Annotated in this window: 57 protein-coding genes (2 of these 57 cut by a window edge); 33 read left to right on the top strand and 24 right to left on the bottom strand. The window is 68.1% G+C overall.

What is annotated here, in order from left to right; translation table 11 throughout:
• Positions 1-670: the end of a glycosyltransferase family 2 protein gene (locus tag Q1A87_RS08620; protein WP_299649753.1), read on the top strand. It extends 1541 nt beyond the left edge of the window; 670 of the gene's 2211 nt are visible here — the last part of the coding sequence; its start codon lies off the left edge, out of view; the stop codon is at positions 668-670.
• A 3-nt stretch (positions 671-673) separates the two neighbouring features.
• Here the strand turns inward: Q1A87_RS08620 and Q1A87_RS08615 are convergent, their stop codons facing one another.
• On the bottom strand, positions 674-1660 hold the full coding sequence (locus tag Q1A87_RS08615; RefSeq protein WP_299649750.1) for a hypothetical protein: 987 nt from the start codon (positions 1658-1660) through the stop codon (positions 674-676).
• Positions 1661-1837: 177 nt separating this feature from the next.
• On the opposite strand from Q1A87_RS08615, the gene Q1A87_RS08610 reads away from it, so the two are divergent.
• From Q1A87_RS08610 to Q1A87_RS08600, 3 genes are all read left to right on the top strand, one after another.
• Positions 1838-2734 (top strand): DMT family transporter, encoded by an 897-nt coding sequence (locus Q1A87_RS08610; RefSeq protein ID WP_299649747.1) that lies wholly within the window; start codon positions 1838-1840, stop codon positions 2732-2734.
• Complete coding sequence (locus Q1A87_RS08605; RefSeq protein WP_299649744.1) at positions 2731-3375, top strand: Type II secretory pathway, pullulanase PulA; 645 nt, start codon at positions 2731-2733, stop codon at positions 3373-3375. The genes Q1A87_RS08610 and Q1A87_RS08605 overlap by 4 nt, the downstream gene beginning before the upstream one ends.
• 98 nt (positions 3376-3473) lie before the next feature.
• Entirely contained in the window at positions 3474-4052 is a 579-nt protein-coding gene (locus Q1A87_RS08600; protein WP_299649741.1) for a Hint domain-containing protein, read from the top strand.
• A 4-nt stretch (positions 4053-4056) separates the two neighbouring features.
• On the opposite strand, the gene Q1A87_RS08595 is transcribed toward Q1A87_RS08600, so the two are convergent.
• From Q1A87_RS08595 to Q1A87_RS08560, 8 genes are all read right to left on the bottom strand, one after another.
• A complete protein-coding gene (locus Q1A87_RS08595) occupies positions 4057-6246 on the bottom strand; it encodes an FAD-dependent oxidoreductase (protein ID WP_299649738.1) in 2190 nt (729 codons plus the stop codon).
• The gene (locus Q1A87_RS08590; RefSeq protein WP_299649736.1) at positions 6243-6710 is read right to left on the bottom strand and encodes a cupin domain-containing protein; all 468 of its coding nucleotides are present in this window, start codon (positions 6708-6710) and stop codon (positions 6243-6245) included. Before Q1A87_RS08590 ends, Q1A87_RS08595 begins: the two co-directional genes overlap by 4 nt.
• Entirely contained in the window at positions 6710-7921 is a 1212-nt protein-coding gene (locus tag Q1A87_RS08585) for an acetyl-CoA C-acetyltransferase (RefSeq protein WP_299649733.1), read from the bottom strand. Before Q1A87_RS08585 ends, Q1A87_RS08590 begins: the two co-directional genes overlap by 1 nt.
• Positions 7922-7931: 10 nt before the next feature.
• Positions 7932-8567, bottom strand: coding sequence for a glutathione S-transferase family protein (locus tag Q1A87_RS08580; protein ID WP_299649730.1), 636 nt, complete (start codon positions 8565-8567; stop codon positions 7932-7934).
• Positions 8568-8723: 156 nt separating this feature from the next.
• Positions 8724-8948: a hypothetical protein gene (locus tag Q1A87_RS08575; protein ID WP_299649727.1), complete on the bottom strand. Its 225-nt coding sequence runs from the start codon at positions 8946-8948 to the stop codon at positions 8724-8726.
• A 58-nt stretch (positions 8949-9006) separates the two neighbouring features.
• Positions 9007-10785 carry an acyl-CoA dehydrogenase gene (locus Q1A87_RS08570; protein ID WP_299649724.1) on the bottom strand — a complete coding sequence of 593 codons (1779 nt, stop codon included), beginning with the start codon at positions 10783-10785 and terminating at the stop codon, positions 9007-9009.
• Positions 10786-10834: 49 nt separating this feature from the next.
• The gene (locus tag Q1A87_RS08565; RefSeq protein ID WP_299649721.1) at positions 10835-11230 is read right to left on the bottom strand and encodes a MerR family DNA-binding transcriptional regulator; all 396 of its coding nucleotides are present in this window, start codon (positions 11228-11230) and stop codon (positions 10835-10837) included.
• Between the two features lie 196 nt (positions 11231-11426).
• Positions 11427-11804, bottom strand: a complete 378-nt coding sequence (locus Q1A87_RS08560; protein WP_299649718.1) for a MerR family DNA-binding transcriptional regulator — start codon at positions 11802-11804, stop codon at positions 11427-11429.
• 94 nt (positions 11805-11898) lie between these two features.
• Between Q1A87_RS08560 and Q1A87_RS08555 the strand changes: the two genes are divergently transcribed.
• Genes Q1A87_RS08555 through Q1A87_RS08545 form a run of 3 tightly spaced genes read left to right on the top strand, consistent with a single transcriptional unit; the run spans position 11899 to position 14200 of the window.
• Positions 11899-12342, top strand: coding sequence for a PaaI family thioesterase (locus tag Q1A87_RS08555; protein ID WP_299649715.1), 444 nt, complete (start codon positions 11899-11901; stop codon positions 12340-12342).
• Entirely contained in the window at positions 12339-12839 is a 501-nt protein-coding gene (locus tag Q1A87_RS08550; protein ID WP_299649712.1) for a PaaI family thioesterase, read from the top strand. The genes Q1A87_RS08555 and Q1A87_RS08550 overlap by 4 nt, the downstream gene beginning before the upstream one ends.
• Positions 12836-14200 (top strand): MATE family efflux transporter, encoded by a 1365-nt coding sequence (locus tag Q1A87_RS08545; protein ID WP_299649709.1) that lies wholly within the window; start codon positions 12836-12838, stop codon positions 14198-14200. The genes Q1A87_RS08550 and Q1A87_RS08545 overlap by 4 nt, the downstream gene beginning before the upstream one ends.
• Positions 14201-14207: 7 nt before the next feature.
• Here the strand turns inward: Q1A87_RS08545 and Q1A87_RS08540 are convergent, their stop codons facing one another.
• Positions 14208-15248, bottom strand: a complete 1041-nt coding sequence (locus Q1A87_RS08540) for a quinone-dependent dihydroorotate dehydrogenase (RefSeq protein ID WP_299649706.1) — start codon at positions 15246-15248, stop codon at positions 14208-14210.
• Entirely contained in the window at positions 15245-15580 is a 336-nt protein-coding gene (locus Q1A87_RS08535; protein WP_299649703.1) for a DUF952 domain-containing protein, read from the bottom strand. Before Q1A87_RS08535 ends, Q1A87_RS08540 begins: the two co-directional genes overlap by 4 nt.
• Positions 15581-15697: 117 nt before the next feature.
• On the opposite strand from Q1A87_RS08535, the gene Q1A87_RS08530 reads away from it, so the two are divergent.
• From Q1A87_RS08530 to Q1A87_RS08520, 3 genes are all read left to right on the top strand, one after another.
• Positions 15698-17251, top strand: coding sequence for a bifunctional metallophosphatase/5'-nucleotidase (locus Q1A87_RS08530; RefSeq protein ID WP_299649700.1), 1554 nt, complete (start codon positions 15698-15700; stop codon positions 17249-17251).
• Positions 17252-17432: 181 nt separating this feature from the next.
• Positions 17433-18518, top strand: coding sequence for a histidine kinase dimerization/phosphoacceptor domain -containing protein (locus Q1A87_RS08525; RefSeq protein WP_299649697.1), 1086 nt, complete (start codon positions 17433-17435; stop codon positions 18516-18518).
• Between the two features lie 10 nt (positions 18519-18528).
• On the top strand, positions 18529-19197 hold the full coding sequence (locus tag Q1A87_RS08520) for an SOS response-associated peptidase (protein WP_299649694.1): 669 nt from the start codon (positions 18529-18531) through the stop codon (positions 19195-19197).
• 7 nt (positions 19198-19204) lie between these two features.
• Here the strand turns inward: Q1A87_RS08520 and Q1A87_RS08515 are convergent, their stop codons facing one another.
• A complete protein-coding gene (locus Q1A87_RS08515; protein ID WP_299649844.1) occupies positions 19205-20836 on the bottom strand; it encodes a chloride channel protein in 1632 nt (543 codons plus the stop codon).
• A 143-nt stretch (positions 20837-20979) separates the two neighbouring features.
• On the opposite strand from Q1A87_RS08515, the gene Q1A87_RS08510 reads away from it, so the two are divergent.
• On the top strand, positions 20980-22356 hold the full coding sequence (locus Q1A87_RS08510) for an FAD-linked oxidase C-terminal domain-containing protein (RefSeq protein ID WP_299649691.1): 1377 nt from the start codon (positions 20980-20982) through the stop codon (positions 22354-22356).
• A 54-nt stretch (positions 22357-22410) separates the two neighbouring features.
• On the opposite strand, the gene Q1A87_RS08505 is transcribed toward Q1A87_RS08510, so the two are convergent.
• The 3 genes from Q1A87_RS08505 to cobT form a co-directional block, all read right to left on the bottom strand.
• On the bottom strand, positions 22411-22752 hold the full coding sequence (locus Q1A87_RS08505; RefSeq protein ID WP_299649688.1) for a DUF427 domain-containing protein: 342 nt from the start codon (positions 22750-22752) through the stop codon (positions 22411-22413).
• A gap of 3 nt (positions 22753-22755) precedes the next feature.
• Positions 22756-24591: an aminopeptidase P family protein gene (locus tag Q1A87_RS08500; protein ID WP_299649685.1), complete on the bottom strand. Its 1836-nt coding sequence runs from the start codon at positions 24589-24591 to the stop codon at positions 22756-22758.
• A 244-nt stretch (positions 24592-24835) separates the two neighbouring features.
• A complete protein-coding gene (cobT, locus tag Q1A87_RS08495) occupies positions 24836-26701 on the bottom strand; it encodes a cobaltochelatase subunit CobT (protein ID WP_299649682.1) in 1866 nt (621 codons plus the stop codon).
• A gap of 114 nt (positions 26702-26815) precedes the next feature.
• Between cobT and Q1A87_RS08490 the strand changes: the two genes are divergently transcribed.
• On the top strand, positions 26816-28111 hold the full coding sequence (locus tag Q1A87_RS08490) for an ABC transporter substrate-binding protein (RefSeq protein WP_299649680.1): 1296 nt from the start codon (positions 26816-26818) through the stop codon (positions 28109-28111).
• 174 nt (positions 28112-28285) lie between these two features.
• Complete coding sequence (locus tag Q1A87_RS08485) at positions 28286-29026, top strand: PRC-barrel domain-containing protein (protein WP_299649677.1); 741 nt, start codon at positions 28286-28288, stop codon at positions 29024-29026.
• Positions 29027-29126: 100 nt separating this feature from the next.
• Here Q1A87_RS08485 and cobS read toward each other — a convergent pair whose 3' ends face one another.
• Positions 29127-30113, bottom strand: a complete 987-nt coding sequence (gene cobS / locus Q1A87_RS08480) for a cobaltochelatase subunit CobS (protein ID WP_299649674.1) — start codon at positions 30111-30113, stop codon at positions 29127-29129.
• Between the two features lie 31 nt (positions 30114-30144).
• On the opposite strand from cobS, the gene Q1A87_RS08475 reads away from it, so the two are divergent.
• From Q1A87_RS08475 to Q1A87_RS08460, 4 genes are all read left to right on the top strand, one after another.
• On the top strand, positions 30145-30771 hold the full coding sequence (locus Q1A87_RS08475; RefSeq protein WP_363322969.1) for a sigma-70 family RNA polymerase sigma factor: 627 nt from the start codon (positions 30145-30147) through the stop codon (positions 30769-30771).
• Positions 30768-31433: an anti-sigma factor gene (locus Q1A87_RS08470; RefSeq protein WP_299649668.1), complete on the top strand. Its 666-nt coding sequence runs from the start codon at positions 30768-30770 to the stop codon at positions 31431-31433. Before Q1A87_RS08475 ends, Q1A87_RS08470 begins: the two co-directional genes overlap by 4 nt.
• 113 nt (positions 31434-31546) lie before the next feature.
• A complete protein-coding gene (locus Q1A87_RS08465) occupies positions 31547-32092 on the top strand; it encodes a fasciclin domain-containing protein (protein WP_299649841.1) in 546 nt (181 codons plus the stop codon).
• Positions 32093-32237: 145 nt separating this feature from the next.
• Positions 32238-33413, top strand: a complete 1176-nt coding sequence (locus tag Q1A87_RS08460; protein WP_299649665.1) for a DUF2235 domain-containing protein — start codon at positions 32238-32240, stop codon at positions 33411-33413.
• Here the strand turns inward: Q1A87_RS08460 and Q1A87_RS08455 are convergent.
• Positions 33406-34017, bottom strand: a complete 612-nt coding sequence (locus Q1A87_RS08455; protein ID WP_299649662.1) for a J domain-containing protein — start codon at positions 34015-34017, stop codon at positions 33406-33408. The genes Q1A87_RS08460 and Q1A87_RS08455 overlap by 8 nt on opposite strands.
• Positions 34018-34094: 77 nt before the next feature.
• Between Q1A87_RS08455 and Q1A87_RS08450 the strand changes: the two genes are divergently transcribed.
• Positions 34095-34355: a BolA family protein gene (locus tag Q1A87_RS08450; RefSeq protein WP_299649659.1), complete on the top strand. Its 261-nt coding sequence runs from the start codon at positions 34095-34097 to the stop codon at positions 34353-34355.
• A 116-nt stretch (positions 34356-34471) separates the two neighbouring features.
• Positions 34472-35740, top strand: coding sequence for a porin (locus Q1A87_RS08445; RefSeq protein ID WP_299649656.1), 1269 nt, complete (start codon positions 34472-34474; stop codon positions 35738-35740).
• Between the two features lie 45 nt (positions 35741-35785).
• Here the strand turns inward: Q1A87_RS08445 and gatB are convergent, their stop codons facing one another.
• Positions 35786-37300 carry an Asp-tRNA(Asn)/Glu-tRNA(Gln) amidotransferase subunit GatB gene (gatB, locus tag Q1A87_RS08440; RefSeq protein WP_299649653.1) on the bottom strand — a complete coding sequence of 505 codons (1515 nt, stop codon included), beginning with the start codon at positions 37298-37300 and terminating at the stop codon, positions 35786-35788.
• 392 nt (positions 37301-37692) lie between these two features.
• Here gatB and Q1A87_RS08435 point away from each other — a divergent pair, with 392 nt between their 5' ends.
• The gene (locus Q1A87_RS08435; protein ID WP_299649650.1) at positions 37693-38424 is read left to right on the top strand and encodes a transglycosylase SLT domain-containing protein; all 732 of its coding nucleotides are present in this window, start codon (positions 37693-37695) and stop codon (positions 38422-38424) included.
• A gap of 64 nt (positions 38425-38488) precedes the next feature.
• Here Q1A87_RS08435 and Q1A87_RS08430 read toward each other — a convergent pair whose 3' ends face one another.
• From Q1A87_RS08430 to Q1A87_RS08420, 3 genes are all read right to left on the bottom strand, one after another.
• Complete coding sequence (locus Q1A87_RS08430; protein ID WP_299649647.1) at positions 38489-39415, bottom strand: AEC family transporter; 927 nt, start codon at positions 39413-39415, stop codon at positions 38489-38491.
• A complete protein-coding gene (locus Q1A87_RS08425) occupies positions 39409-40206 on the bottom strand; it encodes an MBL fold metallo-hydrolase (RefSeq protein WP_299649644.1) in 798 nt (265 codons plus the stop codon). Before Q1A87_RS08425 ends, Q1A87_RS08430 begins: the two co-directional genes overlap by 7 nt.
• Positions 40207-40308: 102 nt before the next feature.
• Positions 40309-42087 (bottom strand): SLC13 family permease, encoded by a 1779-nt coding sequence (locus Q1A87_RS08420; protein WP_299649641.1) that lies wholly within the window; start codon positions 42085-42087, stop codon positions 40309-40311.
• A 145-nt stretch (positions 42088-42232) separates the two neighbouring features.
• On the opposite strand from Q1A87_RS08420, the gene Q1A87_RS08415 reads away from it, so the two are divergent.
• The 4 genes from Q1A87_RS08415 to Q1A87_RS08400 all read left to right on the top strand — a co-directional run bounded on the left by Q1A87_RS08415 (position 42233) and on the right by Q1A87_RS08400 (position 45276).
• Complete coding sequence (locus Q1A87_RS08415; protein WP_299649638.1) at positions 42233-42976, top strand: YebC/PmpR family DNA-binding transcriptional regulator; 744 nt, start codon at positions 42233-42235, stop codon at positions 42974-42976.
• Between the two features lie 19 nt (positions 42977-42995).
• Positions 42996-43589, top strand: coding sequence for a LysE/ArgO family amino acid transporter (locus tag Q1A87_RS08410; protein WP_299649635.1), 594 nt, complete (start codon positions 42996-42998; stop codon positions 43587-43589).
• Positions 43590-43652: 63 nt separating this feature from the next.
• On the top strand, positions 43653-44549 hold the full coding sequence (locus tag Q1A87_RS08405) for a DMT family transporter (protein WP_299649633.1): 897 nt from the start codon (positions 43653-43655) through the stop codon (positions 44547-44549).
• Positions 44550-44595: 46 nt separating this feature from the next.
• The gene (locus Q1A87_RS08400) at positions 44596-45276 is read left to right on the top strand and encodes a thermonuclease family protein (RefSeq protein ID WP_299649630.1); all 681 of its coding nucleotides are present in this window, start codon (positions 44596-44598) and stop codon (positions 45274-45276) included.
• Between the two features lie 43 nt (positions 45277-45319).
• Here the strand turns inward: Q1A87_RS08400 and Q1A87_RS08395 are convergent, their stop codons facing one another.
• Together Q1A87_RS08395 and Q1A87_RS08390 are read right to left on the bottom strand one after the other, a co-directional pair.
• On the bottom strand, positions 45320-45790 hold the full coding sequence (locus tag Q1A87_RS08395) for a carbon monoxide dehydrogenase subunit G (RefSeq protein WP_299649627.1): 471 nt from the start codon (positions 45788-45790) through the stop codon (positions 45320-45322).
• Between the two features lie 99 nt (positions 45791-45889).
• Positions 45890-47116: a multidrug effflux MFS transporter gene (locus Q1A87_RS08390; protein ID WP_299649624.1), complete on the bottom strand. Its 1227-nt coding sequence runs from the start codon at positions 47114-47116 to the stop codon at positions 45890-45892.
• A 156-nt stretch (positions 47117-47272) separates the two neighbouring features.
• Between Q1A87_RS08390 and Q1A87_RS08385 the strand changes: the two genes are divergently transcribed.
• From Q1A87_RS08385 to Q1A87_RS08350, 8 genes are all read left to right on the top strand, one after another.
• A complete protein-coding gene (locus Q1A87_RS08385; RefSeq protein ID WP_299649621.1) occupies positions 47273-48805 on the top strand; it encodes an acyl-CoA carboxylase subunit beta in 1533 nt (510 codons plus the stop codon).
• 85 nt (positions 48806-48890) lie between these two features.
• Positions 48891-49154, top strand: a complete 264-nt coding sequence (locus Q1A87_RS08380) for a Rho termination factor N-terminal domain-containing protein (protein ID WP_299649618.1) — start codon at positions 48891-48893, stop codon at positions 49152-49154.
• A gap of 189 nt (positions 49155-49343) precedes the next feature.
• A complete protein-coding gene (locus Q1A87_RS08375; RefSeq protein ID WP_299649614.1) occupies positions 49344-49478 on the top strand; it encodes a hypothetical protein in 135 nt (44 codons plus the stop codon).
• A gap of 135 nt (positions 49479-49613) precedes the next feature.
• A complete protein-coding gene (locus Q1A87_RS08370; RefSeq protein WP_299649611.1) occupies positions 49614-50000 on the top strand; it encodes a hypothetical protein in 387 nt (128 codons plus the stop codon).
• A gap of 301 nt (positions 50001-50301) precedes the next feature.
• Positions 50302-50514 (top strand): hypothetical protein, encoded by a 213-nt coding sequence (locus Q1A87_RS08365; RefSeq protein WP_299649607.1) that lies wholly within the window; start codon positions 50302-50304, stop codon positions 50512-50514.
• A 174-nt stretch (positions 50515-50688) separates the two neighbouring features.
• Positions 50689-50883: a hypothetical protein gene (locus tag Q1A87_RS08360; RefSeq protein ID WP_299649604.1), complete on the top strand. Its 195-nt coding sequence runs from the start codon at positions 50689-50691 to the stop codon at positions 50881-50883.
• A 112-nt stretch (positions 50884-50995) separates the two neighbouring features.
• A complete protein-coding gene (locus Q1A87_RS08355) occupies positions 50996-53005 on the top strand; it encodes an acetyl/propionyl/methylcrotonyl-CoA carboxylase subunit alpha (RefSeq protein ID WP_299649601.1) in 2010 nt (669 codons plus the stop codon).
• A 1-nt stretch (position 53006) separates the two neighbouring features.
• A complete protein-coding gene (locus Q1A87_RS08350; protein WP_299649598.1) occupies positions 53007-53660 on the top strand; it encodes a hypothetical protein in 654 nt (217 codons plus the stop codon).
• Positions 53661-53742: 82 nt separating this feature from the next.
• Here the strand turns inward: Q1A87_RS08350 and Q1A87_RS08345 are convergent, their stop codons facing one another.
• Positions 53743-54195: a DUF4174 domain-containing protein gene (locus tag Q1A87_RS08345; protein ID WP_299649595.1), complete on the bottom strand. Its 453-nt coding sequence runs from the start codon at positions 54193-54195 to the stop codon at positions 53743-53745.
• A gap of 139 nt (positions 54196-54334) precedes the next feature.
• Between Q1A87_RS08345 and scpA the strand changes: the two genes are divergently transcribed.
• Positions 54335-55362, top strand: the 5' end (the start) of a protein-coding gene (gene scpA, locus Q1A87_RS08340) for a methylmalonyl-CoA mutase (protein WP_299649592.1). The gene runs 1105 nt beyond the window's last position; 1028 of the gene's 2133 nt are visible here — the first part of the coding sequence; the start codon lies at positions 54335-54337; its stop codon lies beyond the right edge, outside the window.

Genomic DNA, 55362 nt, shown 5'->3' with positions numbered 1-55362 from the left:
GGAGCTTTGTCGCAAGCCGCATCAGGCCTGGGGCTTCAAGACGCTGTTTCGCCGGAACGCCATCTTCCGCAAGCTGGGCGTGCACCGGCCGAAGGGGCTGCGTCCCGATCTCTGGCGGCAGGTCGCCTGGGTCAACGGCTCGGGCCGGCCGATGCCGCGGGAGATGCTGCGCAACAGCTGGCGCTCGACGATGGCGACCTACGGCTACGATCTGGCGACACTGAAGCACTATGCCGTGCGCGACGCGGAGAGCTTCCTCGTCAAGCGCGACCGCGGGCGGGTGAACCACGTCGCGCGCGATCAGGGGCTGGGCTACTGGTTCCGGATGAACAACAACGCCGAGCGGGATACGCGGATGCGGGCGCGGGCCGCCGCGCTGGCCGAGGGGATTGCCGCCCTGCGGGCGCTACCGGGCGTCGCGGTGGCGCACGATGCCTGCGTGGCGGCGCACCGGTCGCGGATCGCGGCCCTGAAGGCGGTGCCGGAGAACGCGGCGTTCCTCGCGGAGATCGGCGGTGCCCGGCTCGACCGGCTCAGCCGGATGCATGCGCATTTCGGGGCGAACGTGTTCCTCGCAGGGCCCGACAGCGTGCCGGACGCCATCGCGTTCGCTGACCATCCGGCGGACTTCTTCTTCACCGTGGACGAGGTCGCTGAGACACGACACTGACCGTCAGCGGCAGATGTCGCGCAGGGCGAGCCAGGCGGTATCGTCGAGGGAGGGCGGCATGTCGGAGGGCGCGGCCCCGGCCGTCGGGCGTCCGGTCGCATCGGCCCAGGGCGCCCAGGCGAGATGGGCCGCGTCGAAGGCCGCCCGCAGGCGTTCGTCGACGGGAAGCTCCGGCGGATCGGCCAGGAGCGCCTCGACACGGCCGGCGACGGCGTGATCCGGCACCCGCCCGGAAGCGAGAAGGCGGGCGAGATCGACGAGGCCGAGATCCCGCAGGAAAGCTCGCAGGGGCGGTGCCGTCCGGGTCGTGACGATCGAGGCGAGGAGGTGCCCGGCCGCCACATCGGGATCGTCATGGGAGTCAAGGGTTCGGTTCGACAACACGATCAGGTCGCCGGGCAGCGCCAGTTCGGGCGGCTCGAGTTCGCGCAGAACCGCGAGGCGCAGCGGCCGGGTCGGCGTGAGGCGCTGGCGCAGCGTCGCGAGCGCCTCGTCCCCCGGGATCGAGTTGCAGGTCGAGCCGGCGCGATGGGCGAGTGCGTCGAGCATCCGGTCGCCGATGTCGCGCGCCTGCGCCGGCGGGATGATATCGACCGCGTGACGCCGCAACGCGCCCGGCAGCCAGGCCAGCATCGTGACGAGGGCAACGACGATTGCCGTCGCGAGGAGAAGGCGGCGAAGTGCGCCGGGCCGGCGGCGGCCCGTCTCGACGGCGGAGACGACACGGTCGAGCGCGGCGATCATCTCGGGCTCGGCGATCTCCAGCTCCTCGCCCGCCTCCTCGTGGGGAGCATAGAGGGCCGGCATCCTGCGCGGATTGCGGCGGACCAGCGCCGGCAGCGACCAGTGGCTGAGCGCCGTGCCAGCGAAATCCTGCACGACAAGCTCCGCCTCGCCCAGCGTGACGTAGACCTCCTGCCGCGGCGCCTCCGCCCCGGGGCGCCAGAATGCCGTCGTCTCCAGCCGTTCGATGCCGGCGAGCGCGGTCAACCGGACGCCGCCGGGGCCTGCCGGTCCAAGACGCGGATACCTGGACGGGGGTCGCGCGTGGCCCCGGCCGCGACGCGGCTGCGCTCCCGGTATGCCGTCACCTGCATCGCGCCCGTTGCTCCTCGCCTCACGGGTCGCGATACTGCGACGACGCGGCGGGGCAGGACAAGACCGGACATGCAGAACAGACCCGTCGCCGCGGCCGGCTTCATCCTGGTCGCGACCCTCACCATCGGCTTCATCGACCAGTTCGTTCGCGTGATCGCGGAGACGTCGAGCCTGTGGACCTTCCACGTCATCCGCACGGCGATGATCTGGACGGGGGTCCTTGGCTGGCTCGCATTGTCGGGCCGGCGGCTAGCCGTGTCGAACTGGCGCGGCCTGCTCGCGCGGTCGGGGATCATGGCGACGGCGCTGATGATCTACTTCGGCGCGTTGGGCTTCCTGCCGGTGGCGCAGGCGGCGGCCGGGCTCTTCACCGCGCCGATCTGGGTGCTGATCCTGTCGGTCGCCGTGTTCGGTCTGCGGATCGGACCGGTCCGCATCGCGGCGGTGCTCATCGGCTTCGCGGGCGTGGTGATGGTGCTCTCGCCGAATCCGGACGCGATCGAGCCGCTGGTCTTCGTGCCGATCCTGGGGGGCGCGTTCTACGCGATGGGCGCGATCGCGACCCGGGAATGGTGCGCGACGGAAACGGCGCTTGTGGTCGCGCTGGGCTCGTTCACGGCGCAGGGGCTCTGGGGCCTCGTCGGGATCGCCGCGATCGAGGCGCTCGGGCCGGGGGACGGCTTTCTCGCGCAGGGCTGGGTCTGGCCCGACGGGGAAGTGCTCGCGTGGTGCGTCGTGCAGGCGGCGGGCAGCCTGCTCGCCGTGGTGTGCCTGACGCGCGGCTATCAACTGGCGGAGGCGTCGCTGGTCTCGGTCTTCGAATATTCGGTTCTGGGCTTCTCCGCACTGTTCGGCCTTATGCTCTGGGGCGACGCGCTCTCGCCCGTCTCGCTTCTGGGCCTCGGCCTGATCGCGGGGGCGGGATCGCTCATCGTGTTGCGCGGACGAGGGGCGCGGGTCGCGTGATCCTGTCGCCCGGCCGCGGCTATGCCTTCGTCCACGCGCCGAAGACCGGCGGCACGTCGATGGCGCTCGCGCTCGAAGCGCGGGCGATGGCGGACGACCTCCTGATTGGCGACACGCCGAAGGCCATCCGCCGGCGCGGACGTCTGCAAGGCGCGCGGAGTGCGGGGCGGCTGTGGAAACATTCGACGCTTGCCGATGCCCGTGGACTATTGCCCGACGCGGTGATGGACGCGCTGCGCCCGGTCATGCTGGTCCGCAATCCCTGGGCACGGATGGCGAGCTACTACCACTGGCTGCGCGGGCAGACATTCGACCACCCGGCGGTCCGCGTGGCGAATCGTTCGGACTTCGCCGGGTTCGTCGCGGACGCGGAGGTTAAGGAGAGCTTCCGGCGCGCGCCCTATGCCAGCTATGTAGCCGGAGGGGCCACGCCGATCTTCATCCGGCTCGAGCATCTCGCGACCGATCTCGCGCCGTTCGAGCGCCTGCTCGGGTTTCGCCTCGTCATGCCGCACGCGAACCGCTCGGACCGGCCAGTCGAGTGGCGCGCGGCCTACGACGCGTCGATACGCGCGCGGGTCGCCGAGATCTGTGCCGCGGATATCGCACGGTTCGGCTATCGGTTCGGGATCGGAGCCTGATATTGCCCGGGGCCCGCCGTCGCGGCGGCGCCGGTCACACGATGGCACTGGGTCGGCGACCTCTTGCCGTTCCGTCCGCGTCCGTGCGAGAGCAGCGCATGGTCAAGCCAGTTCCCTTCAAGCGAAGCACGTTCGCCACCGGCCCTGACGATCACGCACCCTGTGCCTTCCTGATCGGCACGCGGGTCGCCACGTCCGACGGCATGCGGAACGTGGAGATGCTCGAGGTCGGCGAGCTGGTTGACACGACGGTCGGGCCGCTGAAGATCGCGCAGATCGAGCGGAAGATCATGCGACGCGCCGACCTGATCTACCGGCGGGACGACTGGCCCGTGCGCGTTCCGGTCGGATCGCTCGGCAACCCGGGACCGCTTCGCCTGTCGCCGCCGCAGCGCGTGTTGCTCGACGGGCCGACGGTGGAACGCGTCGCAGGCATGGCCGAAATCTCCGTGGGCATCCGCGACCTCGTGGGTCTGCGGGGCCTGATCGTTGAGCGGCCGATCGCCGACCTGCATTACACCACGCTGGATTTCGGCCGTCCGGTCGTCGTGGAGGCGGAGGGCGTCGCCTGCGAGATTCAGGCAAGCGACGTCCCCGTCGTCGAGCGCGAGATGGCGCGCGCCGCGTTCACCGCGATGAACGCCGAGGGCGAGCCGCGGCTCCGCACCCTGCGCTGACCGGTCAGGCCGCCTTCGCGCCGTCGCTCCCGTAGAAGCGCGCACCGTCCGCCGCCATTCGGCGCAGCACGTCCGGCGCCGAGAAGCGCGGCCCGTGCCGTTCGGCCAGCGCGTCGCAGGTCGCGACTGCCCACGCAGCGCCGACGATGTCGAGCCAGGCGAACGGACCGCCCGACCACGGCGCGAAACCCCAGCCGAGGATCGCGCCGACATCGCCCTCGCGGATGTCCTCGAGTACGCCCTCCTCGAGCGCGCGGACGGCCTCGAGCACCTGCACCAGCATCAGACGGTTCTGCACCGCGTGCAGGTCCGGCTGGTCCGCAGCCAGCGGATGGCGCGCGCCGAGCTCCGGCCAGAGCCCCTGACGCTTGCCCGCCTCGTCGTATTCGTAGAAGCCCGCCTTCGCCTTGCGGCCCAGCCGCCCGGCCTCGGCCATCGCGAAGAGTACGTCGTCAACCGCGCCGTCGGGATAGGCGTCGCCCATCGCCGCGCGCGTGGCCTTCGCGATCTTCACGCCGAGGTCGATCGAGGTCTCGTCGACGAGCTGCAAGGGCCCGAGCGGGAAGCCCAGTTGCTTGGCGGCGTTCTCGATCAGCGGCGGCGCGACGCCCTCCGCGACCATGCGGATGCCCTCGTTGATGTAGGGGATGATGCAGCGGTTGGCGTAGAAGAACCGCGCGTCGTTCACCACGATCGGGGTCTTCCGGATCTGGCGGACGAAATCGAGCGCCTTTGCGACGGCGCGGTCACCCGTCTCAGCCCCCTTGATAATCTCGACCAGCATCATCTTGTCGACGGGCGAGAAGAAGTGGATGCCGATGAACTGCTCGGGCCGGGCGCTCGCGCGGGCGAGATCGGTGATCGGCAGGGTGGACGTGTTCGTGGCGATTATGCAATCCGTGCCGACCACGGCCTCCACCGCGCGTGTCATCTCCGCCTTGACGTCCGTGTCCTCGAACACCGCCTCGACGATCAGGTCGCAGCCCCGCAGCGCGTCGAGATCGGTCGTGGCGTGCACACGGCCCAGCACCTCCGCCTTCTTTTCCCCGGTCACCTTCTTGCGGGAGATGCCCTTGTCGAGCAGCCCCTCGGAATAGGCCTTGCCCTTGTCGGCCGCGGCCTGTTCCCGGTCGATCAGGACGACTTCGATCCCGGCATTCGCGGCGACGTAGGCGATGCCCGCGCCCATCATGCCCGCGCCGATCACGCCCAGCTTCGCGACCTTCTGGTCGGGCGCCTCGGGGCGGTTCGCGCCCTTTTCCAGCGCTTCCTTGTTGATGAAGAGCGACCGGATCATCGCCTCCGACGAGGGGTTCATCAGCACGTTCGTGAACCAGCGCGCCTCGATCCGCAGCGCCGTGTCGAAGGGCACCATCGCGCCCTCGTAGACCGCGGAGAGAAGCGCCTTCGCCGCGGGGAACGCGCCCTGCGTCCGGCCGTTCACCATCGCCGAGGCGCCGACGAAGGTCATGAAACCCGCCGGATGGTAGGGCGTGCCGCCGGGCATCTTGTAGCCCTTCTGGTCCCACGGCTTGACGAGGTCGCCGTCCTTCGCGGCCAGCACCCAGGCCCGCGCGTCGGCCATCGGGTCGTCCGACACCTCGTCGACCAGCCCCGCGGCCTTTGCTTTCTTCGGGTCGCTGAGCTTGCCCTCGAGCAGGAAGGGCGAGGCGCCCATCGCGCCGAGCTTGCGGACGAGCCGCGTCGTGCCCCCCATGCCGGGAAAAATGCCGACCATGATCTCGGGCAGGCCGATCCTGGCCTTCGGATTGTCGGCCGCGAAGATGCGATGGCAGGCCAGCGGAATCTCGAACCCGATGCCGAGCGCGGTGCCCGGCAGGACGCAGGCCACGGGCTTGCCGCCCTTCAGCGTCTTCGGGTCCATACCCGCCCGCTCGATCCTGCGCAGGATGCCGTGGCAGCGTGTCAGCCCGTCCATCAGGCCCTGCGCCGGCGCATCGCCCGCCTCGGCCTTCATGCGCGCGATGACGTTGAGGTCCATGCCGCCGGCGAAGCTGTCCTTCGCGGAGGTGATGACGATGCCGCGCACGGCCTCGTCCGCGAGTGCCTCGGTCACGCAGGCGTCGAGGGCGTCCCAGCCTTCGAGGCTGAGCACGTTCATCGACTTGTCCTTCACGTCCCACGTGATCGTGGCGATGCCGTCGTCGTCCTTCGTCCAGGCGAAATCCGTCATGTCTTGTCTCCCTCACGTGGGTAGGGGGTGCCGTCGAGATGCGTGTAACCGTCCGGCGTGCCGCGCAGGTCGAGGCCGGGATAATTGCAGACGTTCCCGGGATGACGCGCGCCGACGATGAGATAGGTCGCGTCGCGGTCGGTGTGGTTGCGCAGCATGTGCGCGACCTCGACCCCCGCCGGCCAGCAGCAGGCATCGCCGGGACCGATCACCGTTTCCTCGCCGTTCTCGACGACGGTGAGCGCGCCCGAGAGCATGTAGAGGAACTCGTCCTCGTCGCTTTCCCAGTGCATCTGCGAGGATTGCCCGCCGGGATGCAGAACCTCCAGCACGGCGCCGAACTGGGTCAGTCCGCCGGCGTCGGTCAGGTAGCGGTAGTGCAGGTTGCCGCGGCCGAGGTCGTAGGGCGCGGGATATCCCGAGACGCCCTCGGTCTCGGCCACGCTGTCCTTGCGCAGGATCATCAGACCCGCTCGATGATCGTGGCCGCGCCCATGCCGCTGGCTACGCAGAGGGTGGCGAGCCCCGTCTCCCGGTCCGACCGTTCCATCTCGTCGAGCAGCGTGCCGATGATGATCGCGCCCGACGCGCCGAGCGGGTGACCCATGGCAATCGCCCCGCCGTTCACGTTGAGCTTGGCGTGATCGACGTCGAAGGCCTGCATGTAGCGCAGCACGACCGAGGAAAACGCCTCGTTCACCTCGAACAGGTCGATGTCGTCGATCATCATGCCGCTGTCGGCGAGGATCTTCTCCGTCGCCGGAACCGGTCCGGTCAGCATGATGGTCGGGTCGGTCCCGATCTTGGCGGTGGCCCGGATGCGGGCGCGGGGGGTGAGGCCCCACTTCTTCCCGAACACCTCCGACCCGACCAGCACGCCCGCCGCGCCGTCGACGATGCCCGAGGAATTGCCGGCATGGTGGATGTGGTTGATCCGTTCCAGATGCGGGTATTTCATCAGCGCGACCTTGTCGAAGCCGGGCATGACCTCGCCGATCGCCTGGAAGGCCGGATTGAGCGCGCCGAGCGACTGCATGTCCGTCCCGGGCCGCATGTACTCGTCGCGCGCGAGGATCGGCAGGCCGTTCACGTCGCGCACAGTGAGCATGGCGCGGTCGAAGCGTCCGTCCTCCCAGGCCGCCGCCGCACGGCGCTGGCTTTCGACAGCAAAGGCGTCGGCGTCGTCGCGGCTGATGCCGTATTCGGTGGCGATGATGTCGGCGCTGATGCCCTGCGGGACGAAATAGGTCTCCATCGCCACGCTCGGGTCGACGGCGATGGCCGCGCCGTCGCTGCCCATGGGCACCCGGCTCATGCATTCGACGCCGCCGGCGATGTAGCCGTCGCCGGCGCCCGCGCGGATCTGGTTCGCCGCGAGGTTCACCGCCTCCATGCCCGACGCGCAGAACCGGTTGATGCTGAGCCCCGGGATGCGCTCGTCGAGGCCGGAGGCCAGCACCGCGGTCCGCGCGAGGCAGCCGCCCTGTTCCATCACCTGCGTGGCGTTGCCCCAGATCACGTCCTCGACGGCGTGACCTTCGAAGCCCGCGCGCGCCTTCAGCGCGTCGAGAACCGTCGCCGAAAGATGGACGGCGGTGACCTCGTGCAGGCTTCCGTCGGGGCGGCCCTTGCCCCGGGGGGTGCGGACCGCGTCGTAGATATAGGCGTCTGTCATGCGAGCCTCCTTACAGGCCGCGGTCGGACGGGCGACCGGGCATCAGGTCGTAGGGGTGCTTCCAGCCGGGCAGGGCGGCGATCCGGTCGAGCCAGGCGTCGATGGCGGGCCACTCCGTCCGGTCGAAGCCGAAGGGTTCCGGGTAATACAGATAGCCGCAGCAGCTCAGATCCGCATTCGTGACGTTACGGCCGACGATCCAGTCGCGACCCGTCAGATGCGTGTTCAAGACCTCGAAGGCGCCGCGCAGGCGTCCCTGCTGAAAGGAGATCACCTCGGGCGGGCGCTTCGCCTCGGGCAGGAAGTTCATCAGGAACCGCGTCGCGCCCGCCACGCTCGAGAGCTTGTGGTTGTCCCAGAGCACCCAGCGGAGGACCTCGTAGCGTTCTTCCTGTGTGCCGCCGAAGCGTCCGGTCCGGTCGGTGATCCATTGCTGGATCGCACCGGACTGGCTCAGCTGGAAACTACCGTCGACGAGAAGCGGCGCCTCGCCCATCACGTTGGTCGCGCGGTAGGTGTCGGCGCGGGCGGCGCCGTTGAAGAAATCGACGAAGACGGGCGTCCAGTCGAGACCAGCCAGTTCGAGCGCGAGGGCCGCCTTGTAGCTGTTCCCGCTCTCGCCGAAACAATGCAGCTCGATCGTCATCCCTTGCTCTCCCCGTCCCGGGACCGGGCTCCGGCGCGCCGGAGCCGACCTGCCGTCCCAGAGCCTAGCGGATGAGCCTGGTCCGCGATAGACACGGCAGGGCTCGCGGCATGCCAACAGGGGTGGACACCGAAGATCACCTTCCGTGTCGCCTCGTTACTGCGGATCACGCGATCCGGCCGTGTTCGTCACCGCCTTGTAGAGCCCAAGCCGGTGGCGCAGCGCCTCGTGGTGGGTGACGACGTCGAACGCCTCGAAGAGGAACGACAGCGCATCACGCTCCTCGAGGCCGGTCTCGGCGACGAACTGCTTGAGCCGCCGGTAGCCGATCTCGGACATTTCGGTATGAACTTCAGATGTATGAGCTTGTGAATGCGACATGCGCATCTCCAATATTGTCGGTCTTCAATCAGGGGTGGCCCGGCATTCGCGGCGGGCCTCAGAACGCCGTTGAATCAAGGGCCATGATCGTATCTGCCCCGGTCTTGATGCGCGCAAGGTGCATTGTGGTCGCCGGGAGTTGGCGGGCCATGTAATACCGACCCGTCGCGACCTTGGCGGCGAGGAAGTCGTGGTCGGCCCCGTCCTGCGCCATCGCAGCGCCGGCCGCCCGCGCCATCCGCGCCCACATCAGCCCGAGGCAGACATGGCCGAAGAGGTGCATGAAGTCGTAGGAGCCCGACAGCGCCGCGTTCGGGTTCTTCATGCCTTCCTGCATGAAGAAGGTCGCAGCCTCCTGCAGGTCCTTCGAGGCCGCCTTGAGCGGGTCGAGGAAGCCGCCCTTCAACGTCTCGTCCTCCGCGTTCTCGCGGATGAAGGTCTTCACGATCTCGAAGAACGCCATCACGTTGCGGCCGCCGTCGGTCGCGAGCTTGCGGCCGACGAGGTCGAGCGCCTGCACGCCGTTGGCGCCCTCGTAGATCATCGCGATGCGGGCATCACGCGCGAATTGCGACATGCCCCATTCCTCGATGTAGCCGTGGCCGCCATAGACCTGCTGCGCGGCGATGGCATTCTCGAAGCCCTTGTCGGTGAGGAAGCCCTTCACGACCGGGGTGAGCAACGAGACCAGGCCGTCGGCGGACTTGTCCCCGCTCCGCTCGGCGCGGTCGATCAGCGTCGCGGACCAGAAGGTGAAGGCCCGCGCACCTTCCACGAAGCTCTTCTGATCCATCAGGTTGCGGCGGATGTCGGGATGCACGATCAGCGGATCGGCCGGGCCCGCGGGGTTCTTCGCGCCGGTCACGTCGCGCCCCTGCAGCCGGTCGACCGCATAGGCCAGCGCGTTCTGGTAGGCCACCTCCGCCTGGGCGTAGCCCTGCAGGCCGACGCCGAGCCGGGCCTCGTTCATCATCGTGAACATCGCCCGCATGCCCTTGTGCATCTCGCCCAGCAGATAGCCTGACGCGCCGTCGTAGTTCATCACGCAGGTCGAGTTGCCGTGGATGCCCATCTTCTCCTCGAGCTTGCCGACGGAGACGCCGTTGCGATCGCCGAGGGTGCCGTCCTCGTTGGCGAGGAACTTCGGTACGATGAAAAGCGAGATGCCCTTCGTTCCGTCGGGGCCGCCGGGGATCTTGGCGAGGACCAGATGGACGATGTTGTCGGCCATGTCGTGATCGCCCGCGGAGATGAAAATCTTCTGACCGGTGATCCGGTAGCTGCCGTCCTCCTGCGGCTCGGCCCGGGTGCGCATCATGCCCAGATCGGTGCCGGCATGCGGCTCCGTCAGGTTCATCGTGCCCGTCCATTCGCAACTGTACATCTTCGGCAGCCAGAGCGCCTTCTGCGCCTCGGTCCCGTGCGCGGCGATCGCAGAGGCCGCACCGTGGGTCAGGCCGTAATACATGTTGAAGGCCATGTTCGCCGCCGACAGAATGTCGCCCACCAGCGTGTAGACGAGATAGGGCAACCCCTGTCCGCCATAGGCCTCCGGTGCATCGAGCGCGGTCCAGCCGCCGTCACGGAGCTGATCGAAGGCGGCCCGGAAGCCGTCCGGGGTGCGTACGACCCCGTTCTCGAGCCGACACCCCTCGCGGTCGCCGACTGCATTGAGCGGCGCGATCACCTCGCTGGCCAGCTGGCCCACCGTCTCGAGGATCGCGCCGGTGAAGTCACGGTCGAGATCGGCATAGCCCGGAACGTCCTGCCCGCCGATTTCGAGCACGTCGTGGAGGACGAACTGGATGTCCTTGGTGGGCGCGGTATAGGTTGGCATTCTGCGTCTCCTCGGTCGAGGTGGATGGGGCGGGTGGAGCGGCCGTCGTTCAGACGGCGCGCTGGGGCTGTAGCTGCTGCATCATCTTCTCCCCCCAGCTGAGCTGATCGGACAGTTCCTTGATCGCGGCATCGAGTTCGTCGCGCTGTTTCTTCATGTCCGCCAGACGCTCGCTGCCGATTTCGTAGGCCCGGGCGATCTGGGTGTACTGGTTGTCGCCGGCGCCATAAAGGTCGAGCAGCTGCCGGATTTCCTCCAGCGAAAAGCCGAACCGCTTGCCCCGCAGGATCAGCTTGAGCCGGGCGCGGTCGCGGCGGGTGAACCACCGCTTCTGACCCTCCCGCTTGGGAAACAGCAACTCTTTCTGTTCGTAGAACCGGAGCGTCCGCGGCGTGACGTCGAACGCGTCGCACATCTGGCGGATCGTGAGAAATTCTTCTGCCATTGTAAAATTTCCTCGTTCTGGCCCGCCCCGAAATTGGGCGGGATGTAAATACGAGAAATTTGATACAAGACGGTTTGACGCTTACGTAATGCGGACGTTACGTCAGTCTCGGCGCGGGAGCCGTGGTTTTCAGTCAACTTTTAGCTACAGCCGCAACAGAGAGCGCCGAGGGCCGCGATTGTCGCCGTATCTGGGATCAGGGGCGATTCCCGAGCTCATCCCGGACGCCGTCCCGCAGCGCAGTCAGTTCAGAGATGGCATCCTCGAGGTGGCGCTTTCGTTCGAGGAGTTCGTCGAGCTGCCGGTTGGCGAGCTCGATCCAGGCCTGCTTCTGCGTGGTGCCCTCCGGGTCGGCGTCATAGAGTTCCAGCCATTGCCGGATCTCCTCCAGCGAGAACCCGAACTTGCGGCCGCGCAGGATCAGCGTCATCCGGGCGATCTCCCGCGGACCGTAATACCGGGTCCGCCCCACCCGCTCGGGCGACAGCAGTTCGATATATTCGTAGTGTCGCAGGGTGCGGGGGGTCACGTCGAACCGGGTGCACATCGCCTTAAAATCGAGCCGTACCGCCATGCCGCACCTCCGGGAACGATGTTCGCACGTTCCTCGCCCACCTGTCCATCGGACGGGGTTGCGGCGGCTTGGGCTTCGCGGCATGCCTCCGCGAATGAGCGGGACCGACGACAACGCGATCGTGGCGGCGAGGAATTTCGTCGCGTCCCTCCCGCATTGCCGGGCGCTCGGCATGGTCGTCGAAGCCGCGGGCGACGGGGTCGCGACGCTGTCGATGCCCTATTCGGAGGCCCTGATCGGCGATCCCGGAACCGGGGTGATCCACGGCGGGGCGATCTCCGCGCTGATGGACACGAGCGGGGGCGTCGCGGTGCTGTCGCATTCCACGGGCGCGGCGATGACCGCGACGATGGATCTCCGCATCGATTACATGCGCGCGGCGGAACCGGGCGGGCGCATTACGGCACGGGCGCATTGCCGCCACGTCACGCGCAGCGTCGCCTTCGTGCGGGCCGAAGCTTTCGACGAGATGCCCGGGTCGGGGCCGGTCGCGGTGGCGAACGGGGCCTTCGCGCTGGAGCGGGCGACCGACCCGTGAAGCGTCCCGAGCCGATCCAGGTGGTCAAGCAGCGCCGCGACGCGGCGCTGCGCGCGCTCATGAACGGCGTGCCCTATATCCGCTTCCTCGGCATCGCCTTCGACCGGCGCGGCGACGAACTGACCGGTGTGCTGCATTACGACGAGAAGCTGATCGGCAATCCGGGGCTGCCGGCGCTGCACGGCGGGGCGACGGCCGCATTTCTCGAGGTCACGGCAACGATGACGCTGTGCTGGGCCACGCTCTGGGACGATCTCGAGGCCGGCCGGATCGACGTGGCGACGCTCTCCGCCAGTCAGCCGACGCGCCTACCGAAGACGATCGACTTCACGGTGGACTACCTCCGATCCGGCCTGCCTCGCGACGCCTATGCACGGGCGCGGGTCAACCGGTCGGGACGGCGCTACGCGAGCGTGCATGTCGAGGGATGGCAGGACAATCGCGACCGTCTTTTCGCACAGGCGACGGGGCATTTCCTGATGCCGCCCCGCGCATGAGCGAGACGGGCCCGCGCGACCTGACGCATCGCCGCATCCTCGGCGTGGCGATCCCCGTGGTCCTGTCGAACGCGACCGTCCCGATCCTTGGCGCGGTCGATACCGGCGTCGTGGGACAACTGGGCGAGGCGGCGCCGATCGCGGCCGTGGGGGCGGGTGCGATCATCCTGTCTTCGGTCTACTGGATCTTCGGTTTTCTACGGATGGGCACCACCGGCCTCGCCGCGCAGGCGCTCGGCAGCGGGAACCGGGCGGAACTCGTCGCGCTGCTGAGCCGCGCGCTGCTGATCGCGGCCGTGGCGGGGGGGACGCTCATCGCGCTGCAATGGGCGATCTTCGCGGGCGCGTTCCGCCTCGCGCCGACGAGCCCCGAGACGGAGGCGCTTGCGCGGGATTACATGGGCATCCGCATCTGGTCGGCGCCCGCCGCCATCGCGATCTACGGGCTGACCGGCTGGCTCATCGCGCAAGAGCGGACGGCGGCGGTGCTCGTCGTGCAGGTTGCGATGAACGGGGCGAACATCCTGCTCGACCTGTGGTTCGTCCTCGGGCTAGGCTTCGGCGTCACAGGCGTGGCCTGGGCCACGTTCCTGTCGGAATGGGCGGGCGTGGCGCTGGCATTGTGGCTTTGCCGGGCGGCCTTCGCGGACTCGGCCTGGCGCGACCGGGCGCAGGTTTTCGACCCTATCCAGTTGAAGCGGATGATCGCGGTCAACACAGACATCCTGATCCGTTCGGTCCTGCTGCAGGCGACGTTCACGTCGTTCCTTCTGGGTGGCGGCCTGTTCGGGACGGTGGCACTGGCCGCGAACCAGGTGCTGCTGCAATTCCTTTACATCACGTCCTACGCGCTCGACGGCTTCGCCTTCGCGGTGGAGGCGCTGGTCGGACGGTTCTTCGGCGCGGGCGACCGCGCGCGGCTGCGGCGGGCGGTGGCGATGTGCAGCGCCTGGGGGCTGGGCACCGTCGCGGCGCTGGCCCTGGCCTTCGCCCTGCTGGGCGGCGGCATCGTCGACATCATGACGACAGCGCCGGAGGTGCGGCAGGCGGCGCGGGATTTCCTGCCCTGGATGGTGGCGGCACCGCTCGTCGGGGTGGCGGCGTGGATTCTGGACGGGATCTTCATCGGCGCCACGCGCACGCGCGACATGCGCAACATGATGGTCCTGAGCACGATCTGCTATGGAGCGGCCATGGCTCTGCTGGTGCCTGCTTTCGGCAATCACGGGCTCTGGGCGGCTCTGATGGTGTCGTTCGCCGCGCGCGGGATCACGCTCGGGCTGCGCTATCCGGCGCTGGAGCGGGCCGCGACCGGGGGCCAGCCCCCGGACCCCCGGAATATTTCGGAAGCAAAGACATGAGGCCGGGTCAGAGCCAGCGGTCGCGGTCGGTCCCGATGGCGTCGGCGATGTGCGCGAAGCCGTCACGGGCCAAGAGGGCTTCGAGGCCGTGCGCGATGCGGCCGGGCAGGCCGATGCCGTCGAAGACGAGCGCCGTGTAGAGTTGCACGGCCGAGGCGCCGGCACGGATCTTGGCGTAGGCCTGCTCGGCCGTGGCGACGCCGCCCACGCCGATCAGCGGCAGATCGGTCAGCGTCGAGAGGCGGGCGAGGATGCGGGTGGAGCGTTCGAAGAGCGGCTGGCCCGAAAGGCCCCCGGCTTCGTGTCCATGGGGTGATCCGAGCCCGTCGCGCGCGACCGTCGTGTTCGTCGCGATGATCGCGTCGACGCCCGCGGCCGCCGTGGCAAGCTCCTCGAGCGCTTGTGCATCCAGGTCCGGCGCGATCTTCAGGAAAATGGGGATTTGCCGCGGCAGGGCATCGCGGGTGGCGAGGACGCGTCCAAGGAGTGCCGAGAGCGCTTCTGCGCCCTGCAGGTCGCGCAGGCGTTCGGTATTGGGGCTGCTGACGTTGACGGTAGCGAAGTCGACATGCGGTCCGCAGGTCTCGATCACCCGGGCGAAGTCGGCGGCGCGATCCGGACTGTCCTTGTTGGCGCCGACATTGATGCCGATGACGGCGCCCGCCGGCCGGCGGCTCAGGCGGTCGGCCACGATCTCGAGACCTTCGTTGGCGAAGCCGTACCGGTTGATCGCGCCGCGATCCTCGGTCAGGCGGAACAGCCGGGGCCGAGGATTTCCCGCCTGCGGGTGGGGGGTGACGGCGCCGGCCTCGAAGAAGCCGAAGCCGCAGCGGGCGATGGCGCCGAGCGCGGTGGCGTTCTTGTCGAACCCTGCCGCGAGACCGATCGGGTTCGGCAGGTCGAGCCCGGCGAGGCGGATGGCCAGGCGCGGCGAGGTGACCGGCCCGGTGCGCGGACCGAGCCCGGCCCGGAGCGCCGCCAGCGCCAGAGTGTGGGCGCGCTCCGGATCGAGCCGATGCAAGACCGCGAGCGCCGCCCGTTCGATCATTCGAGGTCGTCCGGGAAGACGTGACGGCCGTCGTCAAGCGGCAACGGTTTCGCCCAGGCGACCTGATCGTCGCGGAGCGGCGCGTAGAGATGCGGAAACTCCGCACCGCCGCGCGAGACTTCCCAGCGAAGATTGTCGCCGACAGACGCGTCCTCGACCGCGATCAGCCAGAGCCCCTCGACGCCCGCAAAATGCTTGGCCGCCGTCTCCGCCACCTGGTCGGCGGTGGAGAAGTGGATGTAGCCGTCATCGACGTCGATCGGCGCGCCGAGGGTGGTGCCGTCGGCCCGGAGCGCGTTCCATTCCGGCGTGCGGAAGAGCTTGTAGATCATGGCCCCCGATGGCGCGGCACGCATCGGGCGTCAAGCCGGTGTGATGTCGTATGCCTTTGACAATGCCCCCGCGGGCCGCGCACCATCGCCCGAATCCAACCAGGGGGTTTGACAAGAATGCAACGACTTCTCACCGCGACCGCGATCCTCGCCGCGACAACCGGGCTGGCACGGGCCGAATACGAACTCACGATCCTGCACACCAACGACTTCCACGCGCGGTTCGAGCCGATCAGCCAGTATGACGGTCCCTGCGCGCCCGAGGAGAACGAGGCCGGAGAATGCTTCGGCGGCACCGCGCGCCTCGTCAATGCGATCGCGGACGCGAAGGCGGATACCGGCAACTACATCCTCGTCGATGGCGGCGACCAGTTCCAGGGCACGTTGTTCTACACCTACTACAAGGGCGCGATGTCGGCCGAGATGATGAACATGCTCGGCTACGACGCGATGACCGTGGGCAATCACGAGTTCGACGACGGCCCGCAGGTGCTGCGACAGTTCGTCGACGCGCTCGATTTCCCGATCCTGATGTCGAACGCCGATGTCACCCGGGAGCCCGAGCTTGCGGACGCGATCCAGAAGTCGACCGTGATCGAGGAGGGCGGCGAACGGATCGGCCTGATCGGCCTGACGCCGCAGGATACCGACGAACTGGCGAGCCCCGGCGAGAACGTGAGCTTTTCCGATCCGTCCGAGGCCGTGCAGGCCGAGGTGGATCGCCTGACGGAAGACGGCGTCAACATGATCGTCGTTCTGAGCCATTCCGGCTACGAGACCGACAAGGAGGTCGCGGCCAACACGACCGGCGTCGACGTGATCGTGGGGGGGCATACCAACACGCTTCTCGGCGACATGGAGGGGGCGGAAGGGCCCTATCCGACGATGGTCGGCGAGACCGCCATCGTGCAGGCCTATGCCTACGGCAAGTTCCTGGGCGCGCTCGACGTGGTCTTCGACGATGACGGCAAGATCATCGCGGCGATGGGGCAGCCGATCATCATCGACAGCACCATCCTCGAGGACGACGCAACCATCGCCCGCATTCAGGAGATGGCGCTGCCGCTCGACGAGATCCGCAACGAGGTGGTCGCGCAGAGCGAGGCGCCGATCGACGGTGGCCGCGAAACCTGCCGGGCGGAGGTCTGCGAGATGGGCGTGCTGATCGCCGAGGCGATGCTCGACCGCGTGAAGGACCAGGGCATCGACGTCGCGATCCAGAACGGCGGCGGCATCCGTTCCTCGATCGATGCGGGCGAGGTCACGATGGGCGATGTCCTCACCGTGCTGCCGTTCCAGAATACGCTGTCGACCTTCCGCGTCGACGGCGCGACCCTGGTGGCGGCGCTGGAGAACGGGGTGAGCCAGATCGAGGAGGGGGCCGGCCGGTTTCCCCAGGTCGCGGGGATGTCCTACGCTTTCGACCCGGCGGCCGAGCCCGGAAGCCGCGTCAGTGACGTGACGGTGGGCGGCGAACCGGTCGATCCCGAGAAGATGTACGGCGTGGTCTCCAACAACTACGTTCGCAATGGCGGGGACGGCTATTCGATGTTCGTCGATGCCGAGGACGCCTACGATTACGGTCCGGACGTCGCCGACGTGACGGCGGAGTACCTGGCTGACCAAGGACCCTACACGCCGATGACGGACGACCGCATCACCATCAAGTGATCGCCTGACGTCCGACGGGACGATGTCGATGCAGGGCCGGCTTCGCATGCTGCGGGGCCGGCTTTACTCGCAGGCGCACGTTATTCTACAGTCCGGGCGTCGTTAAAAGAACCGACGGGGTCCCGCCGGGTGTCACTGCCCGGCTCCGGTCTTCGTCGCATCGCCTTTCCGGGAATTGCACATGCTGGCCCCCACGCCGATCAACCAGACCGAGCGCCTGGCGACACTTCGCCGGTACGGTCTCGATACGCACTCGCATCGCGGCGCGTTCGAGGGGATCGTCGAGCTTGCGGCGCAAATCTGCAATTGTCCGGTGTCGCTGGTCTCGATCGTCCACGCCGACGATCAGCGGTTCGAGGCGCGGAGCGGGACGAAGCTTGACGGGACCGGGCTCGACGCGTCGATCTGCAGCCACGCGATCCTGCAGGACGAACTGCTGGAGATACCCGACGCACGGCTCGACATGCGCACGCAGGACAATCCTCTGGTTACCGCCGCGGATCAGCCGGTCCTGTTCTACGCCGGAGCGCAGATCAAGACCCGGACGGGCATCGTCCTCGGCACGCTCTGCGTTCTCGACTACCGGCCGCGGCGGCTGGGGGATTCCGAGCGCCGGGCGCTGCGTATCCTCGCGGACCAGGTGATGCAGCGGCTGGAGCTGCACGAGGCGCTGCGGCAGCAGGATGCGATGCGGCGCGAGGTCGATCATCGCGTCAAGAACAGCCTCGCCGGCGTCGCCGCGATGACCCGGATGTCGGCACGCGGCGCGAGCGACGACGTCCGGGCCGCGCTTCTGGAGGTCGAGCAGCGCATCAACGTGATGGTCGAACTGCACAGCGATCTTTATCAGGCGGATGACCCGGACGCCCCGATCGAGGTAACGGGATACCTGCGCCGCATCGTCCGCTACATGGAGAACATGGCGCCCGCGAGCGTCGAGATCGACGTCGAGCTGGCTCCGCTCGAGCTGCCGAACAAGCGTGCCTCGGCCCTGGGCGTCCTCGTCAACGAGCTGATCTCCAATTCCTGCAAGCATGCCTTTCCGGAAGGCCGGACCGGTCGAATCGTGCTTCGAGGCCGACCGGACCCCGGCGGGCGGTATAGTTTGTCCTGCGAGGATGACGGCGTCGGAAGCGCGAATGCGCGGGCCGGTCTCGGACGACGGATCATGGAGGCGTCGGCGGCGCAGCTCGACGGGTTCCTCGACGTCGCGTCCGACGGTTCGGGGCATCGGGTAAAGCTCGAATTCCCTCTCGACGCGGCCTGAGGCGTTCGCGATGTGCGGCCGCTACGCCCTGACCTTGCCGCACGAAGCGATGGTGCAGGTTTTTGCCGCCGCTCCGTCGAACGACCTGCCGGAGGGGCCGCGCTTCAACGTCTGTCCGACGACGCAGGTGCCGGTGGTGACGGCTGCCGAGGGTGAGCGGCGGCTCAGGCCGATGCGATGGGGGTTCCTGCCGCATTGGTACAAGAGCCCGACCGACGGGCCGCTCCTCATCAACGCGCGCGCCGAGACGGTCGCGGAGAAGCCCGCCTTCCGCACCGCGATCCGCGAGCGGCGGTGCCTGATCCCCGCCACGGGCTTCTACGAATGGACGAAGGCGGACGGACAGCGGCTGCCGTGGTACTTCCATCCACGCGAGGGCGAGGCGCTGGCCTTTGCGGGCCTCTGGCAGGATTGGGGGCCGGAGGATCTGCCGACCTGCGCGATCGTCACCTGTACCGCGGGTTCGACGATGGCGGAGATCCATCACCGCGAGCCGGTCACGCTCGACCCGGCGGATTGGGCGTTGTGGCTCGGGGAAGCAGGGCACGGGGCAGCGACGCGCATGCGGGCGGCGCCGGAGGGACGCCTGACGCGATACCGCGTCTCGACGAAGGTGAACTCGAACCGGGTCGAGGGGCCGGACCTGATCGACCCTCTGATCGACGAGGATGATCGCTGAACGTCGGTCAGGAATGCTCCTCCTTCGCCGTCGCCGCCAGGGCGCGGTTGAAGGCCCGGAGCGCGTCGACATGCAGGACCACGCCGACGATGTCGGGCGTCTCGGCCTTTCCGTCGACGCGCGCGACCACGAGGAAGTCCGATCCCGACGTCTCGAACAGCGGCATCGCCGTCTCCAGCGTGTCGCTGGGCGACACGAACAGCCCGTCGTTCAGCGCCCGCCGCACCCGGTCGGTCGCGGGCGCCTTCGCGTGTTCGGGCGCCTTCATCACCGCCGAGACCTTGAACATCGCCAGCAGGTAGCGCTGCGGCCCGTCGGCGAGATGGACGTTGCGCCGCTCGAGCTGCGTCAGGAAGAAGGACCGCGCGACCAGCCGGCCCGACAGGGCGGAGGCGACGGAGACGGCGGTCATCACCGCCAGCCCGGTCTGCCAGTCGCCGGTCAGCTCGAACACGATGAGCGTGGTGGAGATCGGCGCCCCGAGCACCGCGCCCGCGACCGCGCCCATCCCGGCGAGCGCGTAGAGCGTCTCGGAGCCGGAGACGTTCGGGAAGACCGCCGTGGCCATGCCGCCGAAGGCGAGTCCGGTCAGCGCGCCGACCATCAGCGCGGGCGAGAAGATGCCGCCGCCCATGCGGCCGCCCATCGTGATGCTCGTCGCCGCGACCTTCACCACGGCGAAGACGATGGCGTCCTTGAGCAGCAGATTGCCCGACAGCGCGGCGGAGGTGGTCTCGTAGCCGACGCCGATGATGTGCGGGAACACGATGGCCATGGCGCCGAGCATCAGGCCGGCCACCGCCGGCCGGAGCATGGGCGGCAGACGGAAGCGGGCCTGCCACCGCGTCGCCATGTCCTCGGCCACGAAGACCGATCGCATGAGCGCCACGGCGACGAGTGCGGCGACGATCCCGAGCAGAAGGAAGGCGGGCAGTTCGAGATAGAAGGCGAGGGCCCCCTCCTGCGGCAGGGCGAACTCGGTCCGGTCGCCGAAATGGATGCGGCTGATGACGGCGCCCGAGACGGCGGCGATGGTGATCGGCGCGAAGGCGTGGACGGCGAAATGGCGCAGGACGACTTCCAGCGCGAAGAGCGCCCCGGCCAGCGGCGCGTTGAAGCTGGCCGCGACCCCCGCGGCGACGGCGCAGCCCAGCAGGTCGCGTCCCGTCACACCGTCCGCGTTCAGCCGGTTCGACACCCAGCCGGCGATCATGCCGACCATGTGGACCACCGGCCCCTCCCGCCCCGAGGAGCCGCCGGCAGACAGCGTGATGAGCGAGGCCGCGATCGAGGCCAGTCCCGCGCGCCGCTCGACCCGGCCCTCCTTCATCGCCGAGGCCTGGATCACTTCCGCCGGCCCCCGCACGCGGCCATCCGGCGTGAACCGGGTCAGCAGCCAACCGACGATCAGGCCGCCGATCGCCGGCAGGATCAGGACCCGGAACCACGGCATCGTACGGGCGAAACTGTGCAGCTGGCGCGGATCGTCTGTCCCGTAAAGATGCGCCTGCAGCCACTGGATCGACAGCATGAACGCCACGGCCGCGTAGCCCGACGCGATGCCGAGGACGAGGGCGATGAACCAGAACTGCACCTTCGAAGGCCCCTGCTGCCGGATCACCTGCCAGGACCGGCGCAGGGTGGCGAGCGTCGCGGTCGCCAGCGGGACGGGCGTGGCCTTAGGGGGCGTCGTCTTCGGCGGCGTGTCGCGGGGGGGCGCGTCGGTCAAACCTTGTCCTTTTCGCGCCCCTCGCGCATGCACGGCGCCGAAGGGGAGGGCCGATGATCCCGAACGACGCGCTCGACGAATTGCGGGGAATGCTAGGCGAACGCCTGTCGACGGGAAAGAGCGATCTCTCCCTGCACGGGCGGTCCGAGACCTGGCATCCCGAGATGCCGCCCGATGCGGTGGTCTATCCGAAAGACACGGAGGAGGTCGCCGTCATCGTCCGTGTCTGCGCGCGGCACGGCGTGCCGATCATCGGCTGGGGCGCCGGCACCGCGCTCGAGGGTCACGGCTCCGCGTCGCGGGGCGGGGTGAGCGTCGATTTTCGCGAGATGGCGGCCGTGCTCGACGTCTCGGTCGAGGACATGCTCGTCCGGGTCCAGCCGGGCTGCACGCGCGAGGCGCTGAACCGGGATTTGCGCGCGACGGGCCTCATGTTCCCGGTCGACCCCGGCGCCGACGCGTCGCTCGGCGGCATGGCCTCGACCCGCGCCTCGGGCACCACGGCCGTCCGGTACGGCACGATGCGCGACCATGTGCGCGCGCTCGAGGTCGTGCTGGCGGACGGGCGGGTGATCCGGACCGGAACGCGCGCGCGGAAATCCTCTTCGGGCTACGACCTGACGGGTCTGTTCGTGGGGGCGGAAGGCACGCTCGGCCTCATCACCGAGCTGACGCTGCGCCTGCACGGGCAGCCGGAGGCGGTCTCCGCGGCGGTCTGCGGGTTCGATACCACCGAAGGGGCGATCGAGGCGGTGATCCTCGCCATGCAGATGGGCCTCGCCCCGGCGCGGATCGAATACGTGGACATGGCCACGGTGCGCATCCTGAACGCGGCCGACGCCGCCGGCTTGCCGGAGAAGCCGCATCTGCTGCTCGAGTTCCACGGTACCGGGGACGGCGTCGCCGCGGAGGCCGCGCGGTTCGGGGAGATCGCGGCGGAGCAGGGCGGCCGCGACTATCGCTGGGCCACGAAGCCGGAGGAGCGCACGCGGCTCTGGACGATGCGGCACCGGGCCTATCACACGATCCTCGCCAGCCGGCCGGGAACGACCGCCATCGTCACCGATGTCTGCGTGCCGATCTCGAAGCTCGGCGTGGCCATCGGGCGGGCGGCGTCCGAGATCTCGGCCTCACCGCTCGACGGTCCGATCCTCGGCCATGTGGGCGACGGCAATTACCACGCGATCCTGATGGTGGACCGGAACGCGGCGTCGGAGATCGCGGAGGCCAAGCGTCTGCCGGACGCGATGGTCGCGCATGCGCTCGAACTCGGCGGGACGGCGACCGGCGAGCATGGCGTCGGCCTCGGCAAGCTGCATCTGATGGCGGCCGAGCACGGGGCGGCCTGGGAAGTGATGGGTGCGGTCAAGCGCGCGCTGGACCCGGCGGCGCTGATGAACCCGGGTAAGGTCGTTCCGCAGGACGGTTGACGCATCGGCCCTGTTGGCGGCCGCAGGTCCATGGCGTCCCGTACGTCGCCGGGCTCAGATCTGCTCCACCGTCACCTTGTCGGCGTAGAAGGCCAGGTGCCCCTCGATCGCCTTGGCGTCCGCGTTGGAGACGTTCTCGTAGGTCCAGGCGACGTCGGGGATGCGCACCGACTGGCCGACATAGGCGTAGTAGTTTGCCGTGCCCTTGAACGGGCATTCGGTCTCCGTCTCCGTGCGTTCCAGAAGCGCCATGGCGACGTCGGCCCGGGGAAAGTAGATGACGGCGTCGCGGTCGCCCTCCTTGAGCGCGAGCGCCCTGCGGCTCTCCACGAGGATGCCATCGTCGGTCCTGACGGTCCAGTTGCCCGTCGCCGGTGTCACGTCGATCTTGATCATTCACTATGTCTCCCCACGTTTCGCGCGGACCCTATCCTCCGTGTCCGGGACTGGGAAGCCTCGGAGGGGCGCGCAGACCCGCTCGAGCCAGGCGCGGTCCTCCGGGTCCAGGCGCGGGCCGATCCTGCGGGCGACCTCCGCGTGATAGGCGTCGAGCCAGGCGCGCTCGTCCGGGGAGAGCAGGTCGGTCAGAATCAGCCGCCGGTCGATCGGCACGAAGGTCAGCGTCTCGAAGGCGCGCATGTCGCGGTCGTCGCCGCCCTCGGGGCGCTCGGCCTCCGTCACGACGACGAGGTTCTCGATGCGGATCCCGTATTCTCCAGCCCGGTAGTAGCCCGGCTCGTTCGACAGGATCATTCCCGGCTCCAGCGGGATCTGACTCGCCCGGCTGATCCGGGCAGGGCCTTCGTGGACGCCGAGATAGACGCCGACGCCGTGGCCGGTGCCGTGGTCGTAGTCCCGATGCTCGGCCCAGAGCGGCGCGCGGGCCAGCGCGTCGAGATGAGCGCCGGCGACGCCCTTGGGAAAGCGCGCGCGGCTGACGGCGATCATTCCCTGAAGCACGCGCGTGAAGGCGTGGGCGATCTCCAGCGGCGGCGCGCCGAGGGGGATCGTGCGGGTAACGTCGGTCGTCCCGTCCTCGTACTGGCCGCCGGAATCGACGAGGAGCACGCTGTCGGTGTCGAGCACCCGGTCCGTCTCCTGGTTGACGCGGTAATGCACGATGGCGCCGTGCGGGCCGGACCCTGCGATCGTGTCGAAGCTGATATCGCGCAGCGCGCCCGTGTCCCGGCGGAACCCCTCGAGTGCGCGGACCACGTCGATCTCGGTCGTTTCGGGCGCGCGCGCCGTGTCGAGCCAGTGCAGGAAGCGGACCATCGCCGCGCCGTCGCGCAGATGCGCCTCGCGCGTGGCGGCGATCTCGGCCTCGGTCTTGCGCGCCTTGGGCAGGGCGACCGGATCGGTCATTTCCACCGGTTCGCGCAGCGCCGCGTGCATCGCCACGGGGCAGGCGGCGGGGTCGAAGCCCGTGGGACCGGTGAGGCTCTCGAGCAGCGGGATCAGATCGTCGGGGGGCGTGACGCGGACGTCCGGGCCGAGATGGTCGGACACCGGTCCGGTCTTGACGGGATCGCAGACGAGATCGACCGATCCGTCGGCGTGGATCACCGCGAAAGCCTGCGCGACGGGCGTGCGCGCGATGTCGCCGCCGCGGACGTTGAGGAGCCACGCGATCGCGTCGGGCTGGTTGGTCACGAACTGCGCCGCCCCGGCCGCCTCGATCGCCGCACCGATCCGCGCGCGCTTCTCCGCGGCGGTCCGGCCGGCCAGCTCGTCGGGATAGGCGCGCATCGGCGCCGCGGGCGGGGCAGGGCGATCCTCGCGGATCGCGTCGACGCCGTTCGGGGACGAGACCAACTCGATCCCGTCCACATCCTGCAGCCGCGCGATCTCCCGCACCGTATGGAGCATCGGATCGAAACTGACGCGACCGCCCGAGGGCAGGGCGTCGGGCAGCCAATCGGCGAGCGTGGTGGCCGGCCAGTCGACGGTCTCGAACGTGTCGGGGTCGGTCTGCGCCGCGACCTGCACCTTGTAGCGCCCGTCGGTGAAGATCGCCGCGCGGTCGGTGAGGATCACGGCGAAGCCCGCCGAGCCGGTGAACCCCGAGATCCAGGCCAGCCGTTCGTCGCATGGCGCGACGTATTCGCCCTGCCAGGCATCCGCGCGCGGCACGAGGAAGGCGTCGAGACCCTGGCCCGCCATCCATGCCCGCAGCCGGGCCACGCGCGGCGGGGCGGCCTCTGGGCGGGCGGTGACGTCGAAGTTCTGGAACATGGGCGGCCTCCTTGGCGCCCGGCATAGTCGTGGGCCTGCGAAGGGGAAAGACCGTTGCGGAGGCGGCGGGCGGCCCTTGCGACGAGAGCCATAACGCGCGAACCGTTTGGGTCGGTTCCGATCGAAACGGTTGTTTGTCGTTGGGTGGAAGAACGGGTGCTTCCAGCGCGTCATCCGTCGCGGGCGGACGAGCGAGGGGCCAGCCCCTCGCGCTCCCCGGAGTATTTCCGCCAAGAAGAAGGGGTCAGGAGACCCGGCGCATGCCCATGACGCGGGCCCGGGCGCGGGGGTCGGCGTCGAACAGGGCGGCGAGCTGCTCGGTCATGGCGCCGGCAAGCTGATCCACGTCGGTGATCGTGACCGCGCGGTCGTAGTAGCGCGTGACGTCGTGGCCGATGCCGATGGCCAGAAGCTCGACGGCGCGGCGCTTCTCGATCATCGCGATGACGTCGCGCAGGTGCTTCTCGAGATAGTTCGCCGGGTTCACCGACAGGGTCGAGTCGTCGACCGGCGCGCCGTCGGAGATCACCATCAGGATCTTGCGTGCCTCGTGCCGCGCGACCGCACGGCGATGCGCCCATTCCAGCGCCTCGCCGTCGATGTTCTCCTTCAGCAACCCCTCCTTCATCATCAGCCCGAGATTGGGCCGGACCCGCCGCCAGGGCGCGTCGGCGGACTTGTAGACGATGTGGCGAAGGTCGTTCAGGCGGCCCGGCGCGGGCGGGCGACCGGCCTTCAGCCATTCCTCGCGGGCGAGCCCGCCCTTCCAGGCCCGGGTCGTGAAGCCGAGGATCTCCACCTTCACGCCGCAGCGTTCCAGCGTCCGCGCCAGCACGTCGGCGCAGATCGCAGCGATGGAGATGGGCCGGCCGCGCATCGAACCGGAATTGTCGAGCAGCAGCGTCACGCAGGTATCGCGGAACTCTGTGTCGCGCTCCATCTTGAAGCTGAGCGGCGTGGTCGGATTGGCGACGACGCGGGCGAGTCGGCCGGCATCGAGAATGCCTTCCTCGAGGTCGAACTCCCAGGAGCGGTTCTGTTGCGCCTGCAGGCGCCGCTGCAACTTGTTCGCGAGCCGTGAGACGGCGCCCTTCAGGGGGTCGAGCTGCTGGTCGAGATAGGCGCGCAGGCGTTCGAGCTCGGCGATCTCGGCCAGCTCCTCCGCGTGCACGATCTCGTCGTTGCGTTCGGTGAAGACGGTGTAATTCGGATCGGCGTCGGAGACGGGGGGCGGCGGTGGCGGCTCCGACGATTCGTCGGCGTCGGGCATCTCGGCCTCCTCGCCCGCCTCCTCGTCGGCCATGTCGTCCATCGACACCTCGGCCTGGCTTGGATCGTCCTGCTGGTCCTGACTCTGCTCGGGAGAGGCGTCGGCCTCGTCCTCCTCCTCGTCGTTGCCGGTGGAATCGGGCTCCTCGTCCTCCTCGGCCTCACCCTCCTCCTCGTTCTCGGCCTCCTGGTCGGGATCGTCGCCGAGCTGATCGCCGTAGCCCAGATCCTCGATCAGTTGCCGTGCAAGGCGGGCGAAGGCGCGCTGGTCGCCCAGCACGTCCTGCAGATTGTCGAGCCGGTCGCCCGTCTGCTCCTCGATGAAGCCGCGCCAGAGCTCGAGCGCGTTGTCCGCGCCCTTCGGCAGGTCGCGGCCGGTGGCCATCTGGCGGATCCAGTACCCGGCCGCCGTGGCGAGCGGGATCTGCGCCTTGTCGGCCACGTCGGCGTAGCCCTTGCGCGCCGCCTCTACCCCGATCTTGGCGTCGATATTACCGGCGGTGCCGGGCATGGCCCGCGCGCCCACGGCCTCGCAGCGCGCCGTCTCCATCGCGTCGTAGAGGTCGCGCGCCATGTTGCCCTGCGGCATGTAGCGGGCGTTGACGCCGGAATCGTGATGGCGATGGCGCAGCGCGAAGGCATCGGCCGTACCGCGGGCGAGCAGCACCTCCTCCCGCGTCATCCGCCGGCTCACCTGCGGCAGGCGGACGCTGTCGTTCGTACGGCCGGGCGGATCCACCGAGTAGGTGACGGCCAGGTCGGAATCGTCGGCCATCGTCTTCGTGGCCTCGGCCAGCGCCTTCTTGAACGGATCGGCGGGATTGTCGGTGGGCTTGCTCATGGGTGCTAGATTGCGCTCGCGGGGTCGAAAGGCAAGGCGTGCCGGCAGCGGCAGGGGTTGCGTCGCGGGCGGTCCGGCGGCCTTATCGCGCGTGATGCGCCATCCGGTCCGACCATGATCCGCGTTCTGGGCTACGCCCTTCTCGTCGTCGGCGTCCTCGCCGCCACGCTCTGGTTCGCGCGCGACCTGCCGCCACCGGAGCGGGTGCGCTTCGCGGCGGGGATCGAGGACGGAGGCTACTGGCGGATCGCCGAGCGCTACCGCGACATCCTGGCCGAGGACGGGATCTCGCTCGACCTCGTCGCCACCGCCGGCTCCGTCGAGAACGCGGCGCTGCTGGCAAGCGGGGTTGTGGACGCGGCGCTCCTGCAGGGTGGGATCGAGCCGGACGTGCCGGTCGAGACGTTGGGATCGGTCTTCATCGAGCCCCTGTTGATCTTCGCGCGGCTGGATACGGGGACCGGAGGCGCGGACGCGGTCGCGCCGAATCGTCCCGTCGGCATTCCGCGCAACGTCGCGGAATGGGCGGGGCTCCGGATCGCGGCCGGAGCGGAGGGGTCGGGGACGCGGGCGGCGACGTCGAGCCTGCTTGCGGCGGCAGGGTTGCCCGGCGCGGACAACACGCTGCTTTCCCTCGGTGGCGCCGACGCCGCGGGCGCGCTTGCGGCGGGGGAGGCGGACGTCGCCGTCTTCGTCGCTCCGCTCTCCGCGCCCTATCTCCAGCCCATCCTCTCCGATCCCGACGTGATGCTTCTGCCGGTGGCGCATGTCGTCGCGCTGTCGCGGCGGATGGCGCAGGCGCGGATCGTCGACGTGCCGTCCGGCGCGTTCTCGCTCGACCCGCCGCTGCCGGCCGAGGATCTCCGCCTCCTCGGGCTGGTCGCGCGCATTGTGGCCGAGCCGCACCTGCATCCGGCGGCGGTCGACCGGATCGTCGAGGCCGCGATCCGCGTCCACGGGCCGGGTGACGTCCTGACATCGGCGGGCACCTATCCGTCGATGGCCGACGCGGCGCTGCCGCAGGACAGCTACGCGCGCGATCTGCTGGCGGACGGGCCCTCCGTCTTCGCCGACATCCTGCCCTATTGGGTCGTGGCCCAGATCAACCGCTTCGCGATCCTGCTCCTTCCGATCGTCTTCCTGCTGCTGCCGCTCCTGCGCGCGCTGCCGGGGCTCTACGCCTTTCGCGTCCGCTCCCGCGTGTTCCGGCACTATGCCCGGATCCGGCAGATCGAGGCGGAGGCGGCGCGGACCGCGGATGCCGGGCATCTGACGGACCTGCAGACGGAGCTTCGGGAGATCGACGACGAGATCGCGCGGCTTAAGCTCCCGCTGGCCTATCGCGACTATGCCTACAACGCCCGGCTTCATATCGACCTCCTCCTAAGCCGGATCGCGTCCCGGGGGTGATCGCGGCAGACCGTCCTGCGAAAACGACGCACCGCCGACCGTGCGCCACGGGGAACGGATTGCCCGGCCAAGTCGTTCTGGTCATGCCGCATCGCACCGGCGTCGCGCGGGAGGACGATCCGCGAGGATTGTGGCGCGACGCTGCGTAAGAAATCAGGATCAGGAGTATCCGACATGTCCAATAAGATGGGAATCAGCCGGCTCGCGCTCATCGCCATGCTGGCGACGGGCCCGGCGGCCGTCTACGCACAGGACACGACCGAGACGCCCCCGGCAGAGGGCGAGGCCACCATGGAGCCGCCCGCGGAAGGCACGATGGACGACACCACCACGACGACCGAGACCGTCCCTGTCGAGCCCGTCGAGGGCACGACCGAGATGGAGGAGACCGCCGAAATGGAAGAGCCGGCGCAGCCGGTGGAAGGCCAGATCGTGATGCAGGGCGAGAATACCGCGCTCGCCAGCAACCTGATGGGAAGCTCCGTCTACTCGACAGAGGACGAGTCCATTGGTGATATCAGCGACATGATCGTGAACCTCGACGGAACCGTCGAAGGCGTGGTGATCGGCGTCGGCGGCTTCCTCGGGATCGGCGAGAAGCGCGTCGCGATCGAGATGGGACAGCTCGAGGTGATGACCGACGAGAACGGCGAGACCCGCCTCCAGACCGCGGCGACGCGCGAGGACCTCGAAGGGGCGCCCGAATTCGTCAGCATGGACGAGCAGGAGGCCGAGAACGCGGCCGCGCAGCCGGTTGGCGACACGATGGGGACCACCGGCACGGGTGGCATGGCGCCGGCCGACGGAACCATGGCCCCGGCGGACGGGACGGAGATGGCGCCCGCGGGCGACACCGGAATGGCCCCGGCCGACGGCACCGCGACCGAAGGCACGACGGAACCGGCCGGCAACTGATTATTGCCAGAATGTGAAAAGGGGCGGCCTTCGGGCCGCCCCTTTTTCATGTTTGCGCCGAGCTGACGACGCCGTCCGGCCAGGGCCGGACGACGCCGCGTCAGCCGAGCGACAGGCTCGCCGCGCTCTCGGGCAGTTCCTCGTCGAAGCAGCGCTGGTAGAACTCCGCGACCGTCTGCCGCTCGAGCTCGTCGCACTTGTTGAGGAAGGTCAGGCGGAACGAATAGCCGATGTCGCGGAAGATCTGCGCGTTCTGCGCCCAGGCCAGGACCGTGCGCGGTGACATCACGGTCGAGAGATCACCGTTCATGAAGGCGGTCCGGGTGAGGTCGGCGACGGTGACCATGCGCGAAATGGTCTGCCGACCCTTCTCGTTGTTGTAGTTCGGGTTCTTCGCCAGAACGATCATCGTCTCGGCGTCGTGGCTGAGATAGTTCAGCGTCGCCACCATCGACCAGCGGTCCATCTGCGCTTGGTTGATCTGCTGCGTGCCGTGGTAGAGGCCGGTCGTGTCGCCGAGGCCCACCGTGTTCGCCGTCGCGAAGAGGCGGAAGGACGGATGCGGCGTGATGATCTCGTTCTGATCCATCAGCGTCAGCTTGCCGTCGTGCTCGAGCACCCGCTGGATCACGAACATAACGTCGGCGCGGCCGGCATCGTATTCGTCGAACACGATCGCGACCGGGTTGCGCAGCGCCCAGGGCAGGATTCCCTCGTGGAACTCGGTCACCTGCACACCGTCGCGCAGCCGGATCGCGTCCTTGCCGATCAGGTCGATGCGCGAGATGTGGCTGTCGAGGTTGACGCGCACGCAGGGCCAGTTCAGCCGGGCGGCGACCTGCTCGATATGGGTCGACTTGCCGGTCCCGTGATAGCCCTGGATCATCACCCGGCGGTTCCAGCCGAAGCCCGCAAGAATGGCGAGCGTGGTGTCCGGGTCGAACTTGTAGGTGGTGTCGATCGCCGGCGTGCGCTCGCCCGGATCCTCGAACCCCTTCACGATCATATCGGAATCGATCCCGAACGCCTCCCGGACGGAGACGTCCCGGGTCGGCTTCACCTTCATCTCCAGACCCCCATCCGCCATCTCGATACACTCCTTGCAGCCGCGTGCCCGGATGCAACATAAGGGAGAGGACCGCAAGGGAAAGGCCAGGTCGGACCCGGCCAGCCCCGTGGTCGCAGGGGAGGGGTCCTTGGCGACACAGGAAGAGATCGAGCGCTGGCTCGCAGGTGCTGCGATTGGCGACCGCGCCGCATTCGGCCGGCTCTACGACGCGACGTCGGCGAAACTGTTCGGAATTGCACTGCGTGTCTTGGGGAACCGCGGGGAAGCCGAAGACGCTGTGCAGGACATATACGTGAAGATCTGGAATAACGCCGACCGGTACCGGGTCAACGGCCTGTCCCCCATCTCCTGGCTGGCGACGATCGCGCGCAACCATTGCATCGACATCCTGCGAGCCCGGCGCCGGGAGAGCGGACGCGTAGAGATGCCAGCGGACGATACCCTGCACGACACCACGCCGGGGCCCGAGGCGCATGTCGTGGCGCGCGGCGAGGCGAAGAAGATCGCCGAGTGCCTGGGCGAGCTCGAGGCGCAGCGGTCCGAGGCGGTCCGCGGGGCCTACCTGATGGGCGAGAGCTACGCCGAGCTGTCCGCGCGCTTCGAGGTGCCGCTCAACACGATGCGGACCTGGCTCCGCCGGAGCCTGATCACGTTGCGGGAGTGCATGTCCCGATGATCGACGCACCCGGACGCTCCCCCGAACGCCCCGAGGACGATGCCGCCCTCGTCGGGGAATACGTGCTCGGTTTGCTTGATCGCGACGAGGCGGCCGCTCTGGAGCGCCGGCTCGCGCGCGAGCCCGGGCTCCGCACGCTGCATTCCGAATGGGCGGACACCTTCGCGACGTTTCTGGGCACGGAGGAGGTGACGCCGCCCGCGCGCCTGAAGCGGCGCGTGGAGACCCGCCTCTTCCCGGGCGCGCCGCGTCGCGGCTGGGCGGGGTGGGGCGCCATCATCGGCATGCCGGTCGCCGCCTTCGCCGCCGCGTTCTTCCTGCTTCAACCGCTCGATCCCTTCGATCCGACCCTCCATGTCGATCTTGCCGCGCCGGATGCGGGATTGCTCGTGGCCGCTGGGGCGGACGAGGACACGCTGCGCATCATCCTGCAGGAGGGCGCCGCCGCGCCGGGTCGGTCTCTACAGCTCTGGCTGATCGCGGGCGATGCGGGCCCGGTGTCGCTCGGCCTCGTGCCCGAGGACGGCCAGATCGACATTCCGCGGCCCGAGGGTCTGACTCCGGGCGTGGTCTTCGCCATCTCCGACGAGCCCGAGGGCGGCTCCCCCACGGGGCAGCCGACCGGCGAGATTCTTGCCGCCGAGCCGCTCTTCGAGATCTGAGGCTCCAGCGCGCCTGAAACTTTGCGGCGACGCTTTCGTGATTGTGGGTAACCGAGGCGAGGATGCCCGGTCCAACGAGCCCATTGGGAGAGATTGAGATGAATTATATTGCCATGGCGACCGCCGCCGCGCTGACGCTGCCCGTTGCCGCCTTCGCCCAGGATGCGACGACCGAGAACCCGATGGTCGGCGGCGCGCCGATGATGGCCGACATGAACATCGTCGAGAACGCCGTGAACTCGGCCGACCACACCACGCTCGTCGCTGCCGTGCAGGCCGCTGGTCTGGTGGAGACGCTGTCGGGCGAGGGTCCGTTCACCGTCTTCGCACCGACGAACGATGCGTTCGACATGATCTCCGACGAGACGCTCGAGCAGCTGATGATGCCCGAGAACAAGGAACAGCTCGCGCAGATCCTCGCCTGCCACGTCGTGGCGGCCGATGCCGACGCGATGGCGATCAAGGGCATGATCGACGCCGACGGCGGCACGCATCCGGTCCCGACCGTCGGCGGCTGCACCCTGCAGGCGACCTATGACGGCGACGACATCATGCTGACCGACGAGAACGGTCGGACCGCCAACGTCACCATCGCCAACGTGCAGCAATCGAACGGCGTCATTCACGTCATCGACCGCGTTCTCCTGCCGCAGCAGTAAGTCCCGCACCGCAATCGCCACGCCCGACGGGCGTGGCACGGGCGGCGGTCCCGTTCCCTCGGGGGGCGCCGCCCCGACGAGACGCCTTCGGGTCCGTTTTCGGATCCGGAGGCGTTTCGCGTCGGAACGTGATACGATCGCGCGCATGAAGCGTATCGTCATCCTCTGCGACGGCACCTGGAACGTCGCCGAACATCCCCATCCGACCAATGTCGTCCGGCTCGCGCAGGCGCTCGCGCCTAGCGGGGACGACGGGCTGGCGCAGGTTCCGGTCTATGTGGAGGGCGTGGGCACCGGGCGTCGCGGCGTCACGTGGCTTGCCCGGACGAGCGACCGGGTGCTGGGCGGGATGCTGGGCCTCGGGCTGCTCGACAACGTGGTCGAAGCCTACCGCCACCTCGTGTTCCTCTACGAGCCGGGCGACGAGGTCTACGTCTTCGGCTTCTCGCGCGGCGCCTTCACCGCCCGGTCGCTCGTGGGATTCATCGGCTTCACCGGTCTTCTGTCCCGGGCCGACCTGGCCCGGCTCCCCGAGGCCGTCGCCCGCTACACCGAGCGCCGGCAGGAGAGCGCGGCGCGGCGGCAGATGCGCAATGCCGAATGGCGCGCCCTGCATTCGCCGTGGATCATCACCGATCCGGCCGACGCGCCTGTCTACGCCGAGTTCGGCGCCGATCAGGCCATCCCCTTCGACATCGACTATCTCGGCGTCTGGGACACGGTGGGCGCGCTCGGCGTGCCCGGCTTGCTGACCCCCGGCACGGTGACGCATCGCCGCTACGCGTTCCACAACACGGCGCTTGGCCCGATGGTCCGATCCGCCCGCCACGCGGTCGCCATTGACGAGCGTCGGAAGCCGTTCCGCCCGACGCTCTGGGACAATCTGGAGGCGCTGAACGCCGATCGCGAGGGGCGGCCCTACCGGCAGGAATACTTCCCCGGCGACCACGGCGCCATCGGCGGCGGCGGCCCGATCACGCATCAGAGCGCCGTGGCGCTCGACTGGATCATGGCGGGGGCGGAGGCGGCCGGGCTCGGCTTCGATCCGCTGGTCCGGCGGAAAGTCGCCGAGGAGGGCGATCCGCTTGGCCATCTCCAAAGCTCCGACCCGCCGAATGGCGGCCTTTTCGCCGAGGCGATGCGCCGGTTCGGCCGGTCACGTGATCCGGTTGCCACTTGGGAGGCGGTAAGCGAGGCGGCGCGTCGCCGCTGGGCCTGCGAATTCGAGAGTACGCCGCCCTACCGACCGCCGCCCCTCGGCCCGCGCGAGGCGGAGCTGCGCGCCTGGAAGGCGGAGCGGGACGGCGGGCACGTCACTTGAAGTTGCGGCTGTCCTTGAGTTGGTCCCATGCCCAGACCACCTCGGAGAGCTGCTCCTCCTGGCTGCGATCGCCGCCATTCATGTCGGGATGCAACACCTTGATAAGGCTCTTGTAGGCCTTGCGGATGGCGGCCTTGTCCCAGTCATCTCTCGCCTCGAGGATCTCGAGCGCCTTGCGCTCGGTGGGAGGCAGCTTGCGGCCGACCACGCCCCGGCCGGGATTGCGCGTGGCGTTGCCGCCCAGGACCTGGTGCGCGTCCTCGATTCCAAGCCGCGCCCAAGCGCGCTCCTCGACGGACTTACGGAAGGGGCGGGTCTGGGCGTCCTTCTCCGATTGCCGTTGCAGCTCGGCCTCTGTCGCGCCGTCGAAGAAGGACCACTTCGCGTTGTATTCGCGTACATGGTCCTTGCAGAACCAGTAGTAATCATCCGTCGAGTCGCGGCTCTTCGGGGCGCGGAACTTGCCCATCTCGGTGCAGCCCGCGTGGTCGCACTCGCGCGTGGAGGTTTCGACCGCACCCGACATGCCCCGGCGTCCACGCGGATTGCGCTTCTTCGCCGTGGATACGCGCAAGTCGAAGTTGAACGGGTCACTCTTAGTCATCTGCACCCCTTCCGGCTAGAGGCACCAGAGTTTAGCCATAGCACCGGCAGAGGGAAGACCTTTCGAAAGGATTATTCATGCAGATGCAGGCGATCATCGAGGCGCGGCTGAACGACGCGTTCGCGCCCGACCGGCTGGAGGTCGTCAACGAGAGCGCGAAACACGGCGGCCACGCGGGCGACGACGGCTCGGGCGAGAGCCACTGGCATGTCGTAATGACGTCGGGTGCGTTCGCGGGCAAGTCGCGGCTGGCGCGTCACCGCATGGTCCATGCCGCACTCGGCGACGTCATGCCCCGGATCCACGCATTGTCCCTCAATCTCGCGGCGCCGTCGTAGCCGTCGTTGAGCTGCGGAAATGTCTTGCGGCGCGTTTCGTCGTGTGAATGTAGGTCGCGAGCGACGGACGTGATCTGCGGAGGCTCCGGGCGCATCGAGAAGCGGGGGATGCGACGATGACGAAAAGATGTCCTGCCGGGCGCGTCGCAGCGGCCTTTCTGGCCTCGACGGTGATCTTGTCGATCACGGGCATGGCCCCGGCATTGGCGGAGTCAGCGCAGAACGATTCCGGGCTCTTCCCGAGCGACGAGCGCGTCCTCGAGTTCGGAACGCAGCAGCGGAACATTACGGTAGCGCCGTTCGTGCAGTTCGACGGTGGTTACTACGACCAAGACCCCGGGCGGAGCGCCTTCGGGTCGAGCATCAATCTCGCGCGGATTTATCTTTTCGGAGCCTACGACGCGTTCGGAGGGACGCTGGCCCTCGACACGGAGAACAACGCGTTCTTCTACCGGTACGCGTTCGTCAATTATCAGCCGACCGACCGGGTGACCCTCCAAGTGGGTCAGCAGGACGAACCCTTCTCCCTGCAGGATGTGTCGGGCAGCCGGTTCCTGCCTTTCGCCACCAGCGGGCAGTCGGCGGCGCTGATCCCGGGCGACACGGTGGGGATCAAGGTGTCCTACGGCGGCGACAATCATTCGATCTCGGCGGGCGTGTTCGGCGGCGACGTCAACAACGGCGTGGGCGACGGCGGCGTGGCCATCACCGGCCGCGTCACCTGGGCGCCGATCTACAGGCAAGAGGAGATCACCCGCGGCGGCGATGCCACCCGCGAGGGCGTCGGCACGCAGCGGGTGACGGATTTGCTGCATCTGGGCCTCGGCCTCTCGACCCGGCGGGACATCGACGGGGGCGTGTCGTTCTCCGGCGGGACGAACGCGACCATCCCGACGGGCGCCGCGTCCGTACTCGCCTCGAGCTCGACCATCGCGGAGGTGGACGCCCTCACCCGTGTGAACCTCGAAGTCGCCCGCTCCGTCGGATCGCTGTCGTTCCAGGGCGAGCTGACGGCAGCGAACGTGAAAGGCGCGCGCGAGGACGGCACGGCGCACGGCGGATACCTCTACATGACCTACTTCCTGACCGGCGAGAAGCGCGGCTACGATCGGTCGAGCGGTACGTTCGGGCGCGTCGTCCCGATCGACCCGATCGGGGGCGGAGGATACGGCGCGGTCGAAGTCGGGCTGCGCGCGGATTACCTCGACCTGACCGATCTCGGCGACGAGAGCGGGCGGCAGCACGGCCTCTCGGCCGTCGCGAACCTCTACATGACGAAACGGCTGACGCTGACGGCGGACTATTCCTACGCCCGGGGCACGGCCGGGGCGATCGACGGAACCGAGTCGCACGCGGTCACGGCACGCGTCCAATTCGCCTACTGAGCGTCCGGACGCGCTCGGCGCGACACCGCGCCGAGCGCTTCGGCGTCACAGCCCGAGTTTCGCGCTCACGATCTCGTTGACCGCCTTCGGGTTCGCCTTGCCGCCGGTGGCTTTCATCACCTGACCCACGAACCAGCCGGCGAGCTTCGGATTGGCGCGGGCCTTCTCGACCTGGGCGGGATTGGCGGCGATGATCTCGTCCACCGCCACCTCGATCGCGCCGGTATCGGTGACCTGCTTCATCCCGCGCGCCTCGACGATTTCGGCCGGGTCGCCGCCTTCGGTATAGACGATCTCGAACAGGTCTTTGGCGATCTTGCCGGAGATGTCGCCCCGCTCGATCAGCGCGATGATGCCGCCCAGCTGCGCGGGGCTCACGGGGCTCGCCTCGATCCCGGCATCGTCCTTCTTGAGCCGTCCGAACAGGTCGTTGATGACCCAGTTCGCGGAGGCCTTGCCGTTGCCCGATGCGGCGACGACCTCCTCGAAGAAGGCCGCGTTGGCGGTATCCGCCGTCAGCACGCCGGCATCGTAGTCCGACAGACCGAACGTCGCGACGAAACGGGCCTTCTTGGCGTCCGGCAGTTCGGGCAGGGCCGCGGCGATGTCATCCACCCAATCCTGCTCCAGCTCGAGCGGCAGCAGGTCCGGATCGGGGAAGTAGCGGTAGTCATGCGCCTCTTCCTTGGAACGCATCGAGCGCGTCTCGCCCCGCTCCACGTCGTAGAGCCGCGTCTCCTGCACGACCTTTCCGCCGGCCTCCACGATAGCGATCTGGCGACGCGCCTCCGCCTCGATCGCGGCCTGGATGAAGCGCAGTGAGTTCATGTTCTTGATCTCGCAGCGCGTGCCGAGATGGGCGAAATCCTGCGTCTCCTGGTAGCGCTCGTAGGCGCCCGGGCGGCAGATCGAGACGTTGACGTCAGCCCGTAGGTTGCCGTTCTGCATGTTGCCGTCGCAGGTGCCCAGATAACGCATGATCTGGCGCAGCTTCGTGACGTAGGCGGCTGCTTCCTCCGGGCCGCGGATGTCGGGACGCGAGACGATCTCCATCAGCGCGACGCCGGTGCGGTTCAGATCCACGAAGGACATCGTCGGGTCCATGTCGTGGATCGACTTCCCCGCATCCTGTTCGAGATGGATGCGCTCGATCCGGACGACGCGCGCCGTGCCGTCGCCCATCTCCACGAGCACCTCGCCCTCGCCAACGATCGGGTGGTAGAGTTGGCTGATCTGGTAGCCCTGCGGCAGGTCCGGGTAGAAGTAGTTCTTCCGGTCGAAGGCCGAGCGCAGGTTGATCGCCGCCTTGAGGCCGAGGCCGGTCCGCACGGCCTGCGCCACGCAGAACTCGTTGATGACCGGAAGCATCCCGGGCATGCCCGCATCGACGAAGGCCACGTTCGCGTTCGGCTCCGCCCCGAAGCGGGTCGAGGCGCCCGAGAACAGCTTGGCGTTCGACGCGACCTGGGCGTGAACTTCCATCCCGATCACCAGCTCCCAATCGTCGGTCTCGCCGGCGATCACGCGGGGTTTCGGCGCGTCGTGGGTCAGGTCGAGCATGGGGCCTCCGGTCGGCGGGTCGGGTCGCCTGCGGGTTTACGGCCGGTCCGGGCGCGGGGCAAGGCGGCGCGCGGCTGGCGGGAGATTGCCGATCGCGGGGCGATCCGAGGGCGAAGGTTTGCGCATCGGGGGGGCGATGCTATCCGGCCCGTGTCCGTTCCGGCTGCCACTGGAGTTCGGATATCGGGGGCGGCGTGGAATCGCGGTGCCCGCCGCGACCGGGTTCACAATCGGAGCGGCGTACATTGATGAATGTTCGGGGGAACTTCATGACGAGATGTCTCAAACGCGCGCTTATGGCGGGCGCGTTGGCCGCTTTCGGCCCTATCCTGTCCGGCTTGGCGTATGCGGAGTCCGCCTCGCCACGGATCCTGACGACGGTGCCGAGCACGATGTCCGCGCTTGCGCCGCAGGCCGGTCCCGCGCTTGCACCCGGCGCCTCCGAACGGCCCGCGCCGCGGCCCGCGACGGTCGATCTGCCCGACCTTCGCTGGGACCACGTGAACGGCTCGGACCGCTGGACCCGTGCCGTGATGCAGGCGCTCGACACTCAGGGAACCCGGCTCGTCGATACCGTGCCGCGCGACATCGGCGAGTGGTGCCCGGCCTATCCGGAGGCCGACGAATGGGGCCGCAAGTCGTTCTGGGCCGGGCTTCTTTCCACGCTGTCCAAGCATGAGAGCACGTATCAGCCCCGGGCGGTCGGCGGCGGCGGGCTTTGGTACGGCCTCGTGCAGATCCTGCCGGCGACCGCGCGCGGATACGGCTGCAAGGCGCGGTCCGGCGAAGCATTGAAGGACGGCGCGCTCAACATGGCGTGCGCCGTGCGGATCATGAACGTGACCGTCCCGCGCGACGACGTCATCTCCCGCGGGATGCGGGGCGTGGCAGCCGATTGGGGGCCGTTCCATTCCAGCCGCAAGCGCGAGGACATGCGCCAGTGGATTGCCCGGCAGCCGTTCTGCAGCGGCCTGCATGCCTCGATGCGTCCGGTGAAGCGTCCGGACTCGATCGAACTGCCGACCGATGGAGAGGAAGTGCCCCTCTTCGTGGCTTGGGAACTCGACAAGGACTTCTTCGCCCAACGGCGTGCGCCGGTCTGGCCTGCCGCCGTCGACGGCTGATCCCAGAACATCGGACGCGACGCTCGACAGCGGCCCCGGCGCGATCGTCGGGGCCGCTGTCGTCTCAGAGCACCAGAAGCCAGGCCGACACGGTGAGAACCGACGCCGCCGTCGCGAGCAGGACGGAGGAGGCGGCGATGCGGACCGCGCGGCCCTGCATGGCAGCGAACAGGTAGGAATTCACGCCTGGCGCCATGGCCGCGGTCAACACTGCCGCGCGGAACGGACCCTGTTCGAGACCAAGCAGGCGCCCGGCGCCATAGGTCCATGCCGGATGGAGGATCAGGGCGATACCGCAGACGAGGAGGATGCCGCGCGCGTCGCCCTCCGGCCGATATTGCACGAGAACGCCGCCGAGGCCGAAGAGCGCCGCGGGCAGGGCGGCCCGGGCGACGAGGCGCACCGCCTCGAGCGCGGGATCGGGGAGCGGCAGCCCGATCAGGTTCACGACCAGGCCGAGCGCCACGCCAATCATCAGCGGGTTGTGCGTCATCGACCAGCCGACCGCCCGCACGGCGCCGAGCGGACCGCCCCCGCCGCCGCGCACGACCTCCATCGCCGTGACGCCGACGAAGTAGCAGAATGCTGCGTGGAACGCGATGATCGCATAGTTCGCCGCGAGGCTGTCGGTGCCGAAGGCACGCTCCGCGATGGGCAGGCCGAGCAGGACGGTGTTGGCGAACATCGCCGCGAACCCGATCGCCACCGCGTCTTCCCGTCCGCGCCGCAGCCACAGGATCGCGCCGAGGATCCCGGCGGCGAAGCTGACCAGCGAGCCCGTGTAATAGGCCGCGAGCAGCCGCCAGTCGAACACGACCGCGAGATCGAGATCGACCATCGCCAGGAACAGCAGGCAGGGGATGGCGAAATGCTGGGTGAAGACCATCAGCCCGTCGACCTGGCCTTGCGTGAAGGTCTTGCGCCAGACGGCAAGGTATCCGGCACCGATGATGAGGAAGACGGGGACCGTGACGGTCAGGACATCTAGCACGGCAGTTCCAGCACCATCCCGTCATGCGCCGGTGTGACATGGTCGGGCGTCTCCGCGTCGACCGTGGCCCAGTCGAGATCCACATGCATGTTCGTGAGGATTCCTCGGGCGGGCCGCAGGCGCGCGAACCAGTCGAGCGCCTCGTCCAGGCTGAAATGCGTCGGGTGCGGGCTGCGCCGGAGCGCGTCGAGCATCCAGATGTCGAGATCCGCCAGGTCCGGTAGCGCGGTCCCGGGGATGTCGGAGACGTCGGGCATGTAGCACAGGCCGCCGATCCTGAGCCCGAGCGCCTCGATATCCCCGTGCTGGACCGGAATCGGCGTGATCGCGACCGGCCCGCCCGCGCCGTCGATCGTGATCGGCCCGGCCAGTTCGTGCCGCGCGAGGATCGGCGGATAGCTCGACCCGTCCGGCGTCTCGAACGCGTAGCCGAAACGCATGCGCAACGCCGCGAAGGTATAGGCGTCGGCCCAGACGTCGAGCAGGCGACGCCGGTTGAAGACGATCATCCGCAGGTCGTCGAGCCCGTGCACGTGGTCGGCATGGCTGTGCGTCCAGACGACCCCGTCGAGCGTCCCCACGCCCGCATCCAGAAGTTGCTGGCGCATGTCGGGCGACGTGTCGATCAGCACGCGCGTCGTCCCCGCATCCGCGATCCGCTCCACCAGCAGGGAACAGCGCCGCCGACGGTTGCGGGGATCGTCCGGGTCGCAATCGCCCCAGTGATTGCCGAGCCGGGGCACGCCGCCGGAGGATCCGCAGCCGAGGATGGTGAAGCGAAGGAAGGCCATGTCGCGTACATGCGCCGAGGCCGGGGAAGGGGCAAGCCGGTCCGTCCGCCCGCCTCCGTCTTTGCTTTCCAAATATCCCCGCCGGAGGCGCCGCCCCTGGGCCTATCGCAATGGCCAGAAGAACAGCGTCGCCGGCAGCGCCACGGCCAGGATCAGCACCGTCAGCGGCAGGCCCATCCGCCAGTAATCGCCAAATCGATAGCCGCCGGGCCCGAGGATCAGCGTGTTGTTCTTGTGCCCGATCGGCGTGAGGAACGCGCAGGAGGCCGCGACCGCGACGGCGATGAGGAAGCTGTCGGGATCGACGTCGAGCGCGTAGGCCATCTCGATGCCAACGGGTGCCGCGACGATGGCGGTGGCCGTATTGTTGAGGATCGCCGACAGGACCATTGTGACGATCATCAGCAGCAGAAGCGCGACCCAGGCCGGTTGCCCGGTGGCGATGCCGTTGAGCCACCCAGCGATCAGTTCGGTCCCACCCGCATCCTCGAGCGCCGCGCCGAGCGGGATCATCGAGCCCAGGAGGACGACGACCGGCCACTCGACATGGGTGTAGAGCTCGTGCAGAGGCACGATCCGCGTGAGTGCATAGCCCAGCACGACCACGCCGAGCGCCACCGTCAGATCGACGAGGCCGAAGCTCGCGCCGATCACGGCCGCGAGGAAAAGGGCGGCGGCCGGCCAGATCTTGCGGTTCTCCGTCACCGCGAGACCCCGGTCGGCAAGCGGCAGCGCGCCAAGCCAGGCCACCACCTCCTCGACCTGTTCGGTCGGCGTGAGCAGCAGCAGGATGTCGCCGCTCCGCACGTTCGTGCTGCGCACCCGTTCGGTGATGCGGCGGCCCTTGCGCGCGATTCCCATGAGCACCGTCCGCTGCCGCCAGGTCATGCCGATGGCCTGCGACGTGCGCCCGTTGATCCGGCTGCCGTCGGTGACGACGACCTCGACCAGGCTCAGGCCCTGATCCGCCGCATCCAGGAGCGTCATGCGTCGGTCATCGGAGAAGTCGAGGCCCTCGGAGGCCCGGAACTCGTCGAGCGCGGCGGGTTCCGCCTCGAGAAGAAGCGAATCCCCGTCCTTGAGCCCGACATGGCGGGCACTGCCGAACATGCGGCGGCCGTCGCGGATCAGGCCGATGATGTGGACGCCCGTTTCCTCGGCAACGTCGGAGAAGTCGGAGACGGGCTTGCCGATGCGGGGATGATCCTTGGGTACGGTGAGTTCGGCCACGTAGCTGGTCAGGTCCTTCTCGCCGCCGCCCTGTGCCTCGCCCGTACCGGGGATGAGCCGCCAGCCGATCAACGCCACGAAGAGAAGGCCCGCGGCGGCGGTCACGAGGCCGACGGGCGCGAAGTCGAACATCGCGAAGCTCTGGCCCAGATGGTCCTGCCGTATCCCGGCAATAACGATGTTGGGGGGCGTGCCGATCAGGGTGATCATTCCGCCGAGGATGGTCGCGAAGCTGAGCGGCATGAGCGTCGCGCTGGGCAGGCGCCCGGCCTTGCGCGCGGTGGCGATGTCCACCGGCATCAGCAGCGCCAGCGCCGCCACGTTGTTCATGAACGCCGAGAGCACCGCCCCGATGCCGCCCATGATGGAGATGTGGCTGCCGATCCCGCGACCCGCGTCGATCATCGTCCGGGTGATGAGCATCACCGCGCCGGATCGCACGAGCCCGGCGGAGACGACGAGAACCAGCGCGACGACGATCGTCGCCGGGTGGCCGAACCCCGCGAACGCCTCCTCCTTCGGGATCACGCCGAGGATCACGCCAAGGAGCAGCGCCGCGAAGGCCACGATGTCGTAACGGAACCGCCCCCAGAGGAGGAACGCGAACACGCCCCCGAAGAGCGCGAAGAGGATGATCTGGTCGGTCGTCACCGCGGCCCCCGTGAAATGTCCGGCCCCTCTAAAGGTATCGCACGCCGCGGCGCAACGCGGATGGGCCGGGATTGCGCGGGCCGTGGGCGAGCCGCTATAGCGTCGCGACCGACACCACTTCAGATCAGACCGGAGGCACCCACCGATGGCGGGCCATTCCAAATGGGCGAACATCCAGCACCGCAAGGGCCGTCAGGACAAGCTGCGTGCCAAGCTCTTCTCCAAGCTCTCGAAAGAGATCACCGTCGCCGCCAAGATGGGCGACCCCGATCCCGACAAGAACCCGCGCCTTCGCCTCGCCGTCAAGGAAGCCAAAGGCCAGTCCGTCCCGAAGGACGTGATCCAGCGCGCGATCGCCAAGGCTTCCGGCGGCGAGGGCGAGAACTACGACGAGATCCGCTACGAGGGGTACGGCCCCGGCGGAGTCGCTGTCATCGTCGAGGCGATGACCGACAACCGCAACCGCACCGCATCCTCGGTGCGCTCGACCTTCTCCAAGAACGGCGGCAATCTGGGTGAGACCGGCTCCGTCGGCTTCATGTTCGACCGCAAGGGGCAGGTGGTCTATCCGGCCTCCGCCGGCGATGCGGACGACGTGCTCATGGCCGCCATCGAGGCCGGCGCGGAGGATGTCGAATCCGACGAGGAAGGCCACGTGATCTGGTGCGGCGACACCGACCTCGCGGCGGTCTCTAGCGGGCTGGAGGAACAACTGGGCGAAAGCCAGTCGACCAAGCTCGTCTGGCGCCCGACGACGACGACTGAACTCGACCTCGAGAGCATGCAGTCGCTGATGAAGCTCCTCGACGCGCTAGAGGACGACGATGACGTCCAGAGCGTCACCGCCAACTTCGAGGCCAGTGACGAGGTGATGGCGCAGCTCCAGTGAAGCGGACGGCGACGCGACCGTGACCTCGTTTCCTTCAGGCTTCGGCCTCGGGCTTTCGCTCATCCTCGCCATTGGGGCGCAGAACGCCTTCGTCCTGCGGCAGGGCCTGCGCGGGGAGCATGTGTTGCCGGTCGTTTTGACCTGCGCCCTTTCGGACGCGTTGCTGATCGCGGCGGGGGTGGCAGGCTTCGGCGCGCTCGTCACCGCGGTGCCCTGGATCGTGCCGGTCTTCCGCTGGGGCGGCGCGGCCTTCCTCGTTCTCTACGGCGCGCGCGCCGCCTGGGCGGCCTGGCGCGGCGGCGGGCATCTCGATCCGGCGACGGCCGCGGGCGGGCTTCGCCGCGCGGTGGCCATCTGCCTCGCGCTCACCTGGTTGAACCCGCATGTCTATCTCGACACGCTGGTCCTGCTCGGCGGAGTTTCGACGCAGGCCGACTCACCCGTCGCATTCGGTCTGGGCGCCATGACGGCGTCCTTCGTCTTCTTCTTCTCGCTGGGCTACGGCGCGGCATTGCTGCGGCCGGTCTTCGCACGTCCCGCCGCGTGGCGCGTGCTCGATGCTGGGATCGCCCTCGTGATGTGGGCGATTGCCGCAAGCCTGCTTTCCGCCTGAACGCGCGCGGGGATCGCGGCCGTGTGCCTTGCGGCGGCCAGGCGTCCGGTTCAAGGCAGGCGCATGATCCGGCCGTCCAGACCCTTGCAAGGCATCCTGTGGATGCTGCTGACCGGTGTCCTGTTCGTCATGGTCACCGCCGTCGTGAAGTTCGCGGGCGAGAACCTCCCCGCGGCGGAATCGGCCTTCCTGCGTTACCTGATCGGCTTCGTCTTCCTCATTCCCTTTGCGCGGTCGGCCCTGACCGTTCGCATGCCGGCGCGGCAGGTGGCGCTCTTCGCCGGGCGGGGTCTCGTCCACGCGATTGGCGTCATGTGCTGGTTCTACTCGATGACCCAGATCCCGATCGCCGAGGTGACGGCGATGAACTACCTCAACCCGGTCTACGTGACGCTCGGCGCGGCGGTGTTCCTTGGCGAGCGGCTCGCCTGGCCGCGGATCTGCGCCGTGCTGGCCGCCCTGGCCGGGACCGTCGTCATCCTGCGGCCCGGCCTTCGCGCGGTCGAGACGGGGCACCTTACCATGTTGGTCACGGCCGCGCTGTTCGGGGCGTCCTACCTTCTGGCGAAGCCGCTCTCGGATCGGTACCCGGCGGGGCTCGTCGTGGCGATGCTGTCGGTCTTCGTGACGCTGGGCCTCGCGCCCTTCGCCATCGCCGTCTGGGTGACGCCGACCGTCTCCGAGGTGTTCTGGATGGGCGTCGTCGCGCTTTTCGCCACGGCCGGGCATTACACGATGACGCGGGCCTTCGCGGCCGCACCGGTCTCGGTCACCCAGCCGGCCACCTTCCTGCAACTGATCTGGGCGGTCCTTCTGGGTTGGGCTTTCTTCGAGGAATCGCCCGATCTATGGGTCGTCGTCGGTGCGACCATCATCATCCTGTCCGTCACCTTCATCGCATGGCGGGAATCGCGACGAAGCCGGGCGATCACCCCGCCGTCCAGCGCAGCCAAATTCTAGAGACAATCGCGTCGATTTGGCTGCATTCGGTTCGCAACCGGCGCCAATGATCGTGCATTGGTTCGGCATGATCCGCCTGCTTCTTATCTTCCTCGCACTCGCCAATCCGCTCGCCGCCGAAACCCTGGAAGGTCCGGTCCGCGTGATCGACGCCGACACGATCGACATCGGTGCCGCCGCCAGCATCCGGCTGCTGGGCATCGACGCCGCCGAGATGGGCCAGACCTGCAAGCGCGCCTCCGGTGAGGTGATCGATTGCGGCGTGGTGGCGACCGAAGGTGCGGTGAAGCGCTTCGCCGGCCGCCGCGCGACCTGCGAGGTCGAAGGACGGGACCGCTACGATCGCGTGCTTGCCACCTGTCGGGTGGACGGCGTCGATCTGGGCGCGGAACTCGTTCGGTCCGGCCTCGCCCGCACCTATCGTGACAACGTGACCTATGCGGCGGAGGAGAAAGAGGCCGTGCTGGCCGGTCGCGGCCTCTGGGCCTACGAGATGGACGATCCGAGCGTATGGCGGGCGGCAATGCGCGACCGGCGTTCAGCCACATCGGATCCCGCGCCGGATGGCTGCGCCATCAAGGGCAACATCAGCAACAACGGGCGGATCTATCACCTTCCCGGTAGCCGATCCTACGCCGCGACACGGATCTCCGCGGCCAAGGGCGAGCGGTGGTTCTGCTCGGAGACGGAGGCGCGCGCCGCGGGGTGGCGGCCGGTCGCCCGATAGATTCGAATGCGACCAGCCACATGCAGAACGAAGTTCGTGTGGCTCAGGTGACCGGATCCTGCGGCGTGACGCTTTCGCCCTCGACCTGGTCCTTGAAGTTCTCGAAGAACGTATCGGCCATCTTCGAGGCGAAGCTGTCGATGAGGCGCGAGCCGAGCTGCGCGATCTTGCCGCCCACCTTGGCGTCCACCACGTAATTGAGCTCCGTCCCCTCGGGCACTTCCGTGAGTTTAACGTCCGCCCCACCCTTGGCGAAGCCGGCCACGCCGCCCTTTCCTTCGCCGGTGATACGATAGCTCTCGGGCGGGTGTGCATTCGACACCGTGACGGCACCCTTGAACGTCGCCTTCACGGGGCCGACCTTCTGCTTCACCACGGCCTCGAACCCGTCCTCGGCGGAACCCGTGAGTTCCTCGCAACCGGGAATGCAGGCCTTGAGCGTCTCGGCATCGTTCAGCCGCGCCCAGACGGTTTCGCGCGGGGCGCGGATTGTTCGGCTTCCGGTCAGTTCCATGGGGTCTCCTCCGTGCTTCGCCCGCGATCATCGCGAAGCGGGAAGCCTGCGACAAGTCGTACCGTAGTCTAGTCCGATCGATGGCGCGGCGGAACGCCCTCAGGATGCGACTTGGCGGTTGCGGCGGATGGTGACGATGATCGACACGATCGCGGCCCAACCGGACACGGCCATCAGCGCGATCAGGGGCAGGGCGCCGCCGCCGAGCGGCAGGATGTGTCCGGCGATCTCCGCCAACGCGGCGCCGCCGCCGATCATGATCGCGCCGCCGAGGCCAGAGGCGGTGCCGGCGAGATGCGGGCGGACGGAAAGCATCCCCGCCGTGGCGTTCGGTATGACGAGGCCGTTGCCCAGTCCGACGAAGGTGATGAACCCGAAGAAGACCCAGTGCGACGTGAATCCAAGAAGCGTCAGCGTCAGGAGGAGGCCCAGGCCTGTGGCCTGTCCGATGGCTCCGATCAGGATCATCCGGTCTACGCCCGCAACTTGCGAGAATCGGCCTGAAATACCGTTGCCGATCATGTAGCCGATGGCCGGGGCGCCGAAGAACAGGCCGAGCGTCTCGGGCGGCATATTGTAGACGACACTGCCCACGTAGGGTGCGCCGCCGAGATACGCGAAGAAGGCACCGGACGCGAAGGCCGAGGCCAGGCAATAGCCCCAGAACCGCGTCGAGGTAAGCAATTCGGGATATTGCCGCACTTGGCTGCGAAGGGAGCCGCCCGACATCGGTGCCGTCTCGCCGAGATCGAACCAGGTCAGCACCCACAGCGCGGCGCCCGCGACGAACATGAGCCAGAAGTTCGAGTGCCACCCGAAATGCGCGTCGAGCCAGCCGCCGATCGCAGGCGAGACCATCGGCACGACGGCCATCCCCATCGTGACATAGCCCAGCATCGACGCGGCCCGGTCCTGCGCATAGAGGTCGCGGACCACGGCCCGGGCGAGGACCATCGCGACCACGATGCAGGCCTGCGCCATGCGGAAGACGAGGAACGTCTCGACACTCGACGCGAGGATGCAGCCCAGGGTCGCGAGCAGGAACAGGACGATTCCGGTCAGGATGACGGGCCGACGGCCGTAGCGGTCCGAGATCGGGCCGACGAAGAGCTGAAGCGCGGCGTTCACCCCGAGGAACAGGACGACCGCGCGTGCCACGACGTTGTAATCTGCCTGAAAATAGTCCGCCATGGCCGGGAGCGACGGCAGGAACACGTTCATCGCTAGCGTGGAGACGCTCACGAGCGCGACGAGGGTCAGGATATGCGGGGGAGTCCGCGTGCCCCGCACCGACGGGACCGTCGACTGCTCAGTCACGATGGCCATGCCAAGGCGTTATAGCCCGCAAGCGAGGCAGGGTAGTGTCGTCAGCGCACAGGCGTATGTGCATTCGGCGAGTCGGGGCGTCGCGCCTCTGCCAGCCCCGGGCTTTCCCGCATCCGTCACGCAAGCTAAGCAGGACCGCAAGGGAAAGGAACGCGCATGAAGGACATCCTCGGCGAACTGGAATCCCGTCGCGCCCGGGCGCAGGCGGGCGGCGGCGAACGGCGGGTGGCCGCGCAGCACGCGAAGGGCAAGCTGACGGCGCGGGAGCGGATCGAGCTTCTGCTCGACACCGACAGCTTCGAGGAGTTCGACATGTTCGTCGCGCACCGCGCGACCGATTTCGGCATGGCCGAGGACCGGCCCTCGGGCGACGGCGTGGTGACCGGCTGGGGCACGGTCAACGGCCGGCTCGTCTACGTCTTTTCTCAGGATTTCACGGTCTTCGGCGGCTCGCTGTCGGAAACGCACGCCCAGAAGATTTGCAAGATCCAGGACATGGCGCTGCAGAACGGGGCGCCGGTGATCGGACTCAACGATTCCGGCGGCGCGCGCATCCAGGAGGGGGTGGCCTCCCTCGCGGGCTACGCCGAGGTGTTCCAGCGCAACGTGGACGCGTCCGGCGTGATCCCGCAGATCAGTGTCATCATGGGCCCGTGTGCTGGCGGTGCCGTCTATTCGCCCGCGATGACGGACTTCATCTTCATGGTGCGCGACTCGAGCTACATGTTCGTGACCGGCCCGGACGTTGTGAAGACCGTGACGAACGAGGTCGTCACGGCGGAGGAGCTCGGCGGCGCCGCGACGCATACCAAGCGCTCCGGCGTGGCCGACCTGGCCTTCGAGAACGACGTGGAGGCATTGGCGGAAACGCGGCGGCTGGTGGATTTCCTGCCGCTCTCGAACCGGGAGATTCCGCCGGTTCGGCCGTTCTTCGACGATCCGAACCGGGTGGAGGAGAGCCTCGATACGCTGATTCCGGACAATCCGAACGCGCCCTACGACATGGCCGAACTGATCCTGAAGATCGCGGACGAGGGCGACTTCTTCGAGTTGCAACCGGACTTCGCGCGCAACATCCTGACGGGTTTCATCCGGATCGAGGGGCGGACGATCGGCGTCGTGGCGAACCAGCCGATGGTGCTCGCCGGGTGTCTGGACATCGATTCAAGCCGTAAGGCGGCGAAGTTCGTGCGGTTCTGCGATGCGTTCTCCATCCCGCTCCTGACGCTCGTCGATGTGCCGGGCTTCCTGCCCGGTACGGCGCAGGAATATGGCGGCGTCATCAAGCACGGGGCGAAGCTGCTCTTTGCCTACGGGGAAGCGACGGTGCCGAAGGTGACGCTCATCACCCGCAAGGCCTATGGCGGGGCCTACGACGTCATGGCATCCAAGCACCTGCGCGGGGACTTCAACTATGCCTGGCCTACGGCGGAAATCGCGGTCATGGGCGCGAAGGGCGCTGTGGAGATCCTTTATCGTTCGGAGCGGGCCGATCCGGAAAAGATCGCGGCGCGGACCGAGGATTATGAAGATCGCTTCGCAAACCCTTTCGTGGCCGCGGAAAAGGGGTTCATCGACGAGGTGATCGTCCCGGCGATGTCGCGCAAGCGTATCGCCCGGGCCTTCGCCAGCCTCCGCACGAAGCGGCAGGACCGTCCCTGGCGCAAGCACGACACCATCCCGTTATAGATCGCCCGTTACAGGTCGGCCGGAACGCCGGACGCGTGTCGTGGGTTTGCCCGGCACACCGCGCATCGAACCGGAGGGCTGAGCCATGACGAAGGATCACGGACCGAGCATCAAGGACGACGAAACCTACGAGGCGCTGCGCGATCAGGGCGCGTCGGAGCAGAAGGCCGCGCGGATCGCGAATGCGAAGGCCAACAAGGACATGCATCCTTCGAAAGAAGGGGGCAAGTCGCCCTCCTACGAGGAATGGACGAAGGACGATCTCTACGATCGGGCTCAGGAGGTCGGGATCGAGGGTCGCTCCGAGATGACCAAGGACGAACTGATCGATGCCCTGCGCAACAGTTGAATCCCGCGCGCAGCGTTCTGCCGCGGTTCTCGTGACCGCCCCAAGGTGGCAAATGTCTGCCGTTGGATCGCCCCTCGCGCGCGATCCCGAAAGATCACGATTGCGGGAACCGGGCGGACGTGAAACGTGTTGGCGATTGAGGGGCGACCATCAAATTCACCCGCCCCGATAGAGAGACAGGAGATATTCATGCGCAAAGCCGTCAACCTCGTCGCCATTCTGGGCCTCACTGCCGCGATCGCGGCCTGTTCGGGCCGCACGGAAGAGCAGCAGGACGTGGTGTACGTTCCCGTCGAGCCGGAGCCCGTCACGACCAAGTACTGAGGCGGCGCGCAATCGGAGCGGTCTCGTTCCGTGCGTTCGCACCGTATCGAAGCCGGTCCCGCGCGAAGCCGCGGCGCCGGCTTCGTTGCGTCAGGGTTCTAACGGTGCGACCGTTGCACATCGTGAAGGCGATCCATGCTGAAGCATCGCGGGTTTCCGGGTCGATTGCCGGGAACGGACTTCCAGTTCGTCGTTCGCCGTGCGAACCCGAAAGGGGCAACGCCGCTTACGCGTCGTGAGCGGTACCGGGATCGCAAAGACATCGATCGGGCCGCGGATCGGGCATTTCTCGCTGCGTTGATCGAGCATTTCGATAGCGGACCGTTCCAACGCGGCAATCTCGATGCCGGCCGCCTGTCGTGGCTCTTTGGCCGGGAGGTGGTTGCGGTGGACGATACGTTCCATCCGGCGGATTACGACGCTTGTCTCCGTGTGGATATGGATCGCGCCGCCGCGGCCTTCCCCGAACTGTTCGAAAGCGGAGGCGAACCTGACAGTTCCTTCACGGACGATCCCGATTGATTACCGTCGGGTCGGCGATGGGCTGATTCTGGCCGATCGCGCGATCTACGCCGATTTTTCTTTGGACAATCATGGAATGGCCGCACCCTGTTCGCGTGTCGAAGGTCCGTCCTGCCCCAAGGCAGGGTCGGGGCGCGACATGAGTGGAACCGTACCCCTTCCCCTCCCGGGCGATGGTCAGGTCGAGAGATCGCGCCGTCGCCCGGACCTTTCTTGTACCCGCAGGCAGGCAACGACGGGGCAAGAGCGGGGACCGGAGCGGCTCCGCGACAACAAGAATACGGTTCGCAGGAGCAGGACATTGCCGATCTACATCGCTCGGGTCACCGGTATCGTTGCCGCGTTGGCCCTTTCCGGCTGCTACGGGACCGACAACGAACGCGCGCTTGGCGGAGCCTTGGTCGGCGCGCTTGGCGCCTCTGCCATCAGCGGCAGCGTCGCGGGCGGGGCGGTCACCGGCGCTCTCGTCGGCGCGCTGGCCGACGATTTCGCGACGCGCGGACGCGGCTACTAAGGCGGCGGGCGCTGACTTCGAGGCAATCCGGGTCAACGCAACGACGCAACCACATGCGCTGAACAATGATTGGAGATCCAGGCGGTTTCCGGACACGCCATCCCCCTTCGGCGCGAGCCGGAACCGTCGTTGACCCCTTTGCGTTCGAACGTTGCAATCAATTGGAGAACCACCATGCACCGCAAGTTTCTGATTCCCGCGCTCGCCCTCGTTGCCGGCCTGTCGGCCTGCCAGCAGGGGAGCGACTTCGAACGTGCCGCGATCGGCGGCGCCATTGGATGCGCGGCCGGCGAGATCATCAGCGACGGCAACTGCGTCGCCGGTGGTGCGATCGGTGCGGCGGGCGGCGCCCTGTCCAACGACTTCTGAGCCGCGACCCCGCCGGGCGGGGTTGTCTCGGACCGATTTCCGGGCTGTCCTGTCTTGCGACCGGGCGGCCCTTTCTGTTTGAGAAACCGGCGCAAGACCGGGAGGGGGGACGATGTTCGAGAAGATCCTGATCGCCAACAGGGGCGAGATTGCCTGCCGGGTTATCAAGACTGCACGACGCATGGGGATCGAGACGGTCGCCGTCTATTCCGACGCCGATCGGAACGCGCTGCACGTGCGGATGGCCGACGAGGCCGTGCATATCGGACCGGCGCCAGCCAACCAGTCCTACATCGCGATCGACCGGATCATGAAGGCGATCCGCTCGACGGGCGCGCAAGCCGTGCATCCGGGTTACGGCTTCCTGTCGGAGAACCCGCGCTTCGCCCAGGCGCTCAAGGCCGAGAGCGTGATCTTCATCGGCCCGCCGGTCGGCGCCATCGAGGCGATGGGCGACAAGATCACCTCGAAGCGGATCGCGGCCGAGGCCGGCGTCTCGACCGTACCGGGGCATATGGATCTCATTGCTGACGGGGACGAGGCCGTTCGGATCTCGGGCGAGATCGGCTATCCGGTCATGCTGAAGGCCAGCGCCGGGGGCGGGGGCAAGGGGATGCGGATTGCTTGGTCCGAAGATGAGGTGCGCGAGGGGTTCCAGGCGTCGAAGAACGAGGCCGCATCGAGCTTTGGCGACGATCGCATGTTCATCGAGAAGTTCGTCACGCAGCCGCGCCATATCGAGATCCAGGTGCTCTGCGACAGCCACGGACACGGCGTCTATCTGGGCGAGCGGGAATGCTCGATCCAGCGTCGAAACCAGAAGGTCGTGGAGGAAGCACCGTCGCCCTTCCTCGACGCCGAGACCCGCGCGGCGATGGGGGCGCAGGCGCTCTCGCTCGCGCAGGCCGTGGGCTACACGTCGGCGGGCACGGTCGAGTTCATCGTCGACGGCGACCTCAACTTCTACTTCCTCGAAATGAACACGCGTCTGCAGGTCGAGCATCCGGTCACGGAGCTCGTGACCGGCGTAGACCTCGTGGAGCAGATGATCCGCGTCGCGAACGGCGAGCGGCTTTCGCTTCGCCAGGATGACATCACGCTCGATGGCTGGGCCATCGAGAGCCGGCTTTACGCGGAGGATCCCTATCGGAACTTCCTGCCGTCGATCGGTCGGCTGACGCGCTACCGCCCGCCCGAAGAGGTCGACGGGGAGACGTTGAAGGTCCGGAACGACACCGGCGTCTTCGAGGGCGGCGAGATCACCATGTTCTACGATCCGATGATCGCCAAGCTCTGCACGTGGGCGCCGGAACGCGCGGGCGCGATCGAGGCGATGCGGGACGCGCTCGACGGGTTCGAGGTCGAGGGGATCGGGCACAACCTGCCTTTTCTCTCGGCGGTCATGGACCATCCCCGCTTCGTCTCGGGCCAGATCACGACGGCCTTCATCGCGGAGGAATATCCCGACGGCTTCCAAGGCGTCGGGCTGCCCCCGGAACACCTGGCACGCGTCGCCGCCGCCTGCGCCGCGATGCACCGGGTGGCCGAGATCCGGCGTACGCGCGTCTCGGGGCGGATGGACAATCACGAGCGCAAGGTCGGGGCCGAGTGGGTCGTCACGCTGACCGGGCACGAGGGCACGACGCGTCTCGAAGCGGCCATCCTGGCGGATCGGCACGGCGCGGACGTCACCATCGGCGACGACGTGCTTCGCGTCGAGAGCGACTGGACGCCGGGTCAGCCGCTCGCACGCCTGTCCGTCGGGGGCGAGTCGCTGGTGCTGAAGGTCGGCAAGATCACCCACGGCTTCCGCATCCGAACGCGCGGCGCCGACCTGATCGTCCATGTCCGCACCCCGCGACAGGCCGAGCTGGCCGCGCTGATGCTCAAGAAGGCGGAGGCCGACACCTCGAAGATGCTTCTCTGTCCGATGCCGGGACTGATCGTGCGGATCGACGTGGCCGAGGGCGACGAGGTGCAGCAGGGCCAGGCGCTGGCCGTCGTCGAGGCGATGAAGATGGAGAACGTCCTGCGGGCCGAGCGCAAGGGCGTCGTCTCGAAGGTCATCGCGGCCGCCGGCGACAGCCTCGCCGTCGACGACGTGATCCTGGAGTTCGAATGAGGTGAACGCCTCGGGTCTGATAGACGCGATCGACCCGCGCATCTGGCAGGCGGTGATCGCGGGCGGGGTCGTCGCGCTCGGCTGGATCGTCAACGGCGCGCGGGAACGGGCGGAAGCAAGGCGGCAACGTCGCTCGCGCACGCGCGACGTCCACAAGGCGCTCTTCGCGGAGATACAGAACACGCTGTCGGTGTTTTATGGCGAGGGCCGCGCCGAACAGGATGCGGCGGAGCTCATCGCCCGGATGCGCGCGGATCCGGATTTCGTCCCCTTCGTTCCGCACGAAGTGCACGACCGCGTCTTCGTCGCCCTCATCAGCGATATCGAGGTTCTGCCGCGCCAGACGATCGACGCGATCGTGGCGTTCTACAGCTACATATCCGCCGTCATGGCGCTTGCGCAGGATATGAGGGGAAGGGGCTATGCCCGGCTACCGGCGGACCGCCGGATCGCGCTTTACGAGGACTTCATGGCGATGCGCCTGCGCGCCTTCGCAATGGGCCAGTATGTTCTTAAGTTGATCCGCATCTACGCGGATTCAGGACCGGAAGCGGCCGAGCGCTTCGCGGCGAAATCCGGCGCAGGCAAGCGCCGTATGCCGATCAGTAACCCGGTCTCGGACCGGATCGACCCGGAAGGCCCGGGATCGGCATGAGTGGAATGTCTTCGTCGCGTTCCATCGAAGGCCCCTTGGTTGCCCTTGACCACAATATGGGGTGCTTCGTTAATTTTCGCAACTATCCGCTGCCGTGACGTTCGCGGCGGCGCATCGGCATCTTGTCGATGGACCGGGAGATTTCGCGCACGGACCAGGGCAGGGGCTTGCGCAGCTTGACCTGCCCGTCCTTGCCGATCAGCACCATCATGAAGCCCCGCGGGCGCAGCTTGTCGCGCAGCGCGGTCCGCGCCTCGGGGTCGGTGTCCACGACCACGATCACGTCGCGTTCGACAAGCTCGTCCATGCGCGCCTCGATCTCCTCGATCTGCTCGATGAAATTCGGGTCCCGGGCGGAATTCGCGAAGACGACGACGGGACGGGCGATCCACTGCAACTCAGCCAGATCGACCTCGCTCGCCTCGAAGATGCGTCCGGGCTCCGCCAGCCAGGCCGCTTCGAAAGATTCCGCGTCCGCCGCCCAGGCGCCGGGCGCAAGCGAGAGGGTTGCGAGGAGTGTGATCAGCTTGCGCATCTCGACCTTTCGTCCGTTACTCTGTGAATATAGGACGAAATGAGGGTGTGCGAAGGACCGATCCGGCCGATGCCAGGTATTTGACCGCATTCGCGCGCAGGCCGGCCCGACAGCCCGGGCAGAGACGGGGGACCCGCAGATGGCACGATCCGACGCGAAGACCGAATGGGCACGACTGGCCGCCGCCGAATTGAAGTCGCGTGCGCCGGAGGATCTGACGTGGCGCACGCTGGAGGGGATCGACGTCGCGCCGGTCTACACGCCGGACGATCTCGCGGGGATCGCCCATCTCGATACCCTGCCCGGTGAGGCGCCGTATCTGCGCGGCGTGAAGGCGACGATGTATGCGGGTCGGCCCTGGACGATCCGCCAATACGCCGGCTTTTCGACGGCGGAGGAGTCGAACGCCTTCTACCGCCGGGCCCTGGCCGCCGGGCAGCAGGGCGTCTCGGTCGCCTTCGACCTCGCCACGCATCGCGGCTACGACAGCGACCACCCGCGCGTCGTGGGGGACGTGGGCAAGGCCGGCGTCGCCATCGACTCAGTCGAGGACATGAAGATCCTCTTCGACGGCATTCCGTTGGACGAGATCTCGGTCTCGATGACGATGAACGGCGCGGTGATCCCGATCCTCGCAAACTTCATCGTCACCGGCGAGGAGCAGGGGGTGGACCGTGCGAAGCTGTCGGGCACGATCCAGAACGACATCCTCAAGGAGTTCATGGTCCGCAACACCTACGTCTATCCGCCCGAGCCCTCGATGCGGATCGTGGCGGACATCATCGAGTACACCGTCGAGGAGATGCCGCGCTTCAACTCGATCTCGATCTCCGGCTATCACATGCAGGAGGCGGGCGCGGACCTCGTGCAGGAACTGGCCTTCACGCTGGCCGACGGGCGCGAATACGTCCGGACGGCCATCGCGCGCGGCATGGACGTCGATCGTTTCGCCGGGCGGCTCAGCTTCTTTTTCGCGATCGGCATGAATTTTTTCATGGAGGCCGCCAAGCTGCGCGCCGCGCGCGTGCTCTGGCATCGCATCATGCAGGAGTTCGAGCCGAAGAACCCGAAATCCTCGATACTGCGCACCCATTGCCAGACCTCGGGCGTGAGCTTACAGGAGCAGGACCCCTACAACAACGTCGTCCGCACCGCCTACGAGGCACT

It is taken from the genome of uncultured Jannaschia sp., from assembly GCF_947494055.1.
GTDB lineage: Bacteria > Pseudomonadota > Alphaproteobacteria > Rhodobacterales > Rhodobacteraceae > Jannaschia.
This window is presented reverse-complemented; position numbering and strand designations above follow the sequence as displayed.

Bases quoted from the DNA above. Each gene is read 5' to 3' on its own strand.
- Q1A87_RS08610 (WP_299649747.1), top strand. From the start codon at position 1,838: ATGCAGAACAGACCCGTCGCCGCGGCCGGCTTCATCCTGGTCGCGACC.
- Q1A87_RS08600 (WP_299649741.1), top strand. From the start codon at position 3,474: ATGGTCAAGCCAGTTCCCTTCAAGCGAAGCACGTTCGCCACCGGCCCT.
- Q1A87_RS08595 (WP_299649738.1), bottom strand. From the start codon at position 6,246: ATGACGGATTTCGCCTGGACGAAGGACGACGACGGCATCGCCACGATC.
- Q1A87_RS08590 (WP_299649736.1), bottom strand. From the start codon at position 6,710: ATGATCCTGCGCAAGGACAGCGTGGCCGAGACCGAGGGCGTCTCGGGA.
- Q1A87_RS08585 (WP_299649733.1), bottom strand. From the start codon at position 7,921: ATGACAGACGCCTATATCTACGACGCGGTCCGCACCCCCCGGGGCAAG.
- Q1A87_RS08580 (WP_299649730.1), bottom strand. From the start codon at position 8,567: ATGACGATCGAGCTGCATTGTTTCGGCGAGAGCGGGAACAGCTACAAG.
- Q1A87_RS08575 (WP_299649727.1), bottom strand. From the start codon at position 8,948: ATGTCGCATTCACAAGCTCATACATCTGAAGTTCATACCGAAATGTCC.
- Q1A87_RS08570 (WP_299649724.1), bottom strand. From the start codon at position 10,785: ATGCCAACCTATACCGCGCCCACCAAGGACATCCAGTTCGTCCTCCAC.
- Q1A87_RS08565 (WP_299649721.1), bottom strand. From the start codon at position 11,230: ATGGCAGAAGAATTTCTCACGATCCGCCAGATGTGCGACGCGTTCGAC.
- Q1A87_RS08560 (WP_299649718.1), bottom strand. From the start codon at position 11,804: ATGGCGGTACGGCTCGATTTTAAGGCGATGTGCACCCGGTTCGACGTG.
- Q1A87_RS08555 (WP_299649715.1), top strand. From the start codon at position 11,899: ATGAGCGGGACCGACGACAACGCGATCGTGGCGGCGAGGAATTTCGTC.
- Q1A87_RS08545 (WP_299649709.1), top strand. From the start codon at position 12,836: ATGAGCGAGACGGGCCCGCGCGACCTGACGCATCGCCGCATCCTCGGC.
- Q1A87_RS08540 (WP_299649706.1), bottom strand. From the start codon at position 15,248: ATGATCGAACGGGCGGCGCTCGCGGTCTTGCATCGGCTCGATCCGGAG.
- Q1A87_RS08535 (WP_299649703.1), bottom strand. From the start codon at position 15,580: ATGATCTACAAGCTCTTCCGCACGCCGGAATGGAACGCGCTCCGGGCC.
- Q1A87_RS08530 (WP_299649700.1), top strand. From the start codon at position 15,698: ATGCAACGACTTCTCACCGCGACCGCGATCCTCGCCGCGACAACCGGG.
- Q1A87_RS08525 (WP_299649697.1), top strand. From the start codon at position 17,433: ATGCTGGCCCCCACGCCGATCAACCAGACCGAGCGCCTGGCGACACTT.
- Q1A87_RS08520 (WP_299649694.1), top strand. From the start codon at position 18,529: ATGTGCGGCCGCTACGCCCTGACCTTGCCGCACGAAGCGATGGTGCAG.
- Q1A87_RS08510 (WP_299649691.1), top strand. From the start codon at position 20,980: ATGATCCCGAACGACGCGCTCGACGAATTGCGGGGAATGCTAGGCGAA.
- Q1A87_RS08505 (WP_299649688.1), bottom strand. From the start codon at position 22,752: ATGATCAAGATCGACGTGACACCGGCGACGGGCAACTGGACCGTCAGG.
- Q1A87_RS08500 (WP_299649685.1), bottom strand. From the start codon at position 24,591: ATGTTCCAGAACTTCGACGTCACCGCCCGCCCAGAGGCCGCCCCGCCG.
- cobT (WP_299649682.1), bottom strand. From the start codon at position 26,701: ATGAGCAAGCCCACCGACAATCCCGCCGATCCGTTCAAGAAGGCGCTG.
- Q1A87_RS08490 (WP_299649680.1), top strand. From the start codon at position 26,816: ATGATCCGCGTTCTGGGCTACGCCCTTCTCGTCGTCGGCGTCCTCGCC.
- Q1A87_RS08485 (WP_299649677.1), top strand. From the start codon at position 28,286: ATGTCCAATAAGATGGGAATCAGCCGGCTCGCGCTCATCGCCATGCTG.
- cobS (WP_299649674.1), bottom strand. From the start codon at position 30,113: ATGGCGGATGGGGGTCTGGAGATGAAGGTGAAGCCGACCCGGGACGTC.
- Q1A87_RS08475 (WP_363322969.1), top strand. From the start codon at position 30,145: ATGCAACATAAGGGAGAGGACCGCAAGGGAAAGGCCAGGTCGGACCCG.
- Q1A87_RS08470 (WP_299649668.1), top strand. From the start codon at position 30,768: ATGATCGACGCACCCGGACGCTCCCCCGAACGCCCCGAGGACGATGCC.
- Q1A87_RS08465 (WP_299649841.1), top strand. From the start codon at position 31,547: ATGGCGACCGCCGCCGCGCTGACGCTGCCCGTTGCCGCCTTCGCCCAG.
- Q1A87_RS08460 (WP_299649665.1), top strand. From the start codon at position 32,238: ATGAAGCGTATCGTCATCCTCTGCGACGGCACCTGGAACGTCGCCGAA.
- Q1A87_RS08455 (WP_299649662.1), bottom strand. From the start codon at position 34,017: ATGACTAAGAGTGACCCGTTCAACTTCGACTTGCGCGTATCCACGGCG.
- Q1A87_RS08450 (WP_299649659.1), top strand. From the start codon at position 34,095: ATGCAGATGCAGGCGATCATCGAGGCGCGGCTGAACGACGCGTTCGCG.
- Q1A87_RS08445 (WP_299649656.1), top strand. From the start codon at position 34,472: ATGACGAAAAGATGTCCTGCCGGGCGCGTCGCAGCGGCCTTTCTGGCC.
- gatB (WP_299649653.1), bottom strand. From the start codon at position 37,300: ATGCTCGACCTGACCCACGACGCGCCGAAACCCCGCGTGATCGCCGGC.
- Q1A87_RS08435 (WP_299649650.1), top strand. From the start codon at position 37,693: ATGTCCGCGCTTGCGCCGCAGGCCGGTCCCGCGCTTGCACCCGGCGCC.
- Q1A87_RS08425 (WP_299649644.1), bottom strand. From the start codon at position 40,206: ATGGCCTTCCTTCGCTTCACCATCCTCGGCTGCGGATCCTCCGGCGGC.
- Q1A87_RS08415 (WP_299649638.1), top strand. From the start codon at position 42,233: ATGGCGGGCCATTCCAAATGGGCGAACATCCAGCACCGCAAGGGCCGT.
- Q1A87_RS08405 (WP_299649633.1), top strand. From the start codon at position 43,653: ATGATCCGGCCGTCCAGACCCTTGCAAGGCATCCTGTGGATGCTGCTG.
- Q1A87_RS08400 (WP_299649630.1), top strand. From the start codon at position 44,596: ATGATCGTGCATTGGTTCGGCATGATCCGCCTGCTTCTTATCTTCCTC.
- Q1A87_RS08395 (WP_299649627.1), bottom strand. From the start codon at position 45,790: ATGGAACTGACCGGAAGCCGAACAATCCGCGCCCCGCGCGAAACCGTC.
- Q1A87_RS08390 (WP_299649624.1), bottom strand. From the start codon at position 47,116: ATGGCCATCGTGACTGAGCAGTCGACGGTCCCGTCGGTGCGGGGCACG.
- Q1A87_RS08385 (WP_299649621.1), top strand. From the start codon at position 47,273: ATGAAGGACATCCTCGGCGAACTGGAATCCCGTCGCGCCCGGGCGCAG.
- Q1A87_RS08380 (WP_299649618.1), top strand. From the start codon at position 48,891: ATGACGAAGGATCACGGACCGAGCATCAAGGACGACGAAACCTACGAG.
- Q1A87_RS08375 (WP_299649614.1), top strand. From the start codon at position 49,344: ATGCGCAAAGCCGTCAACCTCGTCGCCATTCTGGGCCTCACTGCCGCG.
- Q1A87_RS08370 (WP_299649611.1), top strand. From the start codon at position 49,614: ATGCTGAAGCATCGCGGGTTTCCGGGTCGATTGCCGGGAACGGACTTC.
- Q1A87_RS08360 (WP_299649604.1), top strand. From the start codon at position 50,689: ATGCACCGCAAGTTTCTGATTCCCGCGCTCGCCCTCGTTGCCGGCCTG.
- Q1A87_RS08355 (WP_299649601.1), top strand. From the start codon at position 50,996: ATGTTCGAGAAGATCCTGATCGCCAACAGGGGCGAGATTGCCTGCCGG.
- Q1A87_RS08345 (WP_299649595.1), bottom strand. From the start codon at position 54,195: ATGCGCAAGCTGATCACACTCCTCGCAACCCTCTCGCTTGCGCCCGGC.